54 protein-coding genes, 1 tRNA gene and 1 pseudogene are annotated in these 55,439 nt (G+C 73.3%); 31 read left to right on the top strand and 25 right to left on the bottom strand.

What is annotated here, in order from left to right; all coding sequences use genetic code 11:
* Window positions 1–112: 112 nt before the first annotated feature.
* Both ADK60_RS12765 and ADK60_RS12760 read right to left on the bottom strand, forming a co-directional pair.
* The gene (locus ADK60_RS12765) at window positions 113–952 is read right to left on the bottom strand and encodes an NmrA family NAD(P)-binding protein (RefSeq protein WP_053645718.1); all 840 of its coding nucleotides are present in this window, start codon (window positions 950–952) and stop codon (window positions 113–115) included.
* A 92-nt stretch (window positions 953–1,044) separates the two neighbouring features.
* Window positions 1,045–1,518: a CBS domain-containing protein gene (locus ADK60_RS12760; protein ID WP_159400410.1), complete on the bottom strand. Its 474-nt coding sequence runs from the start codon at window positions 1,516–1,518 to the stop codon at window positions 1,045–1,047.
* A 316-nt stretch (window positions 1,519–1,834) separates the two neighbouring features.
* Here ADK60_RS12760 and ADK60_RS12750 point away from each other — a divergent pair, with 316 nt between their 5' ends.
* Complete coding sequence (locus ADK60_RS12750) at window positions 1,835–2,278, top strand: DUF5994 family protein (RefSeq protein WP_053645712.1); 444 nt, start codon at window positions 1,835–1,837, stop codon at window positions 2,276–2,278.
* Window positions 2,279–2,504: 226 nt separating this feature from the next.
* A complete protein-coding gene (locus ADK60_RS12745) occupies window positions 2,505–3,074 on the top strand; it encodes a DUF5994 family protein (protein ID WP_159400408.1) in 570 nt (189 codons plus the stop codon).
* Between the two features lie 95 nt (window positions 3,075–3,169).
* Here the strand turns inward: ADK60_RS12745 and ADK60_RS12740 are convergent, their stop codons facing one another.
* The 3 genes from ADK60_RS12740 to ADK60_RS44730 form a co-directional block, all read right to left on the bottom strand.
* On the bottom strand, window positions 3,170–3,421 hold the full coding sequence (locus ADK60_RS12740) for a hypothetical protein (protein WP_045938714.1): 252 nt from the start codon (window positions 3,419–3,421) through the stop codon (window positions 3,170–3,172).
* A gap of 85 nt (window positions 3,422–3,506) precedes the next feature.
* Window positions 3,507–3,752 (bottom strand): hypothetical protein, encoded by a 246-nt coding sequence (locus ADK60_RS12735; RefSeq protein ID WP_045938715.1) that lies wholly within the window; start codon window positions 3,750–3,752, stop codon window positions 3,507–3,509.
* A gap of 129 nt (window positions 3,753–3,881) precedes the next feature.
* A complete protein-coding gene (locus ADK60_RS44730; protein ID WP_159400407.1) occupies window positions 3,882–4,019 on the bottom strand; it encodes a hypothetical protein in 138 nt (45 codons plus the stop codon).
* 189 nt (window positions 4,020–4,208) lie between these two features.
* Here ADK60_RS44730 and pdxR (ADK60_RS12730) point away from each other — a divergent pair, with 189 nt between their 5' ends.
* Window positions 4,209–5,756: a MocR-like pyridoxine biosynthesis transcription factor PdxR gene (pdxR, locus tag ADK60_RS12730; RefSeq protein ID WP_053645708.1), complete on the top strand. Its 1,548-nt coding sequence runs from the start codon at window positions 4,209–4,211 to the stop codon at window positions 5,754–5,756.
* On the opposite strand, the gene ADK60_RS12725 is transcribed toward pdxR (ADK60_RS12730), so the two are convergent.
* The 8 genes from ADK60_RS12725 to ADK60_RS12690 form a co-directional block, all read right to left on the bottom strand.
* Window positions 5,731–7,245, bottom strand: a complete 1,515-nt coding sequence (locus tag ADK60_RS12725; protein ID WP_053645706.1) for a UbiD family decarboxylase — start codon at window positions 7,243–7,245, stop codon at window positions 5,731–5,733. The two genes, pdxR (ADK60_RS12730) and ADK60_RS12725, sit on opposite strands and share 26 nt — an antisense overlap.
* Complete coding sequence (locus ADK60_RS12720; protein ID WP_045938719.1) at window positions 7,242–7,610, bottom strand: chorismate mutase; 369 nt, start codon at window positions 7,608–7,610, stop codon at window positions 7,242–7,244. The genes ADK60_RS12725 and ADK60_RS12720 overlap by 4 nt, the downstream gene beginning before the upstream one ends.
* Complete coding sequence (locus ADK60_RS12715; protein ID WP_045938720.1) at window positions 7,607–7,990, bottom strand: cupin domain-containing protein; 384 nt, start codon at window positions 7,988–7,990, stop codon at window positions 7,607–7,609. Before ADK60_RS12715 ends, ADK60_RS12720 begins: the two co-directional genes overlap by 4 nt.
* A 52-nt stretch (window positions 7,991–8,042) precedes the next feature.
* Window positions 8,043–8,723, bottom strand: a complete 681-nt coding sequence (locus ADK60_RS12710) for a flavodoxin family protein (protein WP_233290067.1) — start codon at window positions 8,721–8,723, stop codon at window positions 8,043–8,045.
* Between the two features lie 305 nt (window positions 8,724–9,028).
* Complete coding sequence (locus tag ADK60_RS12705) at window positions 9,029–10,330, bottom strand: TrpB-like pyridoxal phosphate-dependent enzyme (protein WP_030392689.1); 1,302 nt, start codon at window positions 10,328–10,330, stop codon at window positions 9,029–9,031.
* A 52-nt stretch (window positions 10,331–10,382) separates the two neighbouring features.
* Window positions 10,383–11,726 (bottom strand): MFS transporter, encoded by a 1,344-nt coding sequence (locus tag ADK60_RS12700; RefSeq protein WP_063783131.1) that lies wholly within the window; start codon window positions 11,724–11,726, stop codon window positions 10,383–10,385.
* Window positions 11,727–11,731: 5 nt separating this feature from the next.
* The gene (locus ADK60_RS12695; protein WP_045938722.1) at window positions 11,732–12,952 is read right to left on the bottom strand and encodes an ATP-grasp domain-containing protein; all 1,221 of its coding nucleotides are present in this window, start codon (window positions 12,950–12,952) and stop codon (window positions 11,732–11,734) included.
* 55 nt (window positions 12,953–13,007) lie between these two features.
* A complete protein-coding gene (locus ADK60_RS12690) occupies window positions 13,008–13,853 on the bottom strand; it encodes a B3/B4 domain-containing protein (RefSeq protein ID WP_063783130.1) in 846 nt (281 codons plus the stop codon).
* A gap of 271 nt (window positions 13,854–14,124) precedes the next feature.
* Here ADK60_RS12690 and pdxR (ADK60_RS12685) point away from each other — a divergent pair, with 271 nt between their 5' ends.
* Window positions 14,125–15,576 carry a MocR-like pyridoxine biosynthesis transcription factor PdxR gene (pdxR, locus tag ADK60_RS12685; RefSeq protein WP_053645704.1) on the top strand — a complete coding sequence of 484 codons (1,452 nt, stop codon included), beginning with the start codon at window positions 14,125–14,127 and terminating at the stop codon, window positions 15,574–15,576.
* An 89-nt stretch (window positions 15,577–15,665) separates the two neighbouring features.
* Here the strand turns inward: pdxR (ADK60_RS12685) and ADK60_RS12680 are convergent, their stop codons facing one another.
* Window positions 15,666–17,873: an MMPL family transporter gene (locus tag ADK60_RS12680; RefSeq protein WP_053645702.1), complete on the bottom strand. Its 2,208-nt coding sequence runs from the start codon at window positions 17,871–17,873 to the stop codon at window positions 15,666–15,668.
* A 235-nt stretch (window positions 17,874–18,108) separates the two neighbouring features.
* Here ADK60_RS12680 and ADK60_RS12675 point away from each other — a divergent pair, with 235 nt between their 5' ends.
* Both ADK60_RS12675 and ADK60_RS12670 read left to right on the top strand, forming a co-directional pair.
* A complete protein-coding gene (locus tag ADK60_RS12675) occupies window positions 18,109–19,452 on the top strand; it encodes a sensor histidine kinase (protein WP_234371055.1) in 1,344 nt (447 codons plus the stop codon).
* On the top strand, window positions 19,449–20,162 hold the full coding sequence (locus ADK60_RS12670) for a response regulator (protein WP_053645699.1): 714 nt from the start codon (window positions 19,449–19,451) through the stop codon (window positions 20,160–20,162). The genes ADK60_RS12675 and ADK60_RS12670 overlap by 4 nt, the downstream gene beginning before the upstream one ends.
* A gap of 13 nt (window positions 20,163–20,175) precedes the next feature.
* On the opposite strand, the gene ADK60_RS12665 is transcribed toward ADK60_RS12670, so the two are convergent.
* On the bottom strand, window positions 20,176–21,759 hold the full coding sequence (locus ADK60_RS12665; protein WP_053645697.1) for a PLP-dependent aminotransferase family protein: 1,584 nt from the start codon (window positions 21,757–21,759) through the stop codon (window positions 20,176–20,178).
* Between the two features lie 159 nt (window positions 21,760–21,918).
* Here ADK60_RS12665 and ADK60_RS12660 point away from each other — a divergent pair, with 159 nt between their 5' ends.
* Entirely contained in the window at window positions 21,919–22,407 is a 489-nt protein-coding gene (locus tag ADK60_RS12660) for an Lrp/AsnC family transcriptional regulator (protein ID WP_234371054.1), read from the top strand.
* A 47-nt stretch (window positions 22,408–22,454) separates the two neighbouring features.
* Here ADK60_RS12660 and ADK60_RS12655 read toward each other — a convergent pair whose 3' ends face one another.
* Window positions 22,455–23,261 carry an isocitrate lyase/PEP mutase family protein gene (locus ADK60_RS12655; protein WP_053645695.1) on the bottom strand — a complete coding sequence of 269 codons (807 nt, stop codon included), beginning with the start codon at window positions 23,259–23,261 and terminating at the stop codon, window positions 22,455–22,457.
* Between the two features lie 139 nt (window positions 23,262–23,400).
* Between ADK60_RS12655 and ADK60_RS12650 the strand changes: the two genes are divergently transcribed.
* Window positions 23,401–24,147, top strand: coding sequence for an ArsR/SmtB family transcription factor (locus ADK60_RS12650; RefSeq protein ID WP_053645693.1), 747 nt, complete (start codon window positions 23,401–23,403; stop codon window positions 24,145–24,147).
* Between the two features lie 53 nt (window positions 24,148–24,200).
* On the opposite strand, the gene ADK60_RS12645 is transcribed toward ADK60_RS12650, so the two are convergent.
* The 3 genes from ADK60_RS12645 to ADK60_RS12635 form a co-directional block, all read right to left on the bottom strand.
* Window positions 24,201–24,722 carry a DinB family protein gene (locus ADK60_RS12645; RefSeq protein ID WP_045938727.1) on the bottom strand — a complete coding sequence of 174 codons (522 nt, stop codon included), beginning with the start codon at window positions 24,720–24,722 and terminating at the stop codon, window positions 24,201–24,203.
* The gene (locus tag ADK60_RS12640; RefSeq protein ID WP_053645691.1) at window positions 24,719–25,522 is read right to left on the bottom strand and encodes a VOC family protein; all 804 of its coding nucleotides are present in this window, start codon (window positions 25,520–25,522) and stop codon (window positions 24,719–24,721) included. The genes ADK60_RS12645 and ADK60_RS12640 overlap by 4 nt, the downstream gene beginning before the upstream one ends.
* A gap of 166 nt (window positions 25,523–25,688) precedes the next feature.
* Window positions 25,689–28,163, bottom strand: coding sequence for a terpene synthase family protein (locus ADK60_RS12635; protein ID WP_053645689.1), 2,475 nt, complete (start codon window positions 28,161–28,163; stop codon window positions 25,689–25,691).
* Between the two features lie 298 nt (window positions 28,164–28,461).
* Between ADK60_RS12635 and cyaB the strand changes: the two genes are divergently transcribed.
* The 3 genes from cyaB (at window position 28,462) to ADK60_RS12620 (ending at window position 30,138) form a co-directional block, all read left to right on the top strand.
* Window positions 28,462–29,022, top strand: a complete 561-nt coding sequence (gene cyaB / locus ADK60_RS12630; protein ID WP_053645687.1) for a class IV adenylate cyclase — start codon at window positions 28,462–28,464, stop codon at window positions 29,020–29,022.
* 146 nt (window positions 29,023–29,168) lie between these two features.
* Complete coding sequence (locus ADK60_RS12625) at window positions 29,169–29,789, top strand: HhH-GPD-type base excision DNA repair protein (RefSeq protein ID WP_053645686.1); 621 nt, start codon at window positions 29,169–29,171, stop codon at window positions 29,787–29,789.
* A gap of 64 nt (window positions 29,790–29,853) precedes the next feature.
* Entirely contained in the window at window positions 29,854–30,138 is a 285-nt protein-coding gene (locus ADK60_RS12620) for a DUF2087 domain-containing protein (protein WP_045938731.1), read from the top strand.
* A gap of 68 nt (window positions 30,139–30,206) precedes the next feature.
* On the opposite strand, the gene ADK60_RS12615 is transcribed toward ADK60_RS12620, so the two are convergent.
* Together ADK60_RS12615 and ADK60_RS12610 are read right to left on the bottom strand one after the other, a co-directional pair.
* Entirely contained in the window at window positions 30,207–30,419 is a 213-nt protein-coding gene (locus ADK60_RS12615; protein ID WP_045938732.1) for a KTSC domain-containing protein, read from the bottom strand.
* 70 nt (window positions 30,420–30,489) lie between these two features.
* Entirely contained in the window at window positions 30,490–31,908 is a 1,419-nt protein-coding gene (locus tag ADK60_RS12610) for an MFS transporter (protein WP_234325859.1), read from the bottom strand.
* 180 nt (window positions 31,909–32,088) lie between these two features.
* Here ADK60_RS12610 and ADK60_RS12605 point away from each other — a divergent pair, with 180 nt between their 5' ends.
* Window positions 32,089–33,054 carry a helix-turn-helix transcriptional regulator gene (locus ADK60_RS12605; RefSeq protein ID WP_045938733.1) on the top strand — a complete coding sequence of 322 codons (966 nt, stop codon included), beginning with the start codon at window positions 32,089–32,091 and terminating at the stop codon, window positions 33,052–33,054.
* A 126-nt stretch (window positions 33,055–33,180) separates the two neighbouring features.
* Here the strand turns inward: ADK60_RS12605 and ADK60_RS12600 are convergent, their stop codons facing one another.
* Window positions 33,181–33,699, bottom strand: coding sequence for a YbhB/YbcL family Raf kinase inhibitor-like protein (locus ADK60_RS12600; protein ID WP_045938734.1), 519 nt, complete (start codon window positions 33,697–33,699; stop codon window positions 33,181–33,183).
* Between the two features lie 119 nt (window positions 33,700–33,818).
* Here ADK60_RS12600 and ADK60_RS12595 point away from each other — a divergent pair, with 119 nt between their 5' ends.
* Together ADK60_RS12595 and ADK60_RS12590 are read left to right on the top strand one after the other, a co-directional pair.
* Complete coding sequence (locus tag ADK60_RS12595) at window positions 33,819–34,493, top strand: rhomboid family intramembrane serine protease (protein WP_053645741.1); 675 nt, start codon at window positions 33,819–33,821, stop codon at window positions 34,491–34,493.
* A gap of 112 nt (window positions 34,494–34,605) precedes the next feature.
* Complete coding sequence (locus ADK60_RS12590) at window positions 34,606–35,769, top strand: hypothetical protein (protein WP_053645684.1); 1,164 nt, start codon at window positions 34,606–34,608, stop codon at window positions 35,767–35,769.
* Between the two features lie 16 nt (window positions 35,770–35,785).
* Here ADK60_RS12590 and ADK60_RS12585 read toward each other — a convergent pair whose 3' ends face one another.
* Window positions 35,786–37,360, bottom strand: coding sequence for a helicase HerA-like domain-containing protein (locus tag ADK60_RS12585; protein WP_053645682.1), 1,575 nt, complete (start codon window positions 37,358–37,360; stop codon window positions 35,786–35,788).
* A gap of 180 nt (window positions 37,361–37,540) precedes the next feature.
* Here ADK60_RS12585 and ADK60_RS12580 point away from each other — a divergent pair, with 180 nt between their 5' ends.
* The gene (locus ADK60_RS12580; RefSeq protein ID WP_030061387.1) at window positions 37,541–37,837 is read left to right on the top strand and encodes a type II toxin-antitoxin system VapB family antitoxin; all 297 of its coding nucleotides are present in this window, start codon (window positions 37,541–37,543) and stop codon (window positions 37,835–37,837) included.
* Window positions 37,838–38,080: 243 nt separating this feature from the next.
* The gene (locus ADK60_RS12575) at window positions 38,081–38,749 is read left to right on the top strand and encodes a LytR C-terminal domain-containing protein (RefSeq protein WP_052708884.1); all 669 of its coding nucleotides are present in this window, start codon (window positions 38,081–38,083) and stop codon (window positions 38,747–38,749) included.
* An 89-nt stretch (window positions 38,750–38,838) separates the two neighbouring features.
* Here the strand turns inward: ADK60_RS12575 and upp are convergent, their stop codons facing one another.
* Window positions 38,839–39,474 carry a uracil phosphoribosyltransferase gene (gene upp, locus ADK60_RS12570; protein WP_030392574.1) on the bottom strand — a complete coding sequence of 212 codons (636 nt, stop codon included), beginning with the start codon at window positions 39,472–39,474 and terminating at the stop codon, window positions 38,839–38,841.
* Between the two features lie 173 nt (window positions 39,475–39,647).
* Between upp and ADK60_RS12565 the strand changes: the two genes are divergently transcribed.
* The 8 genes from ADK60_RS12565 (at window position 39,648) to ADK60_RS12535 (ending at window position 44,688) form a co-directional block, all read left to right on the top strand.
* Window positions 39,648–39,884 (top strand): hypothetical protein, encoded by a 237-nt coding sequence (locus ADK60_RS12565; RefSeq protein ID WP_045938738.1) that lies wholly within the window; start codon window positions 39,648–39,650, stop codon window positions 39,882–39,884.
* A 289-nt stretch (window positions 39,885–40,173) separates the two neighbouring features.
* Window positions 40,174–40,671: a tRNA adenosine deaminase-associated protein gene (locus tag ADK60_RS12560; RefSeq protein ID WP_234325858.1), complete on the top strand. Its 498-nt coding sequence runs from the start codon at window positions 40,174–40,176 to the stop codon at window positions 40,669–40,671.
* Window positions 40,672–40,728: 57 nt separating this feature from the next.
* Window positions 40,729–41,238, top strand: coding sequence for a tRNA adenosine(34) deaminase TadA (gene tadA / locus ADK60_RS12555; protein WP_052708885.1), 510 nt, complete (start codon window positions 40,729–40,731; stop codon window positions 41,236–41,238).
* Window positions 41,239–41,307: 69 nt separating this feature from the next.
* Window positions 41,308–41,397, top strand: a tRNA-Ser gene (locus ADK60_RS12550).
* Window positions 41,398–41,938: 541 nt separating this feature from the next.
* Window positions 41,939–42,079, top strand: a complete 141-nt coding sequence (locus ADK60_RS45670) for a hypothetical protein (RefSeq protein WP_199839657.1) — start codon at window positions 41,939–41,941, stop codon at window positions 42,077–42,079.
* 60 nt (window positions 42,080–42,139) lie between these two features.
* Complete coding sequence (locus ADK60_RS12545) at window positions 42,140–42,433, top strand: Dabb family protein (protein WP_053645680.1); 294 nt, start codon at window positions 42,140–42,142, stop codon at window positions 42,431–42,433.
* Window positions 42,434–42,733: 300 nt separating this feature from the next.
* Window positions 42,734–43,603: an RNA polymerase sigma factor SigF gene (locus ADK60_RS12540; protein ID WP_078879759.1), complete on the top strand. Its 870-nt coding sequence runs from the start codon at window positions 42,734–42,736 to the stop codon at window positions 43,601–43,603.
* A 176-nt stretch (window positions 43,604–43,779) separates the two neighbouring features.
* A complete protein-coding gene (locus ADK60_RS12535) occupies window positions 43,780–44,688 on the top strand; it encodes an RNA polymerase sigma factor SigF (RefSeq protein ID WP_053645678.1) in 909 nt (302 codons plus the stop codon).
* A gap of 46 nt (window positions 44,689–44,734) precedes the next feature.
* On the opposite strand, the gene ADK60_RS12530 is transcribed toward ADK60_RS12535, so the two are convergent.
* A complete protein-coding gene (locus ADK60_RS12530) occupies window positions 44,735–45,661 on the bottom strand; it encodes a tyrosine-protein phosphatase (protein ID WP_053645676.1) in 927 nt (308 codons plus the stop codon).
* Between the two features lie 412 nt (window positions 45,662–46,073).
* Between ADK60_RS12530 and ADK60_RS12525 the strand changes: the two genes are divergently transcribed.
* The 7 genes and pseudogenes from ADK60_RS12525 to ADK60_RS12495 all read left to right on the top strand — a co-directional run bounded on the left by ADK60_RS12525 (window position 46,074) and on the right by ADK60_RS12495 (window position 55,321).
* Window positions 46,074–48,452 (top strand): type IV pilus biogenesis protein PilM, encoded by a 2,379-nt coding sequence (locus ADK60_RS12525; protein WP_234371053.1) that lies wholly within the window; start codon window positions 46,074–46,076, stop codon window positions 48,450–48,452.
* Window positions 48,453–48,556: 104 nt separating this feature from the next.
* On the top strand, window positions 48,557–50,062 hold the full coding sequence (pelF, locus tag ADK60_RS12520; RefSeq protein ID WP_079008302.1) for a GT4 family glycosyltransferase PelF: 1,506 nt from the start codon (window positions 48,557–48,559) through the stop codon (window positions 50,060–50,062).
* Between the two features lie 52 nt (window positions 50,063–50,114).
* Window positions 50,115–51,629 carry a hypothetical protein gene (locus ADK60_RS12515; protein ID WP_053645674.1) on the top strand — a complete coding sequence of 505 codons (1,515 nt, stop codon included), beginning with the start codon at window positions 50,115–50,117 and terminating at the stop codon, window positions 51,627–51,629.
* 155 nt (window positions 51,630–51,784) lie between these two features.
* Complete coding sequence (locus ADK60_RS12510; protein WP_045938777.1) at window positions 51,785–52,777, top strand: SDR family NAD(P)-dependent oxidoreductase; 993 nt, start codon at window positions 51,785–51,787, stop codon at window positions 52,775–52,777.
* 71 nt (window positions 52,778–52,848) lie between these two features.
* Window positions 52,849–53,550, top strand: a pseudogene (locus ADK60_RS12505) (nucleotidyltransferase family protein); the annotation flags it as partial.
* A 164-nt stretch (window positions 53,551–53,714) separates the two neighbouring features.
* Window positions 53,715–54,620: an NAD-dependent epimerase/dehydratase family protein gene (locus ADK60_RS12500; RefSeq protein ID WP_053645672.1), complete on the top strand. Its 906-nt coding sequence runs from the start codon at window positions 53,715–53,717 to the stop codon at window positions 54,618–54,620.
* Window positions 54,617–55,321 (top strand): spherulation-specific family 4 protein, encoded by a 705-nt coding sequence (locus ADK60_RS12495; protein ID WP_053645670.1) that lies wholly within the window; start codon window positions 54,617–54,619, stop codon window positions 55,319–55,321. The genes ADK60_RS12500 and ADK60_RS12495 overlap by 4 nt, the downstream gene beginning before the upstream one ends.
* Window positions 55,322–55,439 lie beyond the last annotated feature (118 nt).

Raw genomic sequence — 55,439 nt, 5'->3', positions numbered from 1 at the left:
CAACCCCTCACGAGTTCGAATCCCGTATCCCCCGCCTCCGCCGGCCATGGCAGCACGAAGGCCCCGGCCGGGTTCCGGTCGGGGCCTTCCGCGTTTCGTCGGGGCGGGTTGGTCAGCGGAAGGACGCCAGGTTGTCCGTGACCCACTGGGTGTAGGGGCGGGCCGGGTGGCCGGTCAGGGACTCGACGGTGTCGTTCACCGGGGCCGGCTTGCCGGCCGTGTCGGCCATCAGGTCCAGCAGGGCGGCCACGAAGTCGGCGTCCATGAACTGGCTGAGCTGCTGTCGCACGGCCGGCGCGGGCACCTCCTCGAAGCGCAGCGCGCGGCCGAGGGCCCGGCCGAGCGTCTCGACCTGTTCGGTCTGGGTGAGCGACTGCGGGCCGGTCAGCTCGTAGACCCGGCCGAAGTGCTCGGGGCTGCCGAGGACGGCGGCGGCCGCGTCGGCGACGTCGCGCTCGTGCACCACCGAGGCGGCGGCCGCGGCGTGCGGGCCGCGGAGGACGTCGCCGCCCTGCAACTGCATCGCCCAGGCAAGCGAGTTGATCGCCGGGAAGAACAACCGCAGGAAGGTCCGGTCGATGCCCGTCGCCGTGATCTCCTGCTCCACCCGCGCGTGGTAGGCGGCGATCACATCGGGCTGCGGGTCCGCGCCGTCGACGACGGCGCCCGAGGACAGGAACACGATCTGCCGCACCCCCGCCTGCCGCACCCGGCCGAGCAGCGGCCGGACGTCCATGCCGTAGGGCAGCACCAGGAACAGCTCGGTGACGCCGTCCAGCGCGGCGTCGAGCGTCTCCGGCCGGGCCAGGTCCCCGCGCACCACCTCCACGCCCTCGGGCAGTCCGGCCTTCTCGGGGGTCCGCGACAGGGCCCGGACCTTCCGCCCGGCGCCCGCCAGCGCCTCCACCGTCTGCCGCCCGAAGTGCGCGGTCGCGCCGATCACAAGAATCATGGCGGATCCCTCCCCATCACCGTTCCGGTCACTGCCTTCGGGAGAGACAGTAGGGGCCGTCTAGGACGGATTCCGTCCTAGATGCAGCCCACTCACAGGGTCGGCGCGGTGGCGAGGGGAACGGTGGCGAGGGGACCGGTGGTGAGGGGACCGGTGGCGAGGAGGCCGGTGGCGCGGTCCGCGGTGAGGACGCCGAGGATGTAGCCGTCCTCGTCGACGACGGGCCAGACCGCCAGGTGCTTGATCCGCATCGCGATCGCGGCCAGCGCCAGGCCCATCGTCGGCCAGGCGAACGGGCCGCGCTGGTGGGTGGTCGCGCTGATCGCGGTGCGCTCGGTGTACCAGGAGCGGGCCAGGAAGGGGTGGAGCCCGATGCGGGTGACCAGCCCCTCGCACCGGCCGTCGTGGCCGCGGACGAGTAGGTACTCGATATCGGCGCTGTGGAGGATGTCGTTGGCCTGGTCGACGGTGCTGTCGTCGGCTATCTGGTAGTCGCAGAGGTCCATGGCGTCGGCGACCGTGAGGCCGTGGCCGGGCCGTTCCGACTGCGGGGCTTGGGTGGTCACGGTGATCACCGTTCCCGTCTCCGGTGGCCCGTCGAGGGGCCGCCGGATCGTCCTTCACCCAGAACGAAGCCGGCACATGTACCGGAATGCGTGATGCCCTGGATGTCTACGACCCTACTCCGGCGGCGGGCGGGCCGGGGCGGGGCGGGCGGGCCGGGGCGGCCGGAGCGGAGCGGACCGGCCGGAGGAAACGGCCGGAGCGGGCCGCCGCGGAGTACCGTTGGAGGACAGCCGAGGACATTCCGCACACCGGCATCAGCGTCGACGTCGCCCTGGGTCATGACGGGTCCCTCGTGGACCGGACGGGCGGCCTCCGATGATGCCGATCCCCCTCCCCGCCTCCGTCGGGCCGTGGGCGGTGCCCGGTGTTCCGCTGCTGCCCCGCCTGCTGCTGGAACCGACGATGTCCCGAGACGGAGTCTTCGACGGCGCCTGGTGGCCCCGTTCGAACCACATCGCCGCCGAACTGCCGGACCTGATCACCGCGCTCGGCGCCCACTTCGGACGCATCGTCCGGGTCGGCCTCGACATCTCGGCCTGGGACGGCGTGCCCCGCTCCGTCGCCGCGAACGGCCTGACGATCAGGATCAACTGGTTCACCGGCAGCGATGCGACGATCAGCGTCACCCGCGGCTTCCAGGACCACTTCCTCCTGCTGGTGGTGCCGCCCGGCACCAGCCCGGTGACGGCCTCCTCCGCGATGGCCGGCGCCTCGGCGACCGGGAACCACACCCCGGCCGCGGAACTCCTGCTCGGCTGAACGGCAGTCAACGACAGTCGACCGAACAGCGGTCGGCTCCGACGCCGGGCGCCGGGAACCGACCACCGCGACCATGCCGGGTCCGGGCCGAACCAGGAGTAACCTCGGCATTACCGAAGGCACTTCGCATGCCGGCACCGGACACTGGCGTCGTCTCCGGCGCACCGCGATGCCGGACCCGGCCTCCTCGGCCGGGCCCGGGGACAGGCCCTTGATCATGACCACGATGCTCGATCGTGCGACGACGCCCACCGCCCCGGTTCCCCCCGCACGGCTCTCCCTCACGCCCGGCGGCGTGCGGCCCGGCCGTCTGGACGGAGCCTGGTGGCCCCGCTCGCGTGACCTTCTCCGCGAACTCCCCGCCCTGGCCGCCGACATCGACGAGCGGTGGGGCCGGATCACCCGGATCACCCTGAACCCCGCGCAGTGGCCCGTCATCCCCCGGCGGATCCCGGTCGCCGGACACACCGTCCACGCGGGCTGGTTCACCACCGAGCAGGACGAGCACACGATCGCGGTGTTCTCGTACGCCCCGCGCCGACTGAACCTGCTGGTCGTCCCGCCGGAGACGGACGCCGTCGATGCCGCCCGGCTGATGGCCGAGGCCGCCGGTCCCGCGAACACCACGAGCGCGAGCGGTCTGCTCGCCGTGGGGACGGGCGGCGGAGCCCGGGGGCCGGGATCCCGTTCCGACTTCCTGCCGTCGGCCGTCGCTCCCTCCGACGGCGACGGTGCGGCGGCCAGGCGGGCGGACGTCGCCCGCGGCCGGGCCGCCTCCTGGCCGGTGCCCGCGTAGCCGAACGGTGCCCGCGTAGCTGAACCGTGCCCGCGTAGCTGAACCGTGCCCGCACGGCCGACGGGACGCCGTCCGCTCCGGCCGCGGGCCGGGTGTCACTCGCGTGACCACTCGGCCTCGGCCTCGGGCCGGCCGGCGATGTCGGCACCGTCCCAGAGGCGGATCCTGATCGCCAGGGGGCCGGGCGCGGGCCGGGAGAGCGTGCGTACGAACACGTCCCGGAGGTGGTTGGCCGCCCGTTGGGGAGGCCCGTCGTACTCCAGTGGATCCGGCAGCGCGGTGTCGTCCTGCCGGGACCAGTGGCCGCCGTCGTCCTGCGTCTCCAGGACCCATCGGTAGTGGGGCATCCGGTACCTCCGCCTCCAGTGCCGGGATCGCCGGGCAGTCGGGCAGTCGGGCAGTCGGGCAACTGAGCAGCCGGTGACGGTGCCGTCAGTACTCGGCGCCGCTCCGCAGATAGCTGCCCACGACCTGGAGCCACGCCCCGGGGCCGAAGCAGACCTCGATCCGGTACGGGGTGTCCTCGTAGACCCGCAGGACGCGCAGCGCACCGCTCGGATGCAGGTCGTACTCGAAGGTGACGCCGTCCGCGCCGTCCTCGTACTGCAGGTCCAGCGGCCCCTTCGAGGGCTCCGCCGGCGCCCGGGCCTCGGCCGAGAGTTTCACGTAGACGGACATCTCTCCGCCCCGCCTTTCCTGTTCGCCCGAGCGGGCGCTACGCCCGGGGAAGCGAGCTACCCCCACGGTACTCCGCCCCCGCCCCACCGACCTGGCGGGCGACGGTAGCCGTGGCCGGTGCGCGGGACCTCAGCGCCACTCGATCAGGACGATCAGCTGGGGCGGCAGCTCTTGGGACTGATCGAGCAGCTCCCCCAGCAGGCGTTCGCCCTGCCCCTCCGACCACCGGTCCCGGCCCGGCGGGCCGGACTGCCGCTCACCGCTCATCCTCGCTCACCGCCGTCCTCCTCGGTCGCCCTCCGCCGGGCCGGCCGGTACCCCGCGGGAGTTCGGTTCCCGTCCCCTCCGCCGGCCGATGGTCCGGGACGGCACGCGGGGCGGGCGGGCCGGCGACCGGCCACCCCACGGGGTGTCGTGCATGCGACACTTCGGGAAAACGGGGCCGGAGGGAGAGGCGTGGGATCGTCGGAGCTGCTGATCGTGCTGGACCGGGGCAGTGCGACGCCCTTGCAGCAGCAGGTGTGCGACGGGATCGCCGGGCTGGTCAGGTCGGGGCGGTTGCGGGCCGGGGAGGCGGTGCCGGCGTCCCGGGAGCTGGCGGCTCAGCTCGGGGTGTCGCGCACGGTGATCCTGCGGGCGTACGAACTGCTGACCGCCAACGGACTGTTGACGGCCCGCCGGGGATCGGGGACCAGGGTGGCCGAGCGGGCCGCCGGGGAGGGCGCCGCGCCGGGTCCGGCGCGGACGGCGCTCGCGCCGCAGCCACCGCTCGCCACCGACGGCGGGGACACGCTGTGGCAGCCGTGGGAGCCGCCGCCGATGCAACAGGCCGGTGCGGCACTGGACTTCCGGCACGGCACCCCGGCGCTGGCCAACTTCCCGGTGTCGCGCTGGCGGCAGTCCGTGCACGAGGCGTACGCGCGGGCGGACGTCGCCGCGCTCGGGTACGGGCCGGCCGAGGGCTCCGCCGCGCTGCGGGCGCAGATCGCCACGCTGGTCCGGCAGAGCCGGGCGCTGGACGCCTCGCCCGACAGCATCCTGGTGACCAGCGGGGCCACCCAGGCACTGGACATCCTGGCCCGGCTGCTGGTCGGTCCGGGCGACGTGGTGGTGATCGAGGACCCGAGCCACACCGTGCTGCGCCAGGTCTTCGGCTCCGCCTCCGGCACCGTGGTGCCGGTGCCGGTGGACGAGGAGGGGCTGCGGGTCGCGGACATCGACGCCCACGTCCGGGCGCACGGCCAGGACCCGGAGCGGGTGCGGCTGGTCTATGTGACGCCCTCGCACCAGTTCCCGACCGGGTTCATCATGTCCGAGGCCCGGCGGCGGGCCCTGCTGGCCTGGGCGGAACGGCGCGGGGCGACCGTGCTGGAGGACGACTACCACAACGAGTTCACCTTCGCCGCCGAGCGGCTGCCGGCCCTGGCCGCCGCCCGGCACCAGGGCACGGTGGTCTACGTCGGCAGCTTCAGCAAGACGCTCTTCCCGGCGCTGCGGATCGGCTACGCGATCGTGCCGCAGCGGCTGGTGCGGCCGTTCCTCGGCATCAAGTGGATCACCGACCGGCTGACCCCGACGGTCACCCAGGAGGCGCTGGCGCACTTCGTCGCCACCGGCGCCTACGCCCGGCACGTCAGCCGGATGACCCGGCTGTACCGGGAGCGCCGCCGCTCGCTGCTGGACGGCCTCTACACGCACTTCGGCGCCGAGGTGCGGATCTCCGGGGCGGCCGCCGGCCTGCACGTCCTGGTCGCCCTCACCGGCGCGCGCGGCGTCGGCGAGGACGAGATCGTCCGCCGGGCCGCGGCGCTCGGTGTGCGGGTCTACCCCGCCTCGGGGTACTTCGTGCGGGAGCCGCCGGCCGAACCGACCTTCCTGATGGGCTACGCCGCCCTGCCGGGCACCCGGATCGCCGAGGGCACGGCGCTGCTGGCCGCGGCGGTCCGTGAAGCCACGGCGGTCCGGGAGGCCACGGCCGCTAGCCGGAGCCGGGGGCGTCGGTGAACCGGGCCCGGCGGAAGCGGCGCCGCTGCGCGTACGGCACGGTGCAGTCGAACACCGCCTTCGCGGTGCGGCCGTCCGCCGACAGCGCCGGCGAGTAGGCGACCGACTGGGTCGGGTCGAGCGGGAAGCCCTCCCGGTCCGGCAGGACCAGCAGGTCCCGGTCCGCCTGCCACCGGGTGACCATCGCCCACCACAGGTCCTGGTCCGACTCCAGGTCCACGTCCTCGTCCACGGACAGCACCAGCTTGGCCATCCGGAACTCCTCCAGGACGGCCTGGGAGGCCTCCCGCACCAGCGCGTCGTCCTCGGCCGAGCGCTTGGCCTCCCACTGGAGCACGACCATCAGCTGTCCCCCGCCGGCGGTGTGGCAGTGCACCGCCCGGACGGGGGCGCCGCGGCGGCGCAGCACGGCCAGCACGGCCGCCTCCATCCCGAAGCCGAGCAGGACGGACTGCTCGTGGCCCGGACCGGAGACCGCCTGGAGGATCGGGCCGCGGCGGGCGGTGATCCCGGTGATCCGGACGGTCGGCAGGGCCGGGTGCGCGGTGCCCTGGTAGCCGAGGAACTCCGGGGTGGCGGCGGTGCCCCTGGGGTTCTCCGGCATGGTGTCCGGCAGCAGTTCGCCCTCCAGCACGTACTCGGCGTGGGCGATGTACTCGGCGTCCACCGTGCGGCAGGGCAGCAGTTCCACCGGTGCGCCCGCGAGTGCCCCGGCCACCGCCAGTTCGTCCGTCCCGGTCGGGACGAGCGAGGTGGGGCAGCAGGAGGCGAGCAGCACGGCGGGGCCGAGGCCGAGGTGGATCGCCACCGGCAGCGGCCGTCCGGCGGCTAGCGAGTTGCGGTGGGCCTGTTCGAGGTCCCGCCCCGGCACCATCCAGATGGTGAGCAGGTCGGGGCCCTGGACGCACATCCGGTGGATCGACAGGTTGCGCACGCCGGTGGCCGGATCGGTGGCCAGGACGGCGCCGAGGGTGAGGTACGGGCCGGCGTCCTCGTCGGTGAGCACCGGGACGGGCAGGGTGGTCAGGTCCGGCTTCCGGTCGCTGCGGGCCCACCGGTCGGGGTCGGCGGCGGGCACCGGCGGCAGCGGGGCGGCCACCGCGTCCAGCAGCCGGTGGGCCAGCTCGGCGGGGGTGGCGCCGAGCAGGGCGGCGGCCCGGCGCCTGGTCCCGTACAGGCCCATCAGCACGGCACTGGCCTCGGGCTCCTCGCCGCCCTCGGCCCCGCCGTGCCCGCTCCTGCCGTCCCCGGCCCCGCCGTGCCCGCCCCCGCCGTTCCCGGCCGCGCCGCCGGACGGCGTCACCTGCTCGAACAGGACGGCCGGGCCGGGGCCGGTGGGCGGCGCCGCCGGGGCGCCGGCCCACCGGGCGTAGCGGGAGGAGACCCCGAACCGGGCCGGGACCTCCTCCCGGACCCGGACCAGTTCTCCTGGCATCAGGTCCAGCGCGGCCAGCGCCGCCCGCAGGTCGGCCGGGTGCCGACGGCTCATGGCCCTTCCCCGGCGGCGGCCCCGGCCGCGGCGGCCGCGGCGGCCCGGCGCTCGTCCAGGAGCACCATCTGCATCCGGGTCAGCTCGTCGATCAGCGTGCGGTAGGTGGCCTCGGCGATCCCCGGCGGCATGCCGTGCTCGTCCGCCAGGCCCCGGACCTTGGCGACGACCTGCTCGACCCGGCCCGGGGAGCGGACCGTCTCCTCGTCCCGCTTGAAACCGGTCAGCTCCCGCACCACGGCGGTGCGCTCCGCCAGCAGCGCGACGATCCGCCGGTCCAGCGCGTCGACGGAGAGCCGCAGTTCCTCGATCCGGGGATCGATCGCGGGCGACGACGGGTCGGTCGCCGTACGGTCGGCGCTCATGCGGTCGGCACCACCTTGTCGACGACGTACACGACGGTCGGCTCGCCCTCGGCGCCCTGCGAACGGTGCTTCTCGCCGTCCGGGATCACGAAGCCCATGCCGGGGCGGCACGGCACCGAACGGTCCTCGAAGTGGATGGTGAACTCGCCCTGCAGCACATAGCCCTGGTGGCCGCGAAGGCACCACTCGTGCTCGTCGAAGCCGGCGGGCAGCTCCATCAGACGGACCCGCAGGCCCTGGGTGTAGGCGAGCTTCACCCGGCCCTCGGCGCCCGGCTTCTGCCACTTCTCCCAGGGGATCAGGTCGAAGTCGACGCCGACCAGGACGGGGTCCCCGGTCTGGCTGCCGTGCTGGTCGCCGGTCTCGGTCTCGGTGGACATGGCACTCCTCAACAACACGTCGGAAATGGGGTATCGGTGGATCGGCGGCGGTTCAGCTGGCCTGTTTCTCCGAGGAGGTCCGCTGCCCCGGCAGGACGACGCGCGGGGCGCGGGACACGCGCTCGTTGCGGTCGTCGAGCGGCAGGACGGGCCGACCGTCGGCCGTCTGGTGGCGGCGGAGCAGCTGGGACATGTCGATCATGCGGTGGAGCATCCGCTCCAGCGCCTCCAGGCCCTCGGCGTCCTGGAGCTGCGGCTGCGGAGAGGTGTTGCGCAGCAGCGCCGGAAAGCCGCTGCCGACCAGGATCATGCGGTTGAGCAGCAGGTTGTCGACCAACTGGCTGTGCACCGCGGCGTCGCTGTACCGGCGCGAGACGACGATGATGCCGCCCACCTTGTTGGCCAGAGGGCGGTCGAAGCGCAGGAAGCCGACGCCGGCCCGTTCGATGAAGATCTGCATCAGATGGGCGGGGCCGAAGCCGTGCACCGGGGTCGCGTAGACGATGGCGTCCGCCTGCTTCATCTGCTCGACGATCGCGGGCATGTCGTCGCGGAGTTCGCAGGGTGTGGTCCGCTGGTTGCAGTCGCCGCACGGGCTGCACGGCGAGATCCGGTGCTCGCGCAGGTGAACGGTCCGGAACTCGGCGCCCCGTTCCCGGACCAGGCGGCCGGCGTACTCCAACGCGAGGTCGGTGTTGCCGCCCGGTCGCTCGGAGCCGCAGATCCCGAGCACGATCGGAGTCGGAGTTGTTCCTTGCACGTGGTTCCCCCCTCGTAGTCTGCCCCTACGCGGGCGGGCGGCCGGACGGGCCCGTGGTGCGAGGGCCCGTCCGGCTGTTCGCCCGCCTGTCACCGCTCAGTACTCGTCAGTCCTTGAGCTTTCTCGTCAGCCCCTCAAGCCCCTCAAGCCCCTCAAGCCCCTCAAGCCCCTTGAGCCTTGCAGCCCTTGAAGCCCCTGAGCCCTTGAACGCCTCGGCCGGCCTTCGAGGAGCGCCCCTGTCAGCGGTGCGGCGCTCCCGTCGGCCTGCGGCGCTCCGGTCAGTCCTTGAGCTTGCCGGCGAAGTAGTCGGTGTAGGCCTGCATGTCGAAGTGCCCGTGGCCGGACAGCGTGAACAGGATGGTGCGGGCCTCGCCGCTCTCCTTGCAGGCCAGCGCCTCGTCGATGGCCGCCCGCACCGCGTGGGTGGACTCCGGGGCCGGGACGATGCCCTCGTTGCGGGCGAACAGGACGCCGGCCTCGAAACAGGCGGTCTGCGGGACGGCCCGGGCCTCGAGCAGGTCGAGGTCCTTCAGGGCGCTGATGATGGGCGCCATGCCGTGGTAGCGCAGCCCGCCCGCGTGGATGCTCGGCGGCACGAAGTCGTGGCCGAGGGTGTGCATCATGGTGAGCGGGGTCAGGCCCGCGGTGTCGCCGAAGTCGTACTCGTAGCGGCCCTGGGTGAGGGTCGGGCACGAGGCCGGCTCGACGGCGAGCGCCCGCACCGAGCGGCCGCCGCGCAGCTGCTCGCGCAGGAACGGCAGGACCAGGCCGCCGAAGTTGGAGCCGCCGCCCGCCGCGCCGATCACGATGTCCGGGTAGTCCTCCGCCAACTCCATCTGGAGCAGCGCCTCCTGGCCGATCACCGTCTGATGCGTCAGCACGTGGTTGAGCACCGAGCCGAGCGCGTACTTGGCCCGGCCGCCGCTCTTGACCGCGGCCTCCACGGCCTCGGAGATGGCCAGGCCCAGGCTGCCGCTGGCGTCGGGGTCGGCGGCGAGGGCGGCCCGACCGGCGTCGGTGAGCACACTGGGGCTGGCGTGCACCGTCGCCCCGAAGGTCTCCATCAGGGCCCGGCGGTAGGGCTTCTGCTGGTGGCTCACCTTGACCATGAAGACCTCGCACTCGAGGCCGAAGTAGGCGGAGGCCATCGCGAGCGAGCTGCCCCACTGGCCGGCGCCGGTCTCGGTGGTGAGCTTCTCCACACCGGCCTGCTTGTTGTAGTACGCCTGCGGCACGGCCGTGTTGGGCTTGTGGCTGCCGGCCGGGCTGACGCCCTCGTACTTGAAGTAGATCCGCGCCGGGGTGTCGAGCGAGCGCTCCAGCCGGTGGGCCCGGACCAGCGGGCTGGGCCGCCACTGGCGGTAGACGTCGATCACCGCGCCGGGGATGTCGATCTCGGCCTCGGTGCTGAACTCCTGGGCGATCAGCGACTCGGGGAACAGCGGCGCCAGGTCGGCCGGGGTGAGCGGCTCCCTCGTCCCGGGGTGCAGCATCGGCGGCACCGGCTTCGGCAGATCCGCCAGCACGTTGTACCAGGTGGTGGGGATTCGGTCCTCGGGCAGCAAGAACTTGGTGATCATCGGGCCCTCCCGGAATGCATGGATACGGCGGTCGATCGGACGGTCACACGGTTCAGGCACCGGAGCGGACGGCATCGGCCGGTCCGGGTCCGGCTTCGACGGAAGCGGAAGCTGAAGCTGAACTGGGAGCTGAAGTCGGAGCTGAAGCGGGAGCCGAGGCGGCCGGCGCGCTCACGGCCGAGGACCGGATGCGGAGCACCGCGAACACCGCGATGCCGACCAGCGGCGTGATCAGCATGGTGTGCAGCACCGGACGCGCGCCGTGGTTCTGCCAGATCAGCCCGAGGCCGAACGGCACCACCAGCCGGGCCAGTCCCAGCACGAAGCCGTTGAGCGCCATGAAGCGGCCGACCCGGTGCTCGTCGACGTGGTCGGCGATGTAGGTGGGCACCACCACGGAGGCGATGATCTCGCCGAGCGTCCACACCACGGTGGACGCCAGCACCGCCGCGAGCGAGAAGCCGAAGTCGAGCACGGCCAGGCCCAGCGCCCAGAGCACCCCGGCCACCAGCAGCAGGGTGCGGATCGGGTAGCTGGCGATCCGCTTCTCCAGCTGGAGCCCGAGGCCCACCACCACGACGCTGTTCACCGTGTACACCACGCCGACCAGCCCGGCCGAGGCGTTCAGCTCGGTGGTCACGGCCAGCGGCAGCGCGTACTCCAGCCCGATCAGCGGCGCCACGTAGAAGAACGAGGCGAGCACCATCCACAGCACATGGCCGTGGACACCGCCGAGCCGGAGCCTGCCACCACCGGCCGCCTTGGGCGCCGCGGTGCCGGACTTGGTGTCCCGGGGCACCCAGATCCGGATCACGACCGCGCACAGCAGCCCGACGACGATGTTGCCCGCGAACATCACGTGGTACGAGTACGCGGCCGCGACCCCGCCCAGCAGCGGGCCGATGCCCATGCCCAGGTTGTTGCCGATGTAGCTGACCGTGTACGAGAACGGCCGCTGCTCGGGGGTCGCCAGGTCGGCGATCAGGGTGTTGGCCGCCGGGCCGAACATGCCCATCCCCACCAGGGCGACGAACAGCAGCAGGGCGTACGTCCACGGCGCGCCGTCCAGGGTGCCGAGGCCGAGGTAGCCGACCGCGTTGAGCACCAGGGCGGCGACCAGGGCGTCCCGGCGGCCGCGCAGGTCGCACACCGGCCCGCTGAGCAGCGAGCCCACCAGCAGGCCGGTCGAGCCGACCGAGATCAGCAGGCCCGCCTCGGCCGTGCCGAGGCCCTTGCTGCGCACCAGGTAGACGGCGAGCAGCGGGAAGACGAACATGCCCGCGCGGTTGACGAAGGACGTCACGAACAGCACCCGCAGCGGGAGCGGTAATTCCTTGAACCTGGCCGTCCAGGCCTTCGGGGCGGCGGCGGCCCCTTCTCCGGTGCTCGTGGCCATCCCGGTCAGACCGCCGACTCGGTCTCGACCAGGAAGGCCTGGCGGACGGTGCGGAACCGCGCCAGCACGTCGTCGTAGTCGCTGCCCTCGCAGACGTACCAGCCGAGCACGTCGTTGGAGGCGACCGGCGGGGCCAGCACGTCGCCGACGTTCTTCCAGACGTCCGCGTCCAGGACGCCGTCGAGCGCGTTGAGGTCCCCGGGCGAGCTGATTCCGGTGATCCGGCCGTACTTGCCCGAGGACAGGTACTCGGTGCCGATCTCCGGGCCGAGCCGGGCCTCGGTGCGGTGGTCCGGGTCGAGTTCGAGCCGGGCCCACTCGCCGGCCAGGTTGATGCCGCGCCCGGCCTGGATCGCCGGGACGATCGAGCCGCCGCCGGCCCGGGCGCCCGCCTCGCCGAACACCGCCTCGCCGTCGTCGTCCAGGAAGAACTCGACGTGCGCGACGCCGGTGCGCATCCCGAAACCGCGCAGCACCGTGGCGTTGAGCTCCAGGATCCGCTGCTCGTGCTTGCTGAGGTCGTGCTTGCGGGAGATGGTGCCGCCCGGCTCGTCCCGGTACTCCAGCACCGAGTAGGTGTAGCGGGACAGCTGCTCGAAGACGACCTCGCCGTCCTGGAGCAGCGCGTCCACATGGAACTCGGTGCCGCGGACGAACTCCTCGACCCGGTACTCGTGCCGGTCGTCGCCCATCTCCTCCCACACCTCGGCCAGCCGCTCGGGACCGTCGACCCGGTAGGTGCTGCCGCAGGCCCAGCCCGCGTACGGCTTGATCACCAGCGGGTAGCCGGTCTGCGCGGCGAACTCCTCGACCGCGCCCAGGGTGTCGGGGCGGCAGGAGCGGGCGACCCTGACGCCCAGCTCCTCGGCGCGGCGGTGCATCACGTTCTTGTCGCGGAAGTTGAGCGCCTGATCGGGCGTCAGTCCGGGGATGCCGTGGTCCCGGCGGGCCCGGGCGGCGGGCAGGACGTCGCCCTCGAACAGCGGGAAGATCCGGACCAGCCGGTGCTCGGCGGCGATGCCGTCCACGGCGGCCCGGAAGGCGGGCGTGGAGTCCAGGTCGGCCTCCCGCACCGTCAGGCCCTCGACCTCGGGCGGGATCTCACCGGTGGGCACCAGGACGACGGGGTGGTGGCCGAGTTCGGTGGCGACCTCGACCACGCTGCGGAACTGCGCGAGGTAGCGGCCGGCGGCGGGGCGGTAGACGATCAGAATCGCGGGCTTCATCGGGTTCTCCTGGAGGTAGCGGTCGGTCCGGCACCGGGGCCGGCTCCCACGACGATCAACCCGCGACGACGGACGACTCGGCCGCCGACTCCGCTGCCGACTGCTCCGGCACGTTCTGCCCCGGCGCGTCCTGGTCCGGCGCGTCCTGGTCCGGCGCGTCCTGGTCCGAGACGAACAGCTCGGCCCCGGACTCGGCCGCGTCCAGCACGACGGGCCGCTGACGCACCGCCCCGAGCGCGTCGAGCGCGGCGGCGAGGCGGTCGAGCGCCCGCTCCACGTCCGCGCGGCCGCCCTCGTGCACCGCCTCGACGGTGAGCAGCAGCCGGCGTCGGCCGACGTCGGTCCTGATCACCTCGCTCTGCCGCCAGTTCCACCGCCGCGAGTGCGCGCGGCCCTGGGCGTCCGCGTAGACGACCTCGCCCGGCTCCGGGTGCTCCGGTGCCTCCGGCGCGCCCAGCGGCAGGTAGGTCTCGCCGCCGTGGGCCAGCCGGACGGCCAGCTCCCCGGTGATGTCGCCGACGTCGCAGGAGGCGACCGGCAGCCGGCTGTCGAGCGAGACGGCGTTGCAGAGGTTCACCAGGGCGTTGATCCGCGGCAGCCGGTCGCCCTTGGCCACCCGCCGCAGCACCGATTCCGCCGCGCAGGGGAAGCGGTTGGGGTTGACGTCGACGCTGCGGTACGCGTCCCGCCAGGCGGCGATCGGGGGCAGGGCGGAGACCTCCGCCTTGCCCAGGGAGAGCCCGTGGACGGCGTCCTCGGCGGCGGTGAGGAGGTCGTCGACCTCCGCCGCGGCCGCCGCGACGTCGACCACCGGGACGGCGATCAGTCCGAGGACGTAGCCGGGCACCCGCGCCAGAAGGCTTTCGTCGACGATGACCTTCAGGGCGCTGGTCCGGTCCATGAGGTGAGTCCTTCGCGTCCGAGCTGGGTTGATGACCTGACCGACGATAGGGAGCCGGGCCGCGTCCGACTGCGGCCAATTCCCGGACATCTGTTGGTGCCACTTCCGTCCACTCGGCCACCCGACGGCGCCCGGTCGACGGCCCTGCCGCCCCCGCGACGGGCCCCGGGCCCCTCGCGTGTTCCCACGCGGCGGTTGCCTGTGCGGGACGAGTCCATCAAATGTGACAATGCTCGGTCCATACCACTTCACCCTCTGCACAGGAGGCCACTTGGCCTGGCATCTGGCCCTCGACGTCGATCGCGGCTCACGCGTCCCACTCGCCCTGCAAGTGCGTGACGCGGTACGTCGCCTGGTCGAGGACGGGACCCTCCGTGGCGGAACGCGATTACCCTCCAGCCGCCAGCTCGCCACCGACCTGGGCGTCTCGCGCAGTGTGGTGGTGGAGGCGTACGAACAACTCAACGCCGAGGGCTACCTGGTGACCCGGCGCGGCTCGGGCACCTCGGTCGCCGAGGACGGCGGCGGCCTGGCCCCGGTGTCCTCCGCGCTCACCGCCGCGGCCGCCACCTCCGCCTCCGCCCCGGTGGACGGCGACGGCGGCGAGGCCGCCTGGGACCTGCGGACCGGCACCTCCAACCTGCTCGCCTTCCCGCGCCAGGAGTGGATCCGCTGCGTCACCGTCGCGCTGGGCGCCGCCGGCCACCGCGAACTCAGTTACTCCCCGCCCGCCGGGGTCCCGTTGACCCGTCACATCCTGGCGGGCTACCTCGGCCGGGTCCGCGGGGTGCGCACCCGCTCCGAGGACCTCATGGTCACCTCGGGCTTCGCCCAGGGCCTCGCCCTGCTCTGCCGGGTCCTCCGCGACCGGGGGCACCGGACCCTGGCCGTGGAGGACCCGGGACACCCCGGCGAACGGGAGTTCATCGCGAGCGCCCGGATCCGGCCGGTCGGCATCCCGGTCGACGCCGAGGGCATCCGCGTCGACCTGCTCGAACAGTCCGGCGCCCGCGCCGTCCTGACCACCCCCGGCCACCAGTTCCCCACCGGCGCGTGCCTGAGCCGGGCCCGCCGGGAACAGCTGATCGCCTGGGCCCGGGCGGTCGACGGCTATGTCATCGAGGACGACTACGACAACGCCTACCGGAGCCGCTCCGGCCAGCCGTCGGCCCTGCAGAGCCTGGCGCCGGACCGGGTCGTCTACGCGGGCAGCGCCAGCAAGGTCCTCGCCCCCGCGCTGCGGCTGGGCTGGCTCGCCGCGCCGTCCGAGCTGATGGCCTCACTGGAGCATGTCCGCGCGGGCTGGGACATCGGCTGCTCGGGCCTGGAACAGCTCGCCTTCGCCCGCTTCATCGACAGCGGCGGCCTCGACCGCCACCAGCGGCGCCTGCGCGCGGAGTTCGCCGGCCGCCGGGAGGTCGTCCGGCGGGAGGTCGCCCGGCAGCTGCCCGGCACCCGGGTGCTCGGCGGGGACGGCGGCCTCCAGGCGTACCTCGAACTGCCGCCCGCCGTGGACGAGGACGCCCTGATCCGCTCGGCCCGCGGCCGCTCGGTGCTGATCCGCGGCGGGCGCTTCCACACCCTCACCGACACCGGTCGTCCGCCGGCGCTGGTCCTCAGCTACGCCACGGTCGGCTGCGAGGGGCTGGCCCGCGGGATCGCCGAACTCGGCGTCGCCTACCGGCGGTTGCTGCCGGGGGCGGAGCACGGGGACACGACGTGAAGCCCTCGGCGCCCGGCCTGCGGGGGCAGGCCGGGCGCCGAGGGGGGTACGAGGGCTCCGAGCGTTCACGCGTTCACGCGTTCAGGCGTTCAGGCGTTCAGCCGCTCGGGGACGGGCTCCCGGTCCGGAGCCACCGCCTCCGCCCCGACGGACGCGTGGCGCGGGGTGGGCCGCAGCGGCCACCAGAGGCCCCGGCCGAGCAGCACGGCCAGCGCCGGCACCAGGACCAGGGAGAGCACGAGCGCCGAGAGCAGGATGCCGAGCGTCATCGCGAAGGCGACCTGCTCACTGCCCGGAGTGGTGGCGAGGGTGGCGAAGGAGCCGGCCAGGACCAGTCCCGCCGTGGCGATGGCGGGCGTGGTGTGGCGGACGGCCCGGGCCACGGCGCCGCGGACCGGACCGGGCCGCTGCATCTCCTCCCGGATCCGGTCGGTGATCAGGATGTTGTAGTCCGTGCCCAGCGCCACCACGAACAGGAACAGCACCAGCGGCAGGGTGAAGCTGACGCCGGGCTTGTCCAGCAGGTGCTGGAACAGCAGGGTCGAGGCACCGAGGGTCGCGGCGAAGCCGAGTCCGACCGCGAGCATCAGCACCAGCGGGGCCAGCAGACTGCGCAGGAGCAGCAGCAGGATCAGGGCGATCAGGGCGGCCGCGACCGGGAAGACCACGGCCAGGTCGTGGTCGACGGCGACCGAGATGTCCGCGAAGATCGCCGCGGTGCCGCCCACATGGGCGCTGGTACCGGCCGGGGTGTTCGCGGCGACGGCGTCGCGGACCGGGCCGGAGACCAGCTCGCGCGCCTTCGCGCTCTGCGGGTCGGCGGTCAGGTAGAGGTCGATCCGGGCGGCGCGGCCGTCCGGGCTCAGCACCGTTCCACCGACCTGGCCGACCCCCTCGACCCCGCCGAGGGCGCGGGAGAGGCCGGTCAGCTTGCCCGGGTCCACGGCGCCGCCGCCGGTGGCGGTGACGTAGACGCCGGTCGGGTCGGACACGCCGGCCGGCAGCGCCCGGGAGATCTCGGTGGCAGTGGCCGCCGCCGCGGTCTTGGAGCCGCCGCCCTGGCCGTAGTCCATCCGGATCCCGACCGTCCCGGCGGCCAGCGCGCCGAGCAGCGCGACGGAGGCGAACAGCATCGCGGCCGGCCGGCGGGCGACGAGCTCGCCGAAGCGGGCGGCGGCACCCTCGCGCGGCTGCCGGCTCAGGCTCTTGGACGGCCAGAACATCTTGCGGCCGCAGGCGGCGAGCAGGGCCGGCATCAGGGTGAGGCTGCCCAGCAGCATCACCAGGACGGCGACCGCGATGGCCGGGCCGAGCGAGCGGAACTGGCCGAAGCTGGCGACACCCAGGGTCGCGAAGGCGGCCACGATGGTCAGCGCGGCGGAGGTGATCGCCGTACCGACCCGGCCGGCCACCTCGGCGGCGGCCTCCCGGGCGGGCTGCTCGGGCCGGGCCCGCAGGTGCTCGCGGAACCGGAAGAGCAGGAACAGCAGGTAGTCGATCCCGATGCCCAGCAGCACCACGGAGATCAGGCCCGGCGTGGAGGCGTCCAGCTTGAGCCCGGTCAGCGACGCGGCCCCGGCCACGGCCCCGCCGGCCGCACCGCTGATCATGGCGACGGCGAGCAGCGGCAGCACGGCGGCCAGCACACTGCGGAACACCAGCACGTTGAGCAGCACGATCAGGCCCATCACCAGGGCGCCGCCGATCGTGGTGGCGGTCCGGTTGTCGTCGGCCGAGTCGGCGGCCTCCGCCAGGCCGCCGGTGAAGCCGGTGCGCATCCCGGCCTCGGCGAACTGCGCGCGGGTGGCGTCCCGGAAGGCCCGGTAGACCTTCTGGACCCCGTCGTCCGCGGCGTTGCCGGTCAGTTCGGCGGCCAGCAGCTCGAAGCTCCGGTCGGGGGCGACCATCGCCGGGGCGAGCTTGGGGGTCTGGGAGCGGTCGGGCACCAGGAAGGCCGGCTGGTCCTTCTCCCGGGGCATCTCCACCCGGCGCTGGGCCAGCTTCGCCGCCTCGGCCCCGATCCGCTTCTCGTCGGCGGGGGTGAGGGCCTTGCCGTCGGTCCGGGCGACCAGCACCGTCACCGTGGTGGCGTCCGGGTCGATCCCGAAGTTCTCCTCGGCGATCCGCAGGGCCGCCGCCGAGTCGTAGCTCGCGGGCAGGAAGTCGCCGCTCTGCGACTGGGTGACGCGGGAGATCAGCATCGGGCTCAGCAGGGCCAGCCCGATGCCCAGCACCACCCAGAGGGTGATGACCTTCCACGCGTTCCTGGTCGAGAAACGGGTCAGTGCGCGGATCACGCAGCCCTCCGGTGGACGGACGCGAACGTCGGCTTCGGAACCGGGGGTTCCCGGCCTGTTCCCAGACCATCAGGCGGAAGGGGGGTCCGGCGTCGGGGCGACGGACGATCCGCGCCGGGGGTCCTGCTCCCCCGGCCCGCCCGGACCCGGGACCGTGGTCCTGGGCCCGGCCTCCGGCTCTCGGCCGCGGGGACCACGCCCGGCCCGGCGGGCCGGTGCCAGAATGGGGGGCGTCATGGCTGATCAGCCCGGGAGGACCGAGATGGACGGGCGTCAGCGCCCAGGAGCGGGCACGGCGGCCCCCGCGGACCTGCCCGGCCCCGCAGACCTGCCCGGCCCGGCAGACCTGCCCGACCCCGGGAACCGGACTTGGCTCCGGAACCGCACCGGGCACCTCGGCGGCCGGGCGGACGGCACCCCGTGGAGCCACACCGACGGGCTGGTGGCCGTCGGCGCCGGCCTGCTCGACCTGGTGGCCTACCTGCTCTTCAACCAGGTCGAGGGCGGCCGCAGCATCAGCGTTCCGGGCTTCCTCGTCCTCCTGCTGTCGGGCCTGCCGCTGGTCGCCCGGCGCCACCGCCCGCTGGGGACGCTCGCCGCCGTCCTGGTGCTGGGGAGCCTGGCCAATGTGCTCGCGCCGATGGGGGCTCACTTCGGCGCCGTCCTCACGGTGGCCGTGTACTCGGTCGCCCGGCACTGCAGCGGTCGTGCCACCGCCGCCGCGAGCGCGGCGACGGCATTGGCGACCATGATCAGCCAGAGCGGCTTCGGCGTCCCGGGCTCGGGGGAAGCCATCGCCGCCACCGCCTCCACCGCGCTCGTGGCCGGCGGCGGCCTCGCGATCTCGCGCTGGCAGCGCGAGGTCGCGGCCAACCGCCAGCTGCTGGCCGATCGCGCGGTGGCCGAGGAACGCCGCCGCATCGCCCGGGAGCTGCACGACATCGTGGCCCACCACATCACCACCATGCAGCTGATGGCGGGCGGCGCCCGGGCCAACCTCGCGAACCCGGAGGTGGTCCGGGACGCCCTGGTCACCCTGGAGTCCTCCGGCCGGCTGGCCCTGCGCGAGATGCGCCAGCTGCTGAACGTCCTGCGGGCCGGCGACGAACCGGACGCCGCCCCGCCCTCGCCGCAGCCCGGGACGGAGGACCTCGACCGGCTGGTCGAGGAGTCCCGCCGAGCCGGACTGCCCACCGAACTCAGCATCCACGGCGCCCCGCAGCCACTGCCGCCGACCGTCGGCCTGACAGTGTTCCGGATCGTCCAGGAGGGCCTCACCAACGCCCGCAAGTACGCCGGACCGGCCCGCGCGTCCGTCCGGCTCGGCTACCGCCCGGACGGGATCACCGTCGAGGTCCGGGACGACGGCGCGGGCGCCGCGTCGCCGGACGCCGGACCGGCCGCCGGGGAGCGGGGCGGGTTCGGCCTGATCGGCATGCGCGAACGGGTCGCCCTGCACGGCGGCACACTGAGGACCGGTCCCCGGCCCGAGGGCGGCTTCGCCGTCCTGGCCGAACTGCCGCTGGCCCCGGACGAGACCGCCGAGGCGGCCGTCCAGCACGGAAAGGTGCCCCGATGACCACCACGACGCCCCCGATCCGGGTCCTCCTCGTGGACGACCAGCCGCTGGTCCGGCGCGGTCTGTCGCTGATCCTCTCGCCGGACCCGTCCGTCGAGGTGGTGGGCGAGGCCGAGGACGGCGAACAGGCCGTCGCCCTCGCCCACCGGCTGCGCCCCGACGTCGTGGTGATGGACATCCGGATGCCCGTCCTGGACGGCGTCGGCGCCACCGAGGAGCTGTCCCGCACCCTGCCCGACTGCAAGGTCCTGGCGCTCAGCACCTTCGACATGGACGAGTACGTGGTGGCCGCGCTGCGGGCCGGCGCCCACGGCTTCCTCCCCAAGGACGTCTCGCCGGAGGACCTCGGCGCGGCGATCCGCACCGTCCACGCCGGCGAGGCGGTGGTCGCGCCGCGCCTGCTCTCCCGGCTGATCTCCACCTACGTCCGGGCGCCCCTCGACACCTCGCCGCCGCCCGTCGCCGCCGCCGTGACGGGCGAGCTCACACCGCGCGAGGTGGAGGTCTGGCGGCTGATGGCCACCGGCCTCGACAACACCGGAATCGCCCGGTCCATGGACATCAGCCACTCCACGGTGAAGAACCACATCACCAGCATCTTCGGCAAGCTGGACGTCCGCGACCGCGCCCAGGCGGTCATCGCCGCCTACGAATCCGGCCTGATCACCGCCCGCACGGGGGGCGGCGACCAGGCCGGGGGGCAGGTCTAGGGCGACCCGGACGTCACTCGGTACCGAGGATCACCGGGTCCCGGGCGAGGTCGGCGAGCAGGGCGTCCAGCTTGGAGCGGTCGACCGAGGGCATCAGGAAGACGTGCACATAGCCCCGCAGGCCGGCCGGGTCGCCGGGGGTGGTCGAGACGTTCTCGGAGGAGAGCGACCACTTGGCCACCAGCGCGGGGCTGGGCTTGCGGAAGCGCACGGTGATCGCGCCCGGGGTGCGGGCGGGCCAGAGCTCGGCGCCGGTCTCCTGCTCCAGTTCGCGGAGCCGGCGTTCCAGGTACTCGGCCAGCTCCTGGGAGCGGCGGATCCGGTCGACCTGGTCGCGGTAGGAGAGCCGGGACAGGTGGTCCCACAGCACCAGCGGCGAGAACCCGTTGCGGGAGCCCGCGAAGGTGCTGTCCGGGGCGCCGATGTACTCGGGCTGGGTCGGCGGTTCGAGCTGGTACTTGGTCTTCGTCATGAAGACGCCGCAGGGCCACGGCACACCGGCCCACTTGTGCCCGCTCATCGCGATCGACGCGACCATGTCGACCTCCCCGGACTCCCCGACCTCCCCGGCCGCCCGGGTCGGCAGGGTGAGGCCGAAGTCGAACTCGGGCAGGTCGGCCTCCGGCGTCCAGCCGAACGCCGGGTCCGCCGCGGCCATCCGCAGGAACGGCGCGTACCCGGCGCCGAGCGCGCCGTCCACGTGGATCCAGAAGCCCCGGCGGGCGTCGTCCCCGGCGCCGGGCAGCAGCCCGTGCCGCTCGAAGACCGGCAGCAGCCGCTCGCACGCGCCCCGGACGTCGTCGTGGGCGCCCTTGAAGGTGCTGCCGAGGTTGAAGTTGACGAAGATCGGGTGCCCCTTCGCCGCGAAGAACTCCACCAGGACGGCGAGCGCTTCGGCGTCGACGGCCCCGGACCCGTCCCAGGAGTGGCCGGACGGGCCGGGCACCGAGGGCACCTCGGCGGGCCAGTCCCCGCCGAGCGGGCACTCACCGGGGTAGTCCGCCGCGCCCACGGCGGCGAAGGTGTCGACGCCGAGCACCCGGACGGCCTTGGCGAAGGAGTAGTGGGTGTCCTCGGAGTAGAAGGCCACCGGCCGGGGCGCACCGGGCCGGGTCAGGTAGTCGCGGGCGTTCCAGAGCGCGTACATGTTGCCCTCGGTCGAGCCCATGGACAGCATGTAGCCCCAGTAGGACTCCGGGTCGGCCGGGTCGTACGACGGCCCGGCGTGCCAGAGCCGCGCGTAGTAGTCGAGCACCGCGCGCTCGACGACCTTGGTGTTGGGCTTGTAGCCGCCGCTCTGGAACGGGTCGCCGAGGTTGTTGATGTTGCTGAGCATGAAGCGGGCGAGGTCAAGCGCGCTGCCCGCGAGCTCCTGGGTGGCCTGGTAGCCGACCAGGTGCCGGCGCTTGCGGGTGAGGTAGCCGTCCATCCGGTCGAGAGCGCGCAGCCGCTCGCCGTCGGTGAGCCCCTCGGCGGGTATCGCGAAGTCCCCGCGCTCCGGCTCCGCGTCGATGTCGGCGATGTCGACGGGGGTGGCGGGGGCGAGAGCCTGGGCCGGGAGCGGTAGTCCGAGGGCGGGGGCGGTCGTGGGGCTCATGGACGCGGCACTCCGGGTTCGCTGGGCGGGGGTCGGCCGGAGCCGCTCACCCGCCAGAATGGAACTTCTCCGCACCCCGGCGATAGTCTTCCGAACAAGATTCGAAATCGATCATGTTTGCCTTGCCAATGTGCGGCCGGGTCGGCGACTCTGGGCAACGTGCCGAATTTTCCGCAGGCCCACCGGGCGTCCGTCGACGACATCGACCGCGCGATTCTGCGCGTCCTCGCCGAGAACGCCCGCACGCCGAACAACGCGCTCGCCGAGGCCGTGGGCATCGCCCCCTCGACCTGTCTGGCACGGGTGCGCACCCTGCGCGAACGCGGCATCATCCGCGCCTTCCGGACCGAGATCGACCCGGCGGCGATCGGGCTGCCGCTGCAGGCGATGATCTCGGTCCGGCTGCGGGCGCACACCCGCGAGCAGAACGAGAGCTTCCGCAGCACCGCGCCCGACCTGCCCGGAGTCCTGGCGGTGTTCCACATGGCCGGATCCGACGACTACCTGCTGCACGTGGGCGTGGCCGGGCCGGAGGAGCTGCGCGACTTCGTCGTGGACCACCTCACCACCCACCCGGCGGTGGCGCAGACCCGGACCAACCTGATCTTCGAGCAGATACCCGGCCGCCGGTACCTCACGAACGACTGACGCCCCCGTCCCGCCCCCGGAGCGCCGTCGCAGGCCGGGCCCCGCCCTCACCGCCCGTCGGCGTACAGGCCCTGGACGGCGGCGTACCCGGGAGTGCCGGCTGCGGCCGCCGGGGCACCGTCGCGGACGGCAAGGGCGGTCGAGACGGCCGCCGCGAGGGCGGTCCGGTAGAGCAGCGATCCGAGACTGACCCGGGCGACCCCGAGGGCCGCGAGTTCGGCCAGGGTCGGGCCGGTCGGGGAGTAGAGGACGTTCAGCGGGGCGGTGACGGTGCCGCAGATCCGCGCGACGGCGGCCGGGTCGGTCAGCCCGGGGACGAACAGGCCGTCCGCGCCGGCCCCTTCGTAGGCGGCGAGCCTGCGGTCGGTCTCCTCGGCGGGATCCGGCACGGCGAGCCAGTGGGTGTCGGTACGGGCGTTGACGAAGAGCGCCGGCGCGGCGGCCCTGATCGCGGCGATCTTGGCGGTGTGCGCGGCCACGGGGGTGAGCGTGCCGTCCGGACGGCCGTCCTCCAGGTTGATGCCGACCACCCCGGACTCCGCCAACTCGACGGCCAGGGCGGCGACTTCGGAGGGGTCGTCGCTGAACCCGTTCTCCACGTCGACGGAGAGCAGAAAGCGCCCGGACCGGCCGAGGCGCCGGGCCAGCCGGAGCGTCTCGTCCCGGGTGGCGGCGGCACCGTCGGGCAGCCCGGCCGCCGCCGCGACGCCGAGGCTGGTGGTGCCGATCGCGGCGAAGCCCTGCTCCGCGAGGACGGCGGCGGAGGCGTGGTCCCAGGCATTGGGAAGCAGCAGCGGCTCACCCGGGCGGCGGTGGAGGGCGGCGAACGGGGTGTCCAGCGGGGCGGTGCTCATCGGACGGTCCTCTCGTACGAACGGGGATCGGGTCGGATCCCCGGCAGCCCGGGCGTCGGAAGCGGTTCCCCCGGGGTACCGACCCTAGGACCGGGACGTTTCGGCGCCTGCCGAAACGTCCCCGGGGCACCATGGACCCATGTCCCTCGCCCGACTGGCCGCCCTGCTCGCCGACCCCACCCGAGCCGCGTTCTGCACGGCCCTGCTCGACGGCCGCGCCTGGACCGCCGGCGAACTCGCCCGGCACGCGGGCGTGGCACCGTCCACCGCCAGCGAGCACCTCTCCCGGCTGATCGACGGCGGTCTGCTGGCCGAGGAACGGCAGGGCCGGCACCGCTACGTCCGGCTGGCCGGGCCGGAGGTCGCCACACTGATCGAGGACCTGTCCTCCTTCGCTCCCCCGGCCGGAACACCGGGCGGACCGCCGACCGGAACGCCGGGCGGACCGTCGGCCACCGGATCGCCCGCCCCGCGCTCCCTGCGCGAGAGCACCCGGCTGAGCGCCGAGGCCCGCGCCCGGACCTGCTACGACCACCTCGCCGGCCGGCTGGGCGTGACGGTCGGCGACGCCGTCCTGGCCCGCGGCCTGGTGACGGAGGAGGACGGCCCGGCCCTGACCGCCCGCGGCCGTGCGTGGCTGACCGATCTGGGCGCGGAGCTGCCGCCCCGGACCGGACGCGCCGGCGCCCGCCCGGTGGTCCGCACCTGCCTGGACTGGACGGAGCGGCGCAACCACCTGGGCGGGGCCTTCGGTGCGCTGCTCTGCCGGACGGCGCTGGACCGGAGCTGGGTGGAGCGGATCGGCTCCGGCCGCGCGCTGCGGGTCACCCCGGACGGCGAGCGGGCCCTGCGCAAGCTGCTCGGCGTGGAGCCCCTGCCCGCCTGACCCGACGGCGCTCCACCGTCCTCGGCCCCTCAGCCCATCGGCCCCTCAGCCCCTCAGCCCATCGTTTTCGCCCCGTCCAGCGACTCCCGGATGATGTCGGCGTGCCCGGCGTGCTGCGCCGTCTCGGCGATGATGTGCAGCAGCACCCGCCGCACCGACCAGACGGCGCCGGGCTCGAACCACGGCGCGGCAGGCAGCGGATGCGCCAGGTCCAGGTCCGGCAGGCTCGCCACCAGCGCGTCCGTCGCGGCGGCCACCTGCTCGTACCCGGCGAGCAGCCCGGCCAGGGTCTCCCCCTCGGCCATCCTGAACTGCCCCTCCCAGTCGACGGGTTCGGACGCCATCGCGTCCGCGCCGCCGACCACGAACCGCATCCAGCCCGCCTCCGTCCCGGCCACGTGCTTGATCAGCCCGCCCAGGCACAGCTCACTGGCCGTGGTGCGCCGGGCGGCCTGCTCGTCGGTGAGGTCGCGGACCGTGAAGCGCAGGAACCCCCGGTGCTTGTCGAGGGTCTGCAGCAGGTCCGCCCGCTCGCCGCCGAGCGCGGACGCTCCCGCCGGCTGCGGCGCGCTCACTCCGCGACCATGACCGGCATGTCGCCGGCCGTCCGGCCGAGGTCGATCACGCCGAACGCCGCGCCCTGCGGGTCGCCGACCGCCGCGAACCGGCCGAACGGGCTGTCCATCGGGCCGAAGTACAGCTTCCCGCCCCGGCCGGTGACCTTCGCGACGGTGGCGTCGCAGTCGTCCACGGCGAAGTACACGCTGAGGTAGTTCGGCGCCTCGGCCGGCAGGTCGGTCGGTCCCGCCAGCATCCGACCCAGCACCGGCTGCTCCCGGACGTGGAAGATCTTGTAGTCCACCTGCTCCGAGTCCATCCGCTTCACCGCGTAGGGGAAGACGGCGGGGAAGAAGCGGTCGGCGGCGGTCTCGTCGCGGGTGATCACCTCGGCCCAGGTGTACGCGCCGGACGCGCCCTGCTTCTCGAAGCCCTCGTGGGTACCGGCCTGCCAGACGCCGAAGACCACCCCCGCCGGGTCCTTGGCGATCACCATCGACCCGAACTCGCCGACCGCCATCGGGCCCATCAGGACCTCGCCCCCGGCGGCGCGGATCTTCTCGGCGGTGGTGGCGGCGTCGGGCGAGGCGAGGTAGAGGCACCAGGCGGACACCGCGGTCCCGTCCTGGCCGGGCATCGGCGGGACGATCGCCGCGACCGCCTTGCCGTCGGAGTAGGCCTGGGTGTAGTTGCCGTACTCGGAGGAGGACTCACCGAAGGTCCAGCCGAGTACGTCGCCGTAGAAGGTCTTCGCGCCCTCCAGGTCGGTGAACATCGCGTCGGCCCAGCAGGGCGTTCCCTCGGGTAGCACGGGCATGGCAAAGCCTCTCGTGTGGCGTTTCGTCCCGATTCGCCACCCTAGCCAGTACCCTGCCGGTGCGCGCGCCAAAGGCCCGCGGCCCGCCGGGAGGACCGAGCCCCCCGACGGGCCGCCACAGACATCCGAGCGCCGTCCGCTCAGGCTCCGATCGGCCCCGGGCCCCTCAGGACCCGACCGCGACCCGGCCGAAGGCGCCCGCCACCGAGGCCGCCGAGGTCCCGAGCCCGGTCGGCCGCAGCGGCAGCGCGCCCACCGCGCCACCGGCCGGCTCCACCGCCTCCACCGCCACCGCCCCGACCGCCTCCTGCCCGAAGTGCCGCAGCAGGTCCTCCTCCCGGTACCGGCGGCAGTCCCGGTGCCAGATCAGGATCCCGGCGAGCCAGTTCTCCAGCTCCTTCACGTACCCGGCGAGCGTCGCCCGGGCCGGGGCGTCCAGCCCGAAGTCCTCGAACAGCACCGGGAACTCCTCGGCCGCCACGTGCCGGAACTGGTCGAGCCGCGAGTGCATGAGGTCGTCGACGATCCGCACCGCCGCCGGGTAGTCGCAGTCGAAGAAGTTCTGCACCACCAGGACGGCGTTGTGCACCTCGCCCTCGAACTCCACCTCCTTCTGGTACGAGTAGAGGTCGTTCATCAGCGCCGCGTAGTCGGAGGACGCGTTCTCCAGCGACCGCATCGGGCCGCTGGCGTAGACGTCGTCCGGCACGACCTTCCCGTGCGCCAGCCGGGACAGGGCCATCGTGAGGTCGGAGCCGAAGGTGGCGCGGCGCATCTCCAGGTAGTCGACCGGGTCCGGGATCCGGTTCTGGACCTGGTTGTTGAGCTCCCAGATCCAGCTCTCCACCATCGTGTCGACGGCGGCGCGGAACTTCCTCCGCGCCTCGGCCGCCATCGGGCCGGCGGTCCGCGCCCAGAGGTCGGCCAGCGCGCGCTCCAGCGCGTTCAGCGGCTCCGCGCCGGGCTCACCGTCGACCGGCATGAGCAGCAGGTAGCGCTCGCGCACGGCCTTGGCCCCGGCCAGGTCGCCGGTCCGGCCGAACGCCCGCGGGAACCAGTCGTCGGCGTACGTCCCCCACAGCAACCAGTCGGTGGTGAGGTCGAGTTGGTCGGCGCTGGCGTCGGGATGGATGCCGGCCGCGCAGAGCGCGAGGTCGTAGTCGGCCGCGTCCGCCGCCGTCCAGATGCCCGCGGTCGGGTCTCCCGGCCGGGCCGCCAGCAGGCCCATCCGGCCCGCCCACTCGATCGTGTGCAGCCGCGAGGCCTCCAGGCAGGAGTTCAGCTCGACCGTGAACGGCAGCCTGAACTCGGGCAGTCGGGACGGCCCCACGGCCTGGAACGGCACGTGCGCGTGCGTCCGCGCCCGCCGCACCCCCGGCTCGACGTCCCCGCGCGAGCCGCCGATCAGCCCGGTCCCGGGCGACTCCAGGGAGGCCCCGGCCCCCCGCAGCGCGCCGAGCAGGGCCGCCACCGGCGACTCCCCGACCGTCGGTGACCAGTCCCGCGTCACCGGACCGGACCGGCTCAACGAGCCCAGCTCCTCGGCCAGATCACCCAGCGCCCCACCGGACTTCAGGACGTCCAGCGCCGACGTCCCGACCCCGCCGATCGCGAACGGGTCCCACCAGGTGGTCGCGTCCGCCGCCGCGCCACCGCCGTTCATGTACCGGCTGGACCGCATGTGCCACTCGTGCCCGCCGGACTGCCAGTCCTGCAGCCCCTTGACGTAGGCCAGCACCCGGGCGCGGCCCACCGGGTCGAGCCCGGTGTCGGCGAACAGCTGCGGCAGCTCGGTGGCCACGGTGTTCTCGAACTGCTGGAGCCGCGAGGTGAGCAGGCTGTTGACGGCCTCCGCCGCCTCCTGCGTCGTGCACTCCAGGAACTTCTCCAGCACCAGCACGCCGTTGCTGAGCTCGCCCTCGTCCTCGACCTCGCGCTGGTAGGAGAACAGGTCGTTGCGCAGGTGGACGCCGTCCGAGAAGGCGTCCATCAGCACCCGCAGCGGCCGCGCCCCCGACACCTCGGCCGGTACCTCGGCCCCGGCCGCGTACTCGATCAGCCCGGCGGACCACGGCGCGCCGCCCACCTTGCGGCGCATCTCGATGTACTCGACCGGGTTGGCGACCCGGCCCGCGTTGATGTTCGCGAGCTCCCAGAGCGACTCGTTGAGCAGGTTCCGGGTGCTCTCGGCGAACCGCACCCGCCAGTCCTCGCCCATCGCCGGCACGGTCCGCCGCCAGAGGTCCGCCAGCCCGGCCTCGACCGGGTTGGTGGGCTCCGGCATCGCCGCGGCCGGGTCGGCCGGCATGAACAGCGGCAGCCGGTCCAGGTACGCCTTGCCGCCCACCCGGTCGTTGGTCCGCTTGAAGACGTCCAGGAAGTGGTCGTCGAAGAAGAACACCCACACGTACCAGTCGGTGACCAGCGACAGCACCTCGGCCGAAGCGTCGGGGTGGGTGTAGGCGCAGAGCAGCCCGTAGTCGTGGGCGTCCAGGTCCGCCCCGGTCCAGATCCCCGACCCCTCCAGCATGCCCATCTCCCGGGCCCACACCGAGGAATGGGCCCTGGCCTCGTCGAGATGCGGATTGAGCCGCGCCGGGTGCGGCACGTAGAAGGAGGGCAGTTCGAACGGCTGGGACACCGGGCGAGCCTTTCTGGACGCGTCGACAAGGCCGACACAGCATGACCCGGCCACCGCACTCCCGACCGGAGAACCGGAACAGTCATATGAGATCGACCAGTTCGATCCGATCCAGTCGAACACCTGATCAACTCGCCTGACGCCACTGGATCATTCGTGCGACTGATCGGCTCCACCCCACCCTTGCGGCGCCCGCCGAACCACTACGCTCGGACCGCGCCGGCCCAGGGCCTCACCACGCCGCCCGCAGCGGCGAGTTCGGCGCTCGACATCCGACAACCGACAGGGGCGCACCGCCGTGGAGTACACCGAGGTCGAGCAGAAGTTCCGACTCGTCGGCCCGGCCGCCGGGTTGCAGGAGCGGCTGGCCGCGCTCGGCGCGCGGCCGGGGAGTCCGTCCCGGCAGGTCGACACGTACTACAACGCGCCGCACCGGGACTTCCTCGACCAGGAGGTGGTCTCCGAGTGGCTGCGGGTGCGGGTCGAGGACGGCGCGGCGTCGGTCAACTTCAAGCGGTTCCATCCGATCGCCTCGCCGGTCAAGACGCACTGCGACGAGTACGAGAGCACGGTGTCCGACGCCGAGGCGGTGCGGCGGCTGCTCGCCTCGCTCGACTTCACCGAGCTGACGGTCGTGGACAAGACCCGCGAGGAGTGGCACGTCGACGGGATCGCGGTGGCCTTCGACCGGGTCGCCGGGCTGGGCGAGTTCGTCGAGTTCGAGTTCAAGGGGGAGGCGGCCACCGTCGCCGAGGCGACCGCCCGGCTGGAGGCGTTCATCGGCGGCCTCGGCCCCGGTGCCGGACTCGGTGAGCGGGTCCGCCTCGGCTACCCCCATCTGACCCTCGGTCTGGAGTGACGGCGCCGCCGGTGCACAGAAGTCCGCCGACGAACCAACCGGCGGTTCCAAGGAATCAGCTGGTCATGGCGTGTTGACACCGCCCCCTCGTCGCCCGTCCAGCAGACTGGGCGCGACCCGAGTCCATGCTCCGAGGAGGTCAGCCCATGAACGTCACCGTGCGGCTCGCGCAGCAGCCCGAGGCCGACGAACTGCTCGGGCGGAGCCCGCTCGCCGCGCTCGTCGGAATGCTGCTGGACCAGCAGGTGCCCATGGAATGGGCGTTCACCGGACCGCTCACGATCGCCGGGCGGCTGGGGCACGAGGACCTGGACGCCCACGAGATCGCCACCTACAACCCGGAGGAGTTCGTCGCCCTGCTCTGCGAGAAGCCCGCGGTGCACCGCTACCCGGCGGCGATGGCCAAACGGGTGCAGCAGCTCTGCCAGTTCCTGGTGGCGCAGTACGACGGGGACGCCGCCGCGCTCTGGAAGGACGTGGCGACCGGGCGGGAACTGCTCAGCCGGCTCAACGCCCTTCCCGGGTTCGGGAAACAGAAGTCGCAGATCTTCCTCGCGCTGCTCGGCAAGCAGTACGGCGTACGGCCGGAGGGCTGGCGCGAGGCGGCCGGGGCGTACGGCGAGGACGGGGCGTTCCGCTCGGTCGCGGACATCACCGGGCCCGAGTCGCTGGAGCGGGTGCGCGCCACCAAGCAGGAGCTGAAGCGCGTCGCGAAGGAGGAGAAGGCCGCGAAGGACGCCCGGGCGAGGACCAAGGTCCGCGCCTGAGCCGCGGGCTCCCGGCCGCGAAAACCCGTTGCCCGGCGGCCGCTTTGCAGGCGACGCTCGGCGCATGACCGACGCCGCCGCCCCCGCCGCCTCCACCGTGTCCTCGCTGTTCGCCCCCGACGGCCGGCTGATCGCCGTGCCCCGCCGGACGGTCCGCCGCGAGCAGCTGCTGGACCACCTGGCCCGCACGCTGTTCGAGCCGGACCGCTCCTACACCGAGGTCGAGGTCAACGAGGCACTGCGCTCGGTCCACGACGACTTCCCGGCCCTGCGCCGCTACCTGGTCGAGGGGCACCGCCTCACCCGTGCCAAGGACGGCAGCAGCTACCGGCGCGCGACGGCCGCCTGACGGGCGGCACCGGCCTCACCGCACCTCACCGCACAAGCCGCACCGCACCGCACCGCACCGCACAAGCCTCACCCCAGCCGCCGGACTTCGTAGCGGTCGCGGATCTCCCGGAGGAAGTAGCGCCCGTGGCTCTCCGCCGCCATCAGCTCGCGGTGCACCCGCCGCGGCACGGCCAGGTAGGCGTACCGGCCGCCGCGGACGAACTCCAGCTCCAGCACGCGCTGCGCCGCGTCGTACCCGACCGAGCGCAGCGCCGAGGAGTCCACCGGGGTGCGGTCCATGGCCCTCCCAGTGTGCGCACGGAGGCCCCGGTCGCGCGCGTCGCGCGACCGGGGCCCGGCAACCGGGTGACTACACCAGGGCGAGTTCCCGCTCGGTCTCCTCGGCGGCGGCCGGAGCGGCCTCCGCCCGCTGCTTCGCGGGCAGCGCGAACATCAGCAGGAACACCACCGCGAGCACCCCGAGCACCCACCACATCGCGTGCTGGAACGCGCCCACGAACGCCGGCCCCCCGGCCGCCCCGGCCGGCACCGCGTCGAAGAAGGCCACCGACACCAGCCCCAGGCCGAGCGCCATGCCCACCTGGTTCACCGTGTTGATCAGCCCGGAGGCCGAGCCGGCGTGCTCCTGCGGGACCTCCGCCAGCACCGAGTTGGTGATCGGCGCGACGATCAGGCCCATCCCGGCACCCATCACCACCAGCGGCAGCGCCATCTGCCAGGGCGCGATGCCGGTGCCGTACCGGTGCGCCTCCGCGATGTAGACGAGCACGCCGACGGCCATCACCAGGGCCCCCGCCTGGAGCACCTTCCGCCCGAACCGGGGCACCAGCTGCTGCACCGAGACCCCGGCCGCCGTCGACACCGCGAGCGAGAACGGGATACCGGTCGCGCCGGCCTTCAACGGGCTCCAGCCCAGGCCGAGCTGCATGTAGAGGGTCCAGACCAGGAAGAAGATCCCGGACACCACACCGAAGGTCAGCTGGACGCCGATGCCCGCCGCGAAGGACTTCACCCGGAACAGCGACAGCTCCACCAGCGGCGAGCCGTCCCGCCGGGTCTTGACCCGCTCGTACGCGACGAACAGCGCGAACACCGGGAGGCTCCCGGCCATCACCAGGTGGCCCCAGAGCGGCCAGCCGGCCTCCCGGCCGTGGGTCAGCGGGTAGATCAGCATCAGCAGTCCGGCGCTGGCCAGCAGCACGCCCGGCAGGTCCAGCCGGAGCGCCCGCTCGGCCTTCGACTCGCCGATGTAGATCCGGCCGAGCACCAGACCGGCGATCCCCACCGGCAGGTTGATCAGGAAGATCGGCCGCCAGCCGAGCCCGAGCACGTCCCACTCCGTCAGCAGCGCGCCGATCAGCGGTCCACTGACCGCGCCCAGCCCGACCACCGCGCCGAACAGGCCGAAGACCTTGCCGCGCTCCTCCGCCGGGAAGGTCGCGTGGATGATGGACAGCACCTGGGGCACCATCAGCGCCGCCGTCCCGCCCTGGAGGATCCGCATCGCGACCAGGACCTCGGGGCCGCCCGCGAGACCGCAGAGCGCGGAGGCGAGGGTGAAGCCGGCCATGCCGATCAGGAAGAGCCGCTTCCGGCCGTGGATGTCGCCCAGCCGGCCGCCGGTGATCAGTCCGATCGCGAAGGCCAGCGCGTAGCCGCCGGTCACCCACTGCACGGCGGAGAACGACGCCCCCGTGGACTCCTGGATGCTCGGGATCGCGATGTTCACGATCGTGACGTCCACCAGGTCCATGAAGGAGGCGGTCATCACGATCGCCAGCGCGATCCACCTCCGCCGGTCCGACACCGTCACCGGTCCGGCCCCCGCACCCGAACCCGAATCCTTCTGCACCGCACGCTCCTCGTCGCCGTCCGTCATCAGCACGTGGACCACATTAGGAAGCATGTAGGTCAGATCCTGGCCTCGACTTCCGGCACCCTGGACCTCATGACCGATACCCCGGCACGACTCCTCAGCCTGCTCTCCCTGCTCCAGACCCCGCGCGAGTGGCCCGGCAGCGAGCTCGCCGAACGGCTCCGGGTCAGTCCCCGCACCATCCGCCGCGACATCGACCGGCTCCGCGAGCTCGGCTACCCGGTCGAGGCCGCGATGGGCCCGGTCGGCGGCTACCGGCTGGTCGCGGGCACCGCGATGCCGCCGCTGCTGCTGGACGACGAGGAGGCGGTGGCGATCGCGGTCGGCCTGCGCGCCGCCGCCGGACACGCCGTGGTCGGCATCGAGGAGGCCTCGGTGCGCGCCCTCGGCAAGCTGCTCCAGGTGCTGCCCTCCCGGCTGCGCCACCGGGTCTCCACCCTCGACCGGGCCACCCTGCCGCTGCTCGGCGGCGACGGCCCGACCGTCGACCCGGAGGACCTCACCGTGATGGCCAACGCCGTCGCCAACCACGAGCGCCTGCGCTTCGGCTACCGGGCCGGCAACGGCGCCGAGACCCGCCGCCAGGTCGAGCCGGAACGCCTGGTCTCGGCCGGCCGCCGCTGGTACCTGGTCGGTTTCGACCTCGACCGGGACGACTGGCGGCTGTTCCGGGTGGACCGGGTCAGCGACCCCTTCGCCACCGGCGCCCGCTTCACCCCGCGTCAGCTCCCCGCCGAGGACGCCGCCGCGTACGTCGCGAGCAAGCTCCGCCGGGAGTCCTCCGCCTACACGATGGACGCCACCCTGCAGCTCTCCGCCGAGGACGCCCGGCACCGCGTGGGCGGCTACGGCGACACCGAGGTGGAACCGGTCGACGAGCACACCTGCCGGCTGCGCTCCCGCACCGACTCCCTGGAATGGCTGGCGATGCGCCTGCTGATGGCCGGCTGCGACTTCGAGGTGCACTCGCCGCCCGAGCTCCGCACCCTCCTGCGCACCCTCGCCGACCGCGCCGGCCGCGCCGCCGACCCGGCCTGAGGCGGGAGCGGAAAGGGGCAGGAGCAGGGCCGGATCAGGGCCAGCGAACGAGCCGGCCCCGCCCGGAAACGGACAGCGCCGCCGCCCGTCGGCCACGGGCGGCGGCGCTGCCGTCGGGAGCGGTCCTCAGACCCCGAACTCGGCGGTGAGCACGGCCCGCGCCAGGGTGTGGAAGGTGATGTGGAAGCCGATCTGGGCCGCCGGGGTGTCGGCCGTGACGTCCAGGGCGTCCACGTCCAGGGCGTGCACGGCGAAGGCGTAGCGGTGCGCGGGCCCGGGCGGCGGGGCCGCGCCGTCGTACTGCTTGCCCGGGAAGTCGTTGCGGCCGTGGAAGGAGTGCTCGCCCGGCAGGTCGCCGTCGGAGGCCCCGGCGCCGCGCGCCAGGCCGGCGGTGTCGGCGGGCAGGCCGAGGGCCAGCCAGTGCCACCAGCCGGAGCCGGTCGGCGCGTCCGGGTCGTAGCAGGTGACGGCGATCGAGCGGGTGCCCTCCGGCAGGCCCGACCAGGCCAGCTGCGGCGACAGGTTGCCCCCGGCGTGGATGAACTCCTGGGCCAGCGTGCCGCCTTCGGCGATGTCCTCGCTGGTCAGCTCGAAGGACGGCACCTGCGGCAGGAATTCGTACGGCAGCGGCGGACGCACACTCATGGAGGGTCACCTCTCGGCACGGCGGGGAAAAGGGGAGGCCCGGGCCCGGACGCGGGCCGACGGACAGGATTCACCTTAGTGGGGTGACCAACCGCCCGGCCCGGCCCTACAGTCGGGACATGGCTCCGCGATTCGCCCGACTGCTCCGTGACTCCCGTGCCGCGCTGTTCACGATGCTCGGCGTGCTGGCCGTCATCTGGGCGGTCCAGGTGGCGAACTGGCTGGACGACTACCGGCTCTCCTACGAGTACGGCATGAGCTCGGGGCGGCTCGACGAACTGCCCGACCTGCTCACCATGCCGTTCCTGCACTTCGGCTGGGACCACATCGAGGCCAACTCCTGGCCGCTGTTCGCGTTCGGCTTCCTGGCCGCGTACCGGGGCATGAGGCGCTTCCTGCTCGCGACCGCGCTGATCGTGGTGTCCAGCGGTCTGACGGTCTGGTGGTTCGAGCGCCCCGACGCCGTCACGGCGGGCGCCAGCGGTGTGGTCTACGGGTACTTCGGCTATGTGGTGCTGCGCGGGATCTTCGACCGCAACCCGCTGGACACGGTGATCGGCGTGGTCGTGGCCGCGCTCTACTCCTACCTCCTGCTGGGCGTGCTGCCGAGCGCCCAGGGGGTCAGCTGGCTGGGCCACCTGGGCGGACTGGCCGGCGGGCTCCTCGGCGCCTGGCTGCTGCGCGACCGCGGGCCCCGGCGGGCGCCGCACTCCCCCGCCGCGGCCGGCCCGGGCACGGCACCCGGCAGCCCGGCCTCCGCCCTGCTCAAGGAACTCGACGACCTGGACATCTGAGCCCCCGCGACCGGCCTCCGGGCCCGGCGCGCCACCGCGGCCAGGTATAGACCATTGCGCACCCCGCCGGTTAGCGTGGGCGGGCACCCGCCCCCTGCTCCGGAGCCGCACCGTGGAGTCGTCCGTCCTCGCCTTCGCCACCGACCTCCTCGACGAGGGCGCCGACACCTTCTTCGGCAACCTCACCGACCGGGCCGGGGTCGGCGGTGTCACCCTCGCCTCGGTCTACCACGAGGCCCGCGACGTCTTCCCGCACAACCCCCGCCGGGTGATCCGCTACCTGGAGCCGGGCGCGGCGTACTTCCGCCCCGACCCGGCCCGCTGGTCCGGCCGCCGGCTACGGCCGGCGCCGTCCACCGCGATCGGCGACCGCGACCCCTTCGCCGAGGCCGCCGCGGAGGCCCGCCGGCGCGGCCTGAAGCTGCACGCGTGGACGGTCTTCTGCCACAACGACCGGCTCGGCTTCGAGCACCCGGACTGCGCCCCCGCCAACGCCTTCGGCGACCGCCACCTCACCGAGCTGTGCCCGGCCCACCCGGAGGTCCGCGAGTACGCCCGCACCCTGGTCACCGAGCTGGCCCGGTACGGCGTGGACGCGATCCGGGCGGAGTCGCTGCACTTCCACGGCCTGCGCCACGGCTACCACCACGAGCGCTACTTCGAGGAGCTGGGCCCGGCCGCCGAGGCGCTGCTCGGGCTCTGCTTCTGCGCGCACTGCCGGGCCGCCGCCGTCCGGGCGGGCGTCCCCGCCGAGGAGGTGGCCGCGACGGTCCGCGCCGAGGTCCGCCGCCGACTGGCCGACGAGGCGGCGGCCGCCGAGCCGGCCGCGCTGGACGAGCTGGCGGACGGCGCGGTCGCCGCGTACGTGGACGCCTCGGCCGCGACGGTGACCTCGCTGGCCGCCGAACTGGCCGAGGAGGCGACCCGCCACGGCATGCGGCTGAGCTTCATGGACGGCGGCGGCCCGGGCACCGGCTGGCTGTCCGGGATCGACCTGCCGGGGCTGGCGAAGGCCGCCCACCAGATCGAGACCCTCGGCTACGCCCGCACGCCCGAGGCGGTCCGCGAGAAGGTCGCCGCCTTCGCCCTGCACGGGGTGCGCCCCCAGGACATGGCGGTGATCCTGCGCCCGATGGCCTCGGACTGCGACGGCGCGGCCGACCTCGCCGCCAAGATCGCCGTGCTGCGCGGCCTGGGCGTGCCGGAGGTCGAGTTCTACCACTACGGCCTGATGCGGCTGTCCTCGCTGGACCGGATCGGCGCCGCGCTGGCCTGAGGCCCCGGCCGGCCCTTCACCGGCGCCGCCGGGAGGTCCCGAACAGGCTCCGGGAGATCTCCCGCCCGAGCTGCGTCCCGGCGGACCGGGCGAAGGACTTGAGCGCCGGGTTGCTCATCAGCGACCCCAGCAGCCCGCCACCCCCCTGCGCCCGCTCCGGTGCCCGCTCCGACGACCGCTCCCGCGCCGGTTCCGCACCACCCGCGGGCGCCGGCACCGGCTCCGCCTCCGGCCGGGCCGCCCGCGCCGCCAGCTTCTCGTACGCCGACTCCCGGTCGATCGCGTCCCGGTACTTCCCGGCCAGCGCCGACCCGTCCACCGCGGCCTGCAGCACCGCCGGCCCGATCGGCCCCATCAGCGACTGCGGTGCCCGCAGCCTGGTCGCCGCCACCGGCGTCGGCGCGCCCTTCTCGGACAGCACCGTGACCACCGCCTCGCCGGTCCCGAGCGAGGTCAGCACCTCCCCCAGGTCGTAGGCGGGCGACTTCGGGAAGGTCGAGACGGTCGCCTTCAGCGCCTTGGCGTCGTCCGGGGTGAACGCCCGCAGCGCGTGCTGCACCCGGTTGCCCAACTGCGCCAGCACGTCCGCCGGCACGTCCTTCGGCGTCTGGGTGACGAAGAAGATCCCGACCCCCTTCGAACGGATCAGCCGGACGGTCTGGGTGATCGCCTCCAGGAAGGACTTGGAGGCGCCCTTGAACAGCAGGTGCGCCTCGTCGAAGAAGAACACCAGCTTCGGCCGGTCGAGGTCCCCGACCTCCGGCAGCTCCTGGTAGAGGTCGGCGAGCAGCCACATCAGGAAGGTCGAGAACAGCCGCGGCCGGTCCTGCACTGCCGGCAGCTCCAGCACCGAGACCACGCCGGCGCCCCCGTCCGCCGTCCAGAGCAGCTCGGCGGTGTCGAACTCCGGCTCGCCGAAGAACGCCCCCGCCCCCTCGTTCTCCAGCAGGGTGAGCGAGCGCAGGATCACCCCGGCGGTGGCGGCGGAGATGCCGCCGATGCCCTTCAGCTCCTCCTTGCCCTCGGGCGAGGTGAGGAAGGTGATGACCGCCGTGAGGTCCTTGAGGTCGTACAGCTCCAGGCCGTTGCGGTCGGCGTAGTGGAAGACCAGACCGAGCGAGGACTCCTGGGTCTCGTTCAGGTCCAGCACCTTGGCCAGCAGCAGCGGACCGAAGCTGGTCACGGTCGCCCGGAGGGGGATGCCGCTGCCCAGGCCGCCGAGCGCGTAGAACTCGGCCGGGCAGCCGTGCGGCCGCCAGTCCTGGCCCACCTCGGCGGCCCGGGCGGCGGTGCGCTCCCCCGGCTCGCCGGGCGCGGCCACCCCGGAGACGTCGCCCTTGATGTCGGCGAGGAACACCGGCACGCCCTGGGCGGACAGCTGCTCGGCGATCAGCTGGAGGGTCTTGGTCTTGCCGGTGCCGGTGGCCCCCGCCACCAGCCCGTGCCGGTTGAGCACCGCGAGCGGTACCCGCACCGGGGCACCGGCGTACGCGGTGCCGTCCAGCAGCACCGCGCCGAGGTCCAGCGCGGGCCCGGAAAAGGCGTACCCGTCGGCGATCTCCCGGACGACGGACGGAACGAGAGCGGACATCGGGCACCCTCCCGGGCGGTGCGGCGGCCCCGCGGGCCGGAGGAACGGGCATCGATCCCGAGGGATCTACACGACATTTCCCATGAAACAGCCGCATTCCCCCGCCCGCAGCTCGCACCGGTGCGCGTGGCGACGCCACGGCTGCTGGGCCATCCGCCGCCCAAACGGTAGGCTTTCCGTGTGATCTTCAAGCGCATCGGCAATGGTCGGCCGTACCCGGATCACGGCCGTACCAGCACCCGCCAGTGGGCGGACGTCGCCCCGCGCCCGGTGCGACTCGACCAGCTGGTGACCACCAAGGGACAACTGGATCTGGAGACCCTCCTGGCGGAGGACTCCACCTTCTACGGGGACCTCTTCGCGCATGTCGTGAAGTGGCACGGCGACCTGTACCTGGAGGACGGACTGCACCGCGCGGTCCGCGCCGCGCTCCAGCAGCGCCAGGTGCTGCACGCCCGTGTCCTCGAAATGGAATGACCACCGGGCCGGTTCACCCGGCCGCACGTGTCGGACCGCCCCCCGGTCAGTACCGGGGGGCGGTCCGTTCGTACCGGGGTGCCGCCATTCGGGTCCCGGAGTACTCCGGATGATGATCGTTTAGTACCTTCACGGCCGTACGGCACTAATCTGCTGACTACGGCCGCGAACGCCTTCCCGCGACGCCGCGCCCCACCTTCACCCGATCCCCGCCCTGGCACGAGGGGGAGACAAACCGTGAGCATGTTGACTCCCCAAGGTCTGAAGGGGAAGCAGTACCGGATCACCGGCAACGCCTATCCGCGGCTGGGCCGCCCACCGAAGAAGAGCCGCAAGGTCTTCGCGCTGCTCGGCGCGCTGCTCGCGCTGGCGCTGATCGGCCTCGGCGGCGTCCAGCTCTGGGACATCTTCAGCGGCAAGGGCAAGAACGCCTCCTCCCAGGCCTGCGCCGGACCCTCCGGCAAACCGCTGGCCGCCCCGACCCCGGAGGCGCCGACCGTACCCGGCTCGGCCGCCGCCCCGATCGACCCCGCGGCCGTCCCGCAGCCCGCGGCCGTCACCGTGAACGTCTACAACGCGACCGCCAAGGCGGGCCTGGCCGCCCGTACCGCCGAGGAGCTCAAGAAGCGCGGCTTCACCATCGGCAAGGTCGGCAACGCCCCGGCGGAGCTGGACAAGAAGGTGCCCGGCACCGCCCAGGTGATCGCCGGCCCGGCCGGCGCCGGGGCGTCCACCCTGGTCGGCTCGGTGATCGCCGGTGCCACCAGCACCGCCGACGCCCGGACCGACGGCACCGTGGACTTCGTCATCGGCGACAGCTACAACACGCTGCTCGACGACACCCAGGCCGCCGCCGCACTGGCCCTGGCCACCCGGCCGGTCCCCGCCCCGAGCAGCACCGGCAGCTGCTGACCCGCCCGGGCCGCGAGCCCGGACCGGAACGCGAAGGAGCCCCCCGGCTCAGCACCGGGGGGCTCCTTCGCATCCGCGTCCGGACGGGTTCAGCCCGCCGTGCCGTACAGCCGGTCGCCGGCGTCGCCGAGGCCCGGGACGATGTAGCCGTTCTCGTTCAGCCGCTCGTCGACGGCCGCGGTGACCACGGTGACCGGCAGACCGGACAGCTCGCGCTCCATCACCGCGACGCCCTCCGGGGCGGCCAGCAGCACCACGGCGGTGACATCGGTGGCGCCGCGCTCGATCAGCATCCGGATCGCCGCGACCAGCGTGCCGCCGGTGGCCAGCATCGGGTCGAGCACGTACACCTGGCGGCCGGACAGGTCGTCCGGCATCCGGGTGGCGTAGGTGGAGGCCTCCAGGGTCTCCTCGTTGCGCACCATGCCCAGGAAGCCGACCTCGGCGGTCGGCAGCAGCCGGGTCATGCCGTCCAGCATGCCGAGGCCGGCCCGCAGGATCGGCACCACCAGCGGGCGCGGGTAGGACAGCCGGGTGCCGGTGGTGACGGCCACCGGGGTGGTGATCTCCACCTCCTCGGTGCGGACGTCCCGGGTGGCCTCGTACGCGAGGAGGGTCACCAGCTCGTCGGTCAGGCGACGGAAGGTCGGCGAGTCGGTGCGCTCGTCGCGCAGGGTGGAGAGCTTGTGGGCGACCAGGGGGTGGTCGACGACGTGGATCCGCATGCGTCGAGGTTAGCCCGCGCCCGGACGCCCGTACGACACGCCGTGCCAGGCCGCGCCGCGCGCCGTCCGGCCCGGTGCTCACTCTGCCGTGACGCGCGGTGACGCACCGCGAATGTCCGGACGGAACGGCCTCCTGTGGTATCAACCCGGCCGATCTGGGAAAGTCAGGTCCTATGACGAGCAACCCGAACCACGGGAACGGCTCGGCGGACGAGGCCTCGACCTCGTCGGGCGGCCTCTCGGGCCCGCCCCCGGACCGTCCGGAGACCGAGACGGAGCGCCGCAGGCGCCGCGCTGTCTTCCTGCGCGAACTCACCGAGGCCCGCGAACTGCGCGAGCGGGTCCAGCCCCGCCGCACCAAGGAACGCCGGATGCGCGAGGCGATGCGGATGCGAACCTTCCGGATCTGACGGGCTCTCCACGGGTTCTCCACAGTCCCGCTGCCGCCCGGTCGCCGTACACCGTCCGGCGGCCAACCCTTCCGACACGACCTGCAAAGACGCGCTGCAGAACACCCCCCGCAGAGCCTGGCTTTCTGTCACGATTCCGATGGGACGGTCCGAACAGCGGGCCGCCTCTGGCGCGGGGGCGGCCAGTTCCGCGTCGCCCGTGCGCGCCGACAGCCGAGACGAGATCTTGGGAGTGTCCCTGGTGGCGTACTTCGCTGCAGTGCTTGCTCGCTCCGAGGACGGGTGGGATGTGAGCGAGACGGAGCTCGACTCCGTCGAAACCCTCGCCGACCTGACCGATCTGGCCCGCGGGGCGGCCCAGGACGACGACAGCGTCCTGGTCTTCATCGAACAGGAGGACGCCTGGTTCGCCATCCTCCGGGTGGACGGCGAGGAGGACCCGCGCATCTTCGTGTCGGACGGCGCCGCCGCCGCCCGCAGCTCCTACGGCTCGGTACTCACCGACGAACTGGTGGACCAGGCCGGGGAGAGCGAGTTCGGCGACCTCGACAACCTGGTCGCCGAGCTGGAGGAGGAGGCCGAGGCCGAGGAGCAGGACGACGAGGAGGGCGAGGGCCACAACGGGGTCCCGGTAGGCCCGCTCGGCGACGCCCACCTGCTGACCGAGTTCGGACTCGCCGCGGACGCCCTGCTCTCCCTCAGCGGCGAGGGCGCGGTGCCCGGCGACGCCCTGGAGGAGATCGCCGAGGCGCTCGGCTGCGGCGAGGTCCTGGAGGCCGTCCGGTAACGCCCCGTGGCCACCGCCCGGACGGCGGGGCTCCCGCCGTACCCGACACTGGATGCCATGCAGTCCGCCCACCCGATCCCACCGCTGCCCGCTCCCGTCCGCCCCGATCCGGTCCGCGACCGCTGGGCGGCGCCGATGCGCCTCGCCATCGCCGAGGCCGCCCTGGCGCCGGCCACCGGGGACGTCCCGGTCGGGGCGCTCGTCCTCGGCCCGGACGGCGAGATCATCGGCCGGGGCCACAACGAGCGGGAGGCCGTCGGCGACCCGACCGGCCACGCCGAGGTGGTCGCGGTCCGCGCGGCCGCGCGCAGGGTCGGCGAATGGCGGCTGAGCGGCTGCACCCTCGTCGTCACCCTGGAGCCCTGCACCATGTGCGCGGGCGCGATCGTGCTCTCCCGGATCGACCGCGTGGTCTACGGCGCCCTCGACGAGAAGGCCGGCGCGGCCGGCTCGCTCTTCGACGTGATGCGCGACCGGCGGCTCAACCACCGCCCCGAGGTGATCCCGGGCGTCCTCGCCGACGAATGCGGCGAGCAGCTCCGCGCCTTCTTCGACACCCAGCGCTGACCCGCACCCCGCGGCCGCCCCCGGATACGGATTTCGTTCCCGCGCCACCCGTCCGGTAGAGTTCCCCTCGGTAGCGTGTCCGAGCGGCCAAAGGAGCACGCCTCGAAAGCGTGTGTGGGGGCAACTTCACCGTGGGTTCGAATCCCACCGCTACCGCCAGCCAGACCGAGAGCCCGTCCGGAGATCCGGACGGGCTCTCGGCGTTCCCGGGCACGCACCCTGGCACGCACCCGGACCTGGAGCGGGCCCGGACCCCGACCCGAGCACGGGCACGGATCCGGGCACGAAAAAAGGCTCCGTACCCGTCGGCCGATGACCACCAACGCCTGTCGAGTACGGAGCCTGGAAGGGGGAGCGGCTCGGGGGGACTGACCGCTCCCCCGGCGGAGTCCCACAACCGGGAGCCGCGTCGGGGGGAAGTCGCGGCGCCCGGTCCCACAGCGGGGGCTCCGGATCCATGTACCGGTGATTCCTGCCAGATCCTCGGTACATCAACCATCCTGCCGTCCGCGCCGGGCCCCGGCACCCGGAGAAAGGCCCCTGTCGCGGGGACCTTCGTCCCGCCGGGTGAACGCGTCGCACACTTGATAGACCGTCCGGGTGGATAAGCTGCCCGTTGCACGGGCCGCTCGGGGACCGAACGGCGGCGGCCCACAGCAGGGAGGAAGGTCACCGGATGGCGCAGGCGAAGAAGATCGGAATGGTCCTCCTGCTCATCTTCGTGCTCTACACGATCATCACCTCGCCGGCCCGCGCGGCCGAGCTGGTGCAGTTGGGCTTCGAAGGCATCTCCAACGCCGCCAAGGCGATCGGCACGTTCATGACCGGCCTGGTGAAGTAGTCCGGGACCCACCGGCTACGGTGGGCCCGACATCCGACCCCGTCCGCGAGGAGCGGCACCGTGATCCGCCATCTGGTCCTGTTCAAGCTCAACGAAGGCGTCAGCAAGGACGACGAGCGCGCGCTCGCCGGCGCCAAGGCCTTCGCCGAGCTCGGCCCGGTCGTCCCCGAGCTGCGCGAGTGGGAGTGCGGCTGGAACACCACCGACCGCGACATCGCCCACGACTACGCCATCAACAGCCTGGTCGAGGACCGCGAGGCCCTCCAGGCGTACCTCACCCACCCGGCCCACCAGGCCGCGGCCGCCCAGTGGCGCGAGTTCGCCACCTGGGTGATCGCCGACATCGAGGTCTGACCCCGGCGGGCCCTCCTCCGGACGCCCCGGCCCCGGCCGGCGCGTCCCCCGGACGGCCGCGGCGCCCCGCCCGACACCCGGGCGGGGCGCCTTGCTCTGTCCCGGAACGATCCCCGGGCCGCCCCTCCGACGGGACCGCCGGTCACCCGGCGCCGCACCAACACACCTCCACGCGGTACTTGCCCGACATGCGCCCGCCTTGTGATGCTATGACCGGTTTTGCCGGACATGGTGAGGTGATGAACGAGACAGGGCACCCGGTCCGCAGGTCCCACCGTTGTCAACATTGGGAGGGGTGACGTGTCCGTGCGGACACCAGGGAGCGCACCGGACGACGAGGTGCTCGCCACCGTGATCAGCCCGGCCGGAGAGCTCCGCCCGGACGGCCTGCGCGGCCCCGGCGGACGTCCCACCGTCGACGTCCGGACCCTCACCCGGGTGCTCTTCGAGCGGCTGGCCGAGCTGCCCCCGGACGCCCCCGAGCGGGAACGGGTCCGGGCCGCGCTGATCGAGGTCAACATCCCGCTGGTCCGGTACGCCGCCACCCGCTTCCGCAGCCGCAGCGAGCCGATGGAGGACGTCGTCCAGGTCGGCACCATCGGGCTGATCAACGCCATCGACCGCTTCGACCCCGGCCGCGGCGTGCAGTTCCCGACCTACGCGCTGCCGACCATCCTCGGCGAGATCAAGCGCTACTTCCGCGACAACGTCCGCACCATGCACGTCCCGCGCCGGCTCCAGGAGCTGTGGGTGCAGGTCAGCGGGGCGATGGAGGAGCTGACCGTGGTCCACGGCCGGACTCCCAAGGTGCCGGAGATCGCCGCCAGCCTGCGCATCCCCGAGGAGGACGTCCGGGCCTGCCTGGACGCCGGGCGGGCCTACAACGCGGCCTCCCTGGAGGCCGCCCAGGAGCACGAGGGCGGCCTGGCGCTGCTCGACCGGCTCGGCTACGAGGACTCCGCGCTCGCCGAGGTCGAGCACCGGGACATGGTCCGCCACCTGCTGGTCCAGCTGCCCGAGCGGGAGCGACGGATCGTCATGCTGCGCTTCTTCGCCAATCTGACGCAGTCGCAGATCAGCACCGAGCTGGGGATGTCCCAGATGCACGTGTCCCGGCTGCTGTCCCGGATCCTGACCAGGCTCAGGACCGGCAACTCCTGGGACGACTGACCGGCCCGCCGCGTCACGGCCCGACAACGGGGCGTCACCACCGCGTGACATCTTGCGACGTTCGGGTTTGCCGGGGATCGTGAGCCGGTATGGAGGGGGGAAGAGGGCCGGCCGGGAGCACGGGAACGTTCCCCCGGCGGCACCCGTTGGACCGTCAGTCACGAGGGGGTGGGTGCATGTCCGGAGAGCTGGGCACTGCGGAGATCCACGCTGAAGCGGCCTCCGCCGCGCAGATCCCGCTCCAGCGGGCCGGGACCGCGCCGGACTCCGGGGCAGCGCCGGACGTCGGACCGGCGCCGGACACCGGAGCCGCGTCGGGATCCGGGCTCGACACCCGGACGCTCTCCCGCTCGCTGTTCCTGCGGCTGGGCGCCCTCGCGCCGGGCAGCACCGAGCACACCTACGTCCGTGACACCCTCATCGAGCTCAACCTGCCGCTGGTCCGCTACGCCTCGGCGCGGTTCCGCAGCCGCAACGAGCCGATGGAGGACATCGTCCAGGTCGGCACGATCGGCCTGATCAAGGCGATCGACCGCTTCGACCCGGAGCGCGGGGTCGAGTTCCCGACCTTCGCGATGCCGACGGTGGTCGGCGAGATCAAGCGCTTCTTCCGCGACACCAGCTGGTCGGTGCGGGTGCCCCGGCGGCTCCAGGAGCTGCGGCTGGCGCTCACCAAGGCCGGCGACGAGCTCGCCCAGCGGCTCGACCGCTCCCCGACCGTCGCCGAGCTGGCCGCCTGCCTCGGCGTCAGCGAGGAGGACGTGGTGGAGGGCCTGGCGGTCGGGAACGCCTACACGGCGAGCTCGCTGGACTCCAGCCCGAGCGACGAGGACGGCGAGGGCCCGCTGGCCGACCGGCTCGGCTACGAGGACCTCGCGCTGGAGGGCGTGGAGTACCGGGAGTCGCTCAAGCCGCTGCTGGCCAAGCTGCCGCCGCGCGAGCGCCGGATCATCATGCTGCGGTTCTTCGGCAATCTGACGCAGTCCCAGATCGGCGAGGAGATCGGCATCTCCCAGATGCACGTCTCCCGGCTGCTCACCAAGACCCTCACCCAGCTGCGCGAGGGCCTGACCACCGAGGGCTGAACCGGGCCGACGGGGCGGGCGGTGGGCCGAGCGGTGGCCGGGCGGCTCAGGCCTCCGGCGACCCGGCGCCCAGGGGCGGCTCCGCGACCGCCCGCGGGGCCGTCGCGCCCACCGGGGCCGCGAGCTCCGACCGGTCCCCGGACTCCAGCAGATTGGCCCGCAGGCCCGCCAGCACGCCCCCGTCCAGCCCGAGGCCGTCCGCCCAGAACGCGTCGAAGTCCGGCCAGCCGGCCCCGACCTCCTCGAAGGCCGCCTCCAGGTAGTGCCGCTCGGCCCGGAAGACCGGAAGCAGCAGCTCCGGCTCGCTCATCAGACCGCGGACCCGCAGGCTCTCCAGGACGCTCCCGACCACGGCGGCAGAACGCTCGTTGGTGAGCAGATAATCCGTGACCACCGTTTCCCGGTCCACCCTCAGAGCGGTCAGCAGTACCGCCGCCGTCCACCCCGTCCGGTCCTTTCCGGCCGAGCAGTGGAACAGCAGCGGCGAGGCGCCCGGTTCGGCCAGGAGCCTCAGCACCCGGGCGAATTGTTCGCGGGCAATGGAATCGGTGACGAACCACCGGTAGAGGCCGGTCATCATCGCCCCGGCGCGACCGTTCCCGAGCAGGGCGCGCTGTCCGGCCGGATCCCGTTCGGCCAGCGCCGAGCGCAGTGTCGCGTGGATGTCGAAGTCCGCCGCGAACACCGGTACATGATGCAGGGTCATGCCGTCGGCCGTCCGGTCCGCACCGGCCTCGCGGACCTCGTCCCGGCTGCGCAGGTCGACGATCCGGCGCAGGCCCAGCCCGGCCAGTCGCCCGAGGTCCTCGTCGGTGAGGCGGTTGAGGCCGTCGCTGCGCAGCGCGACGCCGGCCCTGAGCACCAGCCCCTCGGCCGTGCGGTAGCCGCCGAGGTCGCGGGCGTTGACGGCGCCGAACAGGCCCAGGCTGCGGGCGGCCGGGAAATCGGCGGCCCCGGTCGGCTGATCGGTCACGCTGCGCCCCCCATTGGATATTCGGACGGTGACATGGCACAACCGTGAGCGATATTGCATGAACCTGCCCATCAAAACGACAGGATGTGCAAGAGTGTCACGGGCAACGCGGCCAGTGTAGGGTCCGGTTCATCCGTCGACTCACACGATGGGTGAGCAGCGGTAACGCTAGGTTCCGGGCTTTAATTTTTAATTGATTATTTGCGTAGCCGGTGCGGTTTCGGCCACAATCAGCGCGCTCATGGCCCGACCATGAACGTTGGTAACAGATTCGCTGCACTCCTGCCCATTCAGTCCCGCCAGGAACGCAAGTTCCACCAGGATGGGCGCCGGGCAGCCTGCTGCCCTCGAACAGCTACAGGGCAGGTGAACGCGAGCAGCGGAGCGCCCTGCCCAGGGGAGGAAAGACAACATGGGTCGAGCGACCCGAAGAGTTGCCGCCTGCGCGGCAGCCGTTCTGCTGGCCGGTGGCCTGCAGTCGTCCCTCGCGCACGCCGCCACCACTACGCCCCGGATCGACCTCACCGTTCTCGTGATCAGCGACGGCGGTCCGGCCACGGCCGCGATCGCGGCCGAGCTCAAGAGCCAGGGCACCCCGTACAAGCTCGTCGACCTCAACGACGCCGGGCGCCCGGTGATCGACACGGCCTTCCTGAGCGACACGCTGAACGGCCAGCCGCGCGGCAAGTACCAGGGCATCGTCCTGCCCAACGACAACCCGTTCACGGCCGGCTCCGCCGAGATGGCCGCGATCGCCGCGTACGAGGCGGCGTTCGGTGTCCGCCAGGTCGACGCCTACACCTACGCCCGTCCCGACGTCGGCCTGAACTGGGCGGTCGACCCCGGCTACATGGGGACCCTGGACGGCTTCCAGGGCCAGGTCACCACCTCGGGCCTGGGCGGATCGTTCGGGTACCTCAAGGGCACCATACCCTTCGAGGACAACGACCCGGCCATCTCGGAGAGCTACGGCTACCTGGCCACCCCGAGGACCGACCTGCCCGCCGGCTCCAGCTTCACCCCGCTGGTCGAGGTGCCGATCCCCGGCAGCACCGCCAAGGGCTCGCTGGTCGGCGAGTACGCCCACGACGGCCGCAAGGAACTGGTCGTCACCTTCGTCTACAACCAGTACCAGCAGCAGTACCGCCTGCTGGCCCGCGGCATCGTCGACTGGATCACCCAGGGCGTCCACCTCGGCTACGACCGCAACTACTTCGCGGCCCACGTCGACGACGTCTTCCTGGCCGACGACCGCTGGGACACCGTGCTGAAGTGCACCCCCGGTGACGTCACCTGCCCGCCCGGCACCCCGGAGACCGCCAACCCGATCCGGATGACGGTCGCCGACGCGCAGTTCGCCAAGCAGTGGCAGCTCGACCACAACTTCACCATGGACATGGTGTTCAACGGCGGCGGCAGCGAGGACTGGAAGGCCGACCACGAGACGACCGCCGACCCGGTGGTCGACCGGATGATCGCCGACCAGAGCAGCTACCGGTGGGTCAACCACACCTACACCCACCCGTACCTGGGCTGCCTCCAGGACGTCTCGGTGGTCCCGTGGAAGTGCACCAAGAACGCCGCGGGCAGCACCGTCTGGGTCGACCAGGCCACCATCACCTCCCAGATCAAGAACAACCTCGACTGGGCGGCCGCCCGGGGCCTGACCCTGGACCGGACCGAGCTCGTCACCGGTGAGCACTCCGGTCTGCTGACCGCGCCGCAGGAGACCAGCGACAACCCGTACCTGGCCCCGTCGCTGGCCGCCAACGGGGTCAAGTGGACCGCCAGCGACGCCTCCCGCGAGCCCGCGCAGCGGGCCGTCGGCGCGGCGCTGACCGTCCCGCGCTACCCGATGAACGTCTTCTACAACGCCGCCACGGCGAAGGAGGAGACCGACGAGTACAACTGGATCTACACCAGCGCGGCCAACGGTGGCAGCGGCGTCTGCGAGAGCAACGCCAACTCCACCTGCCTGCCGGCCCCGCTCGACGTGAACACCGGCTACCAGTCGTACATCGTGCCGCTGGAGGCCCGGATCGACCTCGGCCACGTGCTGAACAACGACCCGCGGCCGCACTTCATCCACCAGTCGAACCTGTCCGAGGACCGGATCGTCTACCCGGTGCTGGAGAAGGTCCTCTCGACCTACCGCTCGCTGCACGCCGACAACACCCCGGTCGTGAACCTGGCGCAGAAGGACCTCGGTCTGGAGTTCCAGCGCCGCGCGGCCTGGAGCAACGCCGTCTCCGCCGGCCAGGTCACCGCCTACCGCGTCGGCAACGCGGTCCGGGTCAGCGCCCCGTCCGGCGTCCAGGTCCAGGCCACCATGCCGACCGGCACGGTCCAGCAGCTCGCCATCGGCACCGCCGCGTTCGGCACCGCCTACGCGGGCTCGCTGTCCGGCTGGGTCAAGCCCGGCCAGCTGCAGAGCGCGGTCCAGCTGCAGCTGCCGGCCGCGCCGGCCGCCCCGGCGGCCGTCAGCCCGTCGGTCGCGGCCAAGTCCGTCGCGGCCCCGGCGCCGGCCGACACCAAGGTCGTCCCGCAGGGCACCGCGGACGCCGTCCCGGCCGGTCCGGGCGACACCGACCGCACCGACGCGCCGACCCTCGTCCCCGGCAGTGGGGCCCCGGTGGCGGGCAAGAACGCCGCTGCTGGTACCACTGCTGGTAAGGCGACCGGTACCACCGGGAAGGCCGCCGGCAAGGGCGACACCGCACAGCACGGCAAGGCCTCCGGGGGGAAGGCCGAACCCGTCAAGAAGACCGCCGGCACGTCCGGCACCCGCTAGACAGGTGAACCCGGTGGCGGGTCGGCTCCCCCGGCCCGCCACCGGCACCACCCACCGGCCGACTCGGCCGGGAGCTTGAGGCAAGAACAGGAGGGGGGACAGAGATGCGCGTCACCCTGCTCACCGAGGGGACGTACCCGCACCAGCACGGCGGCGTGAGTGTCTGGTGCGACCAACTCGTACAGGGCATGCCGGACGTCGAGTTCGACATCATCGCCGTCACCGGTACCGGACACGAAGCACTGGCCTGGGAGCTGCCCGCCAACGTGCGGTCGGTCACCACGGCTCCGCTGTGGGGCCCGGCCTCGGAGGCCAAGGCGCCGCGCGGCAAGGAGATGCGCCGCTTCCTGAACGCCTACGAGCGCTTCCTGCACTCCGTCCTGGACCCGGTCTACACCACCCACTTCGGTACCGAGCTGTACGGCTTCGCCGACCTCGCCCGACGCGGGCTGCTCAGCCCGGCGCTGCGCAGCGAGCGCGCCCTGCGCACCCTGCAGCACGTGTGGACCCGCGACTACCTCTCCACCGCGGTCTCCCGGCCCACCATGCACGACGCGCTGAACGCCACCGACCTGCTGGAGCACGCCCTGCGGCCGCTCTCGGTCGAGCCGCCGCGCGACGGCGTGGCGCACGCCGCCAGCGGCGGCCTCGCCACCCTGCCGGGCCTGATCGCCTCGCAGCAGTACGGCGTACCGTTTCTGCTGACCGAGCACGGCATCTACCTGCGCGAGCGCTACCTCGGCTACCGCACCGGCCCGTACCGCTGGCCGGTCAAGGCGCTGCTGCTCGGCTTCTACCGGATGCTCGCCGAGGAGAGCTACCGACGGGCCGCGCTGGTCACCCCCGGCAACCGGTACAACCGGCGCTGGGAGGAGCGCGGCGGCACGCCCTCCACGCACATCCGCACCGTGTACAACGGCGTCGACCCGGCGGCCTTCCCGCCCGCCGGGCCCGAGCCGGAGACCCCGACGCTCAGCTGGGCCGGCCGGGTCGACCCGATCAAGGACCTCGAGACGCTGATACGCGCGTTCGCGATCGTGCGGCGCGAGATACCCGACGCCCGGCTGCGGCTGTTCGGTGGCACGCCCAAGGGCGGCGAGGCCTACCGCGAGAAGTGCGAGGCGCTGGCCGCCGAGCTCGGCACAGGGGACTCGGTGGTCTTCGAGGGCCGGGTCGCGGACATCACCGACGCGTACGCGGCCGGGAACGTGGTGATGCTCTCCTCGATCAGCGAGGGCTTCCCGTTCACCCTGATCGAAGCGATGTCCTGCGGCCGCGCCACCGTCTCGACCGATGTCGGCGGTGTGCGCGAGGCGGTCGGCGACACCGGCCTGGTCGTCCCCCCGCGCGAGCCCGAGCCGATGGCGGCGGCCGCGATCGAGCTGCTGCGCGACGCGGAGCGCCGGGCCCGGCTCGGCGAGCAGGCCCGGCTGCGGGTGATCGACCAGTTCACGCTCCGCCAGAACATCGACGGCTTCCGCGGCATCTACACCGAACTGCTGGGCACCGCCCGCTGGCTCCCCGAGGGCGTGGTCGCCGTCACCGACGGCCCGCCGGACCCGGACTGGGAGCAGGCGGCCGAGCAGGAGCGCAGCGAGGTGACCGCATGAGCGGGCGAAGCACGACCGTCGTCGGCGGGCGCGGGTACCGCGAGGTGACCGCATGAGCGGGCCCCTGCGACTGGTCCCCGACGAGGCGGTCGACGAGACCGTCCAGCTGCGGGTACTGCCGCTGAAGCGACGCCGCCCGACCCTGCCGGCCCAGCGCCCGCCGGTGCCGGAGCAGCTCGACCTCTCCGCCGACCCGCTGGACGAGCTCGCCGACCGGCTGCGCGAGATCTGCGCGGACGCGGTCCACCCCTACGAGATCGCGGCCATCCTGGAGTCCGACGGCCTCTCCGACGAGCAGGCGGCCCTGCTGTACGGCCGCCCCGACTCCTTCACCGTCGCCGAGGAACTGTTCGAACGGGTCGAGCGCCGCTACCCCGGGCCGAGTGCCGAGTTCGCCAACCCCTGGCGGGCCGACCCCTGGCGGTGCGTCGTGCGCGGCCTGGTGTTCGCCCTGCCCGGCCTCGGCTACCTGCTCGGTGCCAACCTCTTCGCCGCCGACCGGATGCGCTTCGGACTGCCCTCGGGCATGCTCGCGCTGTCCGTCGCGACCCTGGTCAGCTGGTCCTGGAACCAGGCCCTGGCCCACCGCTCCTACACCTGGCTGGGCCGGGGGCGGCGGCGGTCGGCCGCGGCCTGTCTGGCGATCGGGGCACCGCTCGGCGCGCTGACCGCGGCCGTCGCCGGCTACGTGGTCGGCGGGCCGCTGGGCGCGCTGTGCTTCGCCGCCGGACAGTCCGGCTACCTCGCGGCGGCCACCGTGCTGCTGGTGCTCGGCCGGGAGAAGTTCCTGCTGGTGGCACTGGCGCCGTCGGCCGTCGGAGCGGGGGTCGTGCTCGCCGTCGATGTCCCGCAGGTCGTCCGCACCTCGGTGCTGCTGGCCTCGCTCGGCCTCGCGGTCTGGCTCGCCGCCCGGGAACTGCTGCGCTGCCGACGCGGCGAGGCCGATCCGGCCCCGCTGCGACTGCCGCTGTCCAAGGAGGTCCCGCACCTGCTGTTCGGCCTCGCGGTCGGCACCCTGACCCTGATCGCCGGACTCGGCGTCACCGTGCACCAGGCGGTGCGCACCGGCAGCGCCGAAGGCGTCTCGACCAGCCCGACGGGGCCGGCCATGATCGCCCTGACCCTGAGCCTCGGACTCGCCGAGTGGCTGCTCTTCCGCTACCGGGCGATGGCCGTGGCCGCGCTGCGCACCAGTCACACCCCGGTCGAGTTCGGCCGCCGCACCGGCGGCGTACTGCTCGGCTGCCTCTTCATCTACCTCACCACCGTGGCCGCCCTCGACGCCGCCGCCACCGTGCTCTGGCCCGGCGCCCCGGCGCTGGGCGTCCCGGAGCTCGGCGCGCTGCTGCTGCTGGGCGGCTCGCTCTGGCTGGCGCTGCTGCTGAACGCCTTCGGGCTCAGCTGGAGCACCGCCCTCATCTGTCTGGCAGCCGCGGGCGCCGAGTGCGCCGGACTGCTGACCGGTGCGGACCCGACCGTCCTGCAGCTGATCGGCTGCGGGGCCGCGGCGGCCGTCCTCACCGCCATCGCCGGGCCCGTGCTCGGCCGCACCACCAAGCACCGCTGATGCGGCGCCCGCTGAACCGGCACCGCTGAACAGCTGAACAGCGCACCACGGAACCAGCACCGACCGAACCACCTCCGGCCGGGTCACCACACCGTCACCGCACCCGGCCGGTCCGTGCAGTACACGTCCCCGAAAGACACAGGAAGCGAATCACCATGAGCAGCGTCGCCGTCACCGGAGCCGAGGGCTTCATCGGCTCCCACCTCGTCGAAGCCCTGGTCGCCGACGGGCACCATGTCCGCGCGATGGTCCAGTACAACTCGTTCTCGTCCTTCGGCTGGCTGGAGACCCTCTCCAAGGAGGTGCTGGACTCCGTCGAGATCGTCCTCGGCGACGTCCGCGACCCCGGCTCCGTGAACGGCCTGGTGAAGGGCACCGAGGCGGTCTACCACCTGGCCGCCCTGATCGCGATCCCGTACTCCTACCAGGCCCCGCACTCGTACATCGAGACCAACGTCACCGGCACCCTGAACGTCCTGGAGGCCGTCCGCCACCTGGACATCCCCCGCCTGGTGCACACCTCGACCAGCGAGACCTACGGCACCGCGCAGACCGTGCCGATCTCCGAGGACCACCCGATCAACACCCAGTCCCCGTACGCCGCCTCCAAGGCCGGCGGGGACCGGCTGGCCGACAGCTACCACGCCAGCTTCGAGACCCCGGTCGTCACCCTGCGCCCGTTCAACACCTTCGGCCCGCGCCAGTCGATGCGCGCCGTCATCCCGACCGTGATCGCCCAGCTCGCGGCCGGCGAGACCGAGATCACCCTCGGCGACCTGCGCCCGACCCGTGACTTCATGTTCGTCAAGGACACCGCGCTGGCCTTCCGCACCGTCGGCACCGCGCCCGCCGAGGCCGTCGTCGGCCGCACCTTCAACGCCGGCACCGGCGGCGAGATCTCGGTCGGCGACCTGGTCACCCTGGTCGGCAAGCTGATGGGCGTCGACGTCACGGTCAAGGAGGACGAGCAGCGCATCCGTCCGACCAACTCCGAGGTGATGCGCCTGGTCGCCGACGCCACCCGGCTGCGCACCGCCACCGGCTGGACCCCGCAGTACTCCCTGGAGGAGGGCCTGGAGCAGACCATCGAGTTCTTCCGCGACCCGTCGAACCTGGCCCGCTACAAGACCGACATCTACAACGTCTGACCCGGTCCCGCCTTCCGGCCACTCCGGCACCGAAGGCCCCTTGTCGCACCGACTTCCGTGGGGGAACCACCATGCACGCAGTGATCCTGGCCGGCGGTAAGGGCGTTCGACTCCGCCCGTACACCACCGCGCTTCCCAAGCCGCTCGTCCCGATCGGCGACCAGCACGCGATCCTGGAGATCGTGATGCGCCAGCTCGCCGCCGCGGGCTTCAAGACCGTCACCCTGGCCATCGGCCACCTCGGCCACATCATCCGCGCCTACGTCGGCAACGGCTCCCAGTGGGGGCTGCGGGTCGGCTACGCGGTCGAGGACAGCCCGCTCGGCACCCTCGGTCCGCTGCTCACCATGCAGGACCGGCTGCCGGACAACTTCCTGGTGATGAACGGCGACGTCCTCACCGACCTGGACTTCGCCGGGGTGCTCAAGCACCACGAGTCGTCCGGGGCCCCGCTCACCATCGCCACCTACGCCCGCCAGGTGAAGATCGACTTCGGCGTGCTGACCGCCGAGGACGGTGCCATCACCGGTTTCCAGGAGAAGCCGAGCATCGACTACCGGGTCTCGATGGGCGTGTACGGCGTCTCCCGCGCCGCGCTCGCCAAGTACACCCCGGGTCTGCCGCTGGGCTTCGACGAACTGGTGCTGGACCTGCTGGCCGCCAAGACCCCGCCGTCCGCCTACGAGTTCGACGGCTACTGGCTCGACATCGGCCGCCCGGACGACTACGACCGGGCCAACGCCGAGTTCTCGCTCAACCGCTCGCTGCTGCTCCCGGACGGGCCGGCCACCGCCGGCCCCGCTGCGGGAGAGGGCCTGTACGCGGTGCCGAACGGCCAGGACCGGCCGGTCCCCGCCGCCCGCAGCGCCGTCGACGCCGCCGACGGGCAGCCGGCCGCGACGGTACCGACCGGCCCCGAGAACGACGGACGGGCCGCGTGAGGATCCTGCTGCTCGGCGCCGACGGCTTCCTCGGCCGCCACGCCGCCACCGCCCTGCGGTCCCTGCCGGGTGCCACCGTGCTGACCGCCGGGCGGCGGCCCGACCACGACCTGCGGCTCGACCTGGCCACCGCCCAGGCCGGCCCGCTCGGCGAGGAACTGGCCGCGCACGCCCCGGACGCGGTGGTCAACTTCGCGGGCGCGGTGGCCGGCAGCGCCGTCAAGCTCGCCGAGGTCAACGCCCGCGGCCCGGCCGTGCTCTGCGAGGCGCTCGAACAGGGCGCCCCGAAGGCCCGGCTGGTGCACATCGGCTCGGCCGGCGAGTACGGCGTCTGCGCCCCCGGCAGCTCGCTCGCCGAGGACGCCGACGCCCGACCGGTCGGCGTCTACGGCGCCACCAAGCTGGCCGGCTCCCTCGCGGTGGCCGGCTCGCCGCTGGACGCCGTGGTGCTCCGGGTGTTCAACCCGGTCGGCCCCGGTGCCCCGGCCGGTTCGCTGCCCGGCCGGCTCGCCGCCGAGCTGCGCCGGGCCGCGCCGGAGGGCACCGACGGGGTGGTGCGGGTCGGGGACCTCTCGGCCCACCGAGACTTCGTCGACGCCCGGGACATCGCCCGCGCGGTCGCCCTCGCGGTGGCCGCCGAGGGTCCGCTGCCGCGGCTGCTCAACCTGGCCTCCGGGCAGGCCCGGCCGGTCCGGGCGATCGCCGACGGCCTGGTCGCGGCAGCCGGCTTCACCGGCCGGATCGACGAGAGCGGCGCCGGCTCCGAGCGCTCCGCCGCCGTCTCCTGGCAGCAGGCCGACGTGTCGGCCGCCGCCGGGGCACTCGGCTGGCACCCGGAGACCGGGCTCGACGAGACCCTGCGCGACCTCTGGCTCTCCACCGAACCGCTGGCCACCGCATGACGGGCGGGAGCCACCACGACGGCCGCCTGCTGGTGCCGCTGTACGTCCACCCCGCGGTGGACCCGGCGGCCTGGCAGGCGGTCGCCGCCGCCGACCCGAAGCGGATCGCCGCCGTCGTGCTCAACCTCGCCGACGGGCCGGGCGACCCCGACCACGTGTTCACCGAGGCCGCGGAGGAACTCCGCAAGGCCGGTCTGCCGCTGCTCGGCTACGCCGACACCGACTACGGCCGGCGGCCGCACGCCGCCGTGGTGAGCGACATCCTGACCTACCGTCAGCGCCACGGCATCACCGGTGTCTACCTCGACCAGGTGTCGGCCGCGCCCGGCGCGCTGCCGCACTACCGGCGCCTCGCCACCGCGGCCCGCGCCGCCGGCTGCGCCACCGTGGTGTTCGGCCACGGGGACCACCCGGACCCCGGGTACGCCGAGGTCGGCCTGGCCGACCTGCTGGTCACCTTCGAGGGCGACTGGACGGCGTACCAGGAACTGGCCCTGCCGCTGTGGACCGGCCGGCACGCCGCCGCCCGGTTCTGCCACCTGGTCTACGACGTGCCCGCCGAACTCTCCGGGGAGGCCGCCGCGCTGATCGCCGCCCGCCGGGCCGGCGTCGGCTGCGCCGTGCCGGGCACCGGGGACAACCCCTGGCGCACCCTGCCGCACGAGCTGACCGTCGGTCGGCCCGTCACCGAACCCACCTGACCCCACTCGGAGTTCGAGCACCGTGACCCGCCGCACCCGGCCCCTGGCCCCCGCCCTCGCCCTCGCCACCCCCGTCGCCCTGCTGCCGACCTCGTGCAGCAGTTCGGGTTCGGAGGCC

The organism is Streptomyces sp. XY431, from assembly GCF_001279805.1.
Taxonomy (GTDB): domain Bacteria; phylum Actinomycetota; class Actinomycetes; order Streptomycetales; family Streptomycetaceae; genus Kitasatospora; species Kitasatospora purpeofusca.
Note: the sequence above shows the minus strand (reverse complement) of the source record. Positions and strands in the feature narration are given on the sequence as shown.

Excerpts from the sequence above, each read along its gene's own strand:
- ADK60_RS12650 (WP_053645693.1), top strand. The coding sequence starts at position 23,401 with ATGTCCCTCGCCCGACTGGCCGCCCTGCTCGCCGACCCCACCCGAGCC.
- ADK60_RS12740 (WP_045938714.1), bottom strand. The coding sequence starts at position 3,421 with ATGCCCCACTACCGATGGGTCCTGGAGACGCAGGACGACGGCGGCCAC.
- upp (WP_030392574.1), bottom strand. The coding sequence starts at position 39,474 with ATGCGGATCCACGTCGTCGACCACCCCCTGGTCGCCCACAAGCTCTCC.
- ADK60_RS12535 (WP_053645678.1), top strand. The coding sequence starts at position 43,780 with ATGTCCGGAGAGCTGGGCACTGCGGAGATCCACGCTGAAGCGGCCTCC.
- ADK60_RS12695 (WP_045938722.1), bottom strand. The coding sequence starts at position 12,952 with ATGAAGCCCGCGATTCTGATCGTCTACCGCCCCGCCGCCGGCCGCTAC.
- ADK60_RS12715 (WP_045938720.1), bottom strand. The coding sequence starts at position 7,990 with ATGTCCACCGAGACCGAGACCGGCGACCAGCACGGCAGCCAGACCGGG.
- ADK60_RS12515 (WP_053645674.1), top strand. The coding sequence starts at position 50,115 with ATGAGCGGGCCCCTGCGACTGGTCCCCGACGAGGCGGTCGACGAGACC.
- ADK60_RS12745 (WP_159400408.1), top strand. The coding sequence starts at position 2,505 with ATGCTCGATCGTGCGACGACGCCCACCGCCCCGGTTCCCCCCGCACGG.
- ADK60_RS12495 (WP_053645670.1), top strand. The coding sequence starts at position 54,617 with ATGACGGGCGGGAGCCACCACGACGGCCGCCTGCTGGTGCCGCTGTAC.
- ADK60_RS12765 (WP_053645718.1), bottom strand. The coding sequence starts at position 952 with ATGATTCTTGTGATCGGCGCGACCGCGCACTTCGGGCGGCAGACGGTG.
- ADK60_RS12610 (WP_234325859.1), bottom strand. The coding sequence starts at position 31,908 with ATGACCGCCTCCTTCATGGACCTGGTGGACGTCACGATCGTGAACATC.
- ADK60_RS12625 (WP_053645686.1), top strand. The coding sequence starts at position 29,169 with ATGAACGTCACCGTGCGGCTCGCGCAGCAGCCCGAGGCCGACGAACTG.
- ADK60_RS12720 (WP_045938719.1), bottom strand. The coding sequence starts at position 7,610 with ATGAGCGCCGACCGTACGGCGACCGACCCGTCGTCGCCCGCGATCGAT.
- ADK60_RS12615 (WP_045938732.1), bottom strand. The coding sequence starts at position 30,419 with ATGGACCGCACCCCGGTGGACTCCTCGGCGCTGCGCTCGGTCGGGTAC.
- ADK60_RS12595 (WP_053645741.1), top strand. The coding sequence starts at position 33,819 with ATGGCTCCGCGATTCGCCCGACTGCTCCGTGACTCCCGTGCCGCGCTG.
- pelF (WP_079008302.1), top strand. The coding sequence starts at position 48,557 with ATGCGCGTCACCCTGCTCACCGAGGGGACGTACCCGCACCAGCACGGC.
- ADK60_RS12670 (WP_053645699.1), top strand. The coding sequence starts at position 19,449 with ATGACCACCACGACGCCCCCGATCCGGGTCCTCCTCGTGGACGACCAG.
- ADK60_RS12690 (WP_063783130.1), bottom strand. The coding sequence starts at position 13,853 with ATGGACCGGACCAGCGCCCTGAAGGTCATCGTCGACGAAAGCCTTCTG.
- ADK60_RS12605 (WP_045938733.1), top strand. The coding sequence starts at position 32,089 with ATGACCGATACCCCGGCACGACTCCTCAGCCTGCTCTCCCTGCTCCAG.
- tadA (WP_052708885.1), top strand. The coding sequence starts at position 40,729 with ATGCAGTCCGCCCACCCGATCCCACCGCTGCCCGCTCCCGTCCGCCCC.
- ADK60_RS12655 (WP_053645695.1), bottom strand. The coding sequence starts at position 23,261 with ATGAGCACCGCCCCGCTGGACACCCCGTTCGCCGCCCTCCACCGCCGC.
- ADK60_RS44730 (WP_159400407.1), bottom strand. The coding sequence starts at position 4,019 with ATGAGCGGTGAGCGGCAGTCCGGCCCGCCGGGCCGGGACCGGTGGTCG.
- ADK60_RS12575 (WP_052708884.1), top strand. The coding sequence starts at position 38,081 with ATGTTGACTCCCCAAGGTCTGAAGGGGAAGCAGTACCGGATCACCGGC.
- ADK60_RS12750 (WP_053645712.1), top strand. The coding sequence starts at position 1,835 with ATGATGCCGATCCCCCTCCCCGCCTCCGTCGGGCCGTGGGCGGTGCCC.
- ADK60_RS12665 (WP_053645697.1), bottom strand. The coding sequence starts at position 21,759 with ATGAGCCCCACGACCGCCCCCGCCCTCGGACTACCGCTCCCGGCCCAG.
- ADK60_RS12735 (WP_045938715.1), bottom strand. The coding sequence starts at position 3,752 with ATGTCCGTCTACGTGAAACTCTCGGCCGAGGCCCGGGCGCCGGCGGAG.
- ADK60_RS12565 (WP_045938738.1), top strand. The coding sequence starts at position 39,648 with ATGACGAGCAACCCGAACCACGGGAACGGCTCGGCGGACGAGGCCTCG.
- ADK60_RS12675 (WP_234371055.1), top strand. The coding sequence starts at position 18,109 with ATGGCTGATCAGCCCGGGAGGACCGAGATGGACGGGCGTCAGCGCCCA.
- ADK60_RS12510 (WP_045938777.1), top strand. The coding sequence starts at position 51,785 with ATGAGCAGCGTCGCCGTCACCGGAGCCGAGGGCTTCATCGGCTCCCAC.
- ADK60_RS12700 (WP_063783131.1), bottom strand. The coding sequence starts at position 11,726 with ATGGCCACGAGCACCGGAGAAGGGGCCGCCGCCGCCCCGAAGGCCTGG.
- ADK60_RS12525 (WP_234371053.1), top strand. The coding sequence starts at position 46,074 with ATGGGTCGAGCGACCCGAAGAGTTGCCGCCTGCGCGGCAGCCGTTCTG.
- ADK60_RS12640 (WP_053645691.1), bottom strand. The coding sequence starts at position 25,522 with ATGCCCGTGCTACCCGAGGGAACGCCCTGCTGGGCCGACGCGATGTTC.
- ADK60_RS45670 (WP_199839657.1), top strand. The coding sequence starts at position 41,939 with ATGGTCCTCCTGCTCATCTTCGTGCTCTACACGATCATCACCTCGCCG.
- ADK60_RS12600 (WP_045938734.1), bottom strand. The coding sequence starts at position 33,699 with ATGAGTGTGCGTCCGCCGCTGCCGTACGAATTCCTGCCGCAGGTGCCG.
- ADK60_RS12585 (WP_053645682.1), bottom strand. The coding sequence starts at position 37,360 with ATGTCCGCTCTCGTTCCGTCCGTCGTCCGGGAGATCGCCGACGGGTAC.
- ADK60_RS12705 (WP_030392689.1), bottom strand. The coding sequence starts at position 10,330 with ATGATCACCAAGTTCTTGCTGCCCGAGGACCGAATCCCCACCACCTGG.
- ADK60_RS12725 (WP_053645706.1), bottom strand. The coding sequence starts at position 7,245 with ATGAGCCGTCGGCACCCGGCCGACCTGCGGGCGGCGCTGGCCGCGCTG.
- ADK60_RS12620 (WP_045938731.1), top strand. The coding sequence starts at position 29,854 with ATGACCGACGCCGCCGCCCCCGCCGCCTCCACCGTGTCCTCGCTGTTC.